Here is a 57,671-nt window from a genome sequence, read left to right as displayed (position 1 = left end):
GATCCCCCGTTTTCTTGCCCGGCCCAGTCGCGGACGCGCGACCGGCGAGCCTTTTGAATCCGGCGTCGTGCCAGTAGGCGATATTCATGTGCGCCTCACCATACGGTTTTATCCGGTCGCCATCTTTTTCGTGATCTTCGACCTGGAAGCCGTTTTTATCCTCGCTTGGGCCGTCGCCTTTCGCGAGGCCGGGTGGATCGGGTACATCGAAATGCTGGTGTTCATCGGCATTTTGCTGGCCGCTCTGGTTTATCTCTGGCGGATCGGCGCTCTGGATTGGCGTACCGAGCGGCAGAAATTGCAGGATGCCCGACTACAAATTTAAGGGGAGTACGGGATGGAGTGGACTCTTACCAAAGCCGATTCCGACCCAGCGCCCCGCCCCGGCGAGCGCGTCAGCGAGGAAGCCATGCGCCGCAACCTGCTCATGGCGAAGTTGGAGGACCTGATCGCCTGGGGTCGAGCGAATTCCGTCTGGCCTTTCAATTTCGGGCTTTCCTGTTGCTACGTCGAAATGGCCACCGCTTTCACGAGCCGTTACGATATCGCCCGCTTCGGTTCCGAGGTGATCCGGGCAAGCCCGCGGCAAGCGGACCTGATCGTGATTTCCGGCACGGTCTTCATGAAAATGGCTCCGGTCATCAAGCGTCTCTACGAGCAGTTGCTGGAGCCGCGCTGGGTGATTTCCATGGGGTCGTGCGCCAATTCGGGCGGGATGTACGATGTTTACAGTGTGGTTCAGGGTGTGGACAAATTTTTGCCGGTCGACGTGTATGTGCCGGGCTGCCCGCCGCGTCCGGACGCCTTGCTCGAAGGTCTGATCCTGCTGCAGGAGTCGATCGGAAAAGAGAGACGGCCCCTAGGCTGGACGGTCGGCGAAGGCGGTGTTCAGAAAGCGCCGATCAAAAGCTTCCGAGACCTCAAGACTCCGGAGCGCATGAGGGCCACCGAGTTGCGCAGTCCGGATCGCCTTTAAGGTATTTAGGATGACTTTTACCACGACGGCAGGCAGCGCGACAACGACGGAAAGGCCGAAGACCGGCGCTATCGTCGGCGAACTCCGGCGCCGTTTCGGGGATGACGAATTTACCGTTCAATCCACCTATGACGGCATTCCAACCCTTTGGGTAAGCAAGGACCGTTTCGTCGATTGTCTGACTTATCTGAAGCGCGAGACCGAGCGGCCATACCCCATGCTGTTCGATCTCACCGCGGTGGACGAGCGCCTGCGCCAATACCGGGATGGGCTCCCGGCCAGCGAATTCACGCTGGTCTATCATCTTTTGTCTTTCGATCGGAACGAGGATATCCGTCTCAAGGTCGCCTTGGCCGATGGCGGTTTGAGCGTGCCGAGCATCGCCTCGCTTTGGCCCAACGCCAACTGGTACGAGCGCGAAGTCTTCGACATGTTCGGGATTCGCTTCGAGGGCCATCCGAATCTCCGCCGTATCCTGATGCCGCCCACCTGGAAAGGGTATCCGCTGCGCAAGGATCATCCGGCTCGGGCCACCGAGATGGGGCGGTTCTCGTTGCCCGAGCAAAAGCAGGAGGCGGAACAGGAGGCCTTGCGGTTCGTGCCCGAGGAATGGGGCATGCAGCGGCAGAAGGACAGCAGCGATTTTCTGTTTCTCAATCTCGGCCCTAACCACCCCAGCGTGCACGGGGTATTCCGCATCGCCCTGCAGCTCGACGGCGAGGAAATCGTCGATGCCGTGCCGGATATCGGCTATCACCATCGCGCCGCGGAAAAGATGGGGGAACGCCAGTCCTGGCATACCTACATCCCTTATACCGACCGGGTGGATTATCTCGGCGGCTCGCTGAACAACCTGCCTTACGTCATGGCGCTCGAACAAATGGCCGGCATCGAGGTGCCGCCCAGGGCGCAGACGATTCGGGTGATGATCTCGGAGTTTTACCGGATCAACAATCACCTCTTGTTTTACGGCACCTTCGCGCAGGACGTCGGACAACTATCGCCGGTTTTCTACATGTTCGTCGATCGCGAGAGGGTCTTCGAAATCATCGAAGCCATTACCGGTGGGCGCATGCACTCCAGCTTTTTTCGCATCGGCGGCACGGCGATGGATTTGCCCGAGGGCTGGGACAAGAAGGTGCGGGAATTCGTCGACTATTTTCCGAAACGGCTGGCGCACTACGACAAGATGGTGCTGGCGAACAGCATCCTCAAGCGGCGCACCCAGGGCATCGGCGTTTACGACACGAAAGAGGCGATCGACTGGGGCGCTACCGGACCGGGGTTAAGGGCCACAGGTCTCGCCTGGGACTACCGCAAGGCGCGCCCCTATTCCGGCTACGAAAATTTCGAATTCGAGGTCCCGTCGGGGAAAAACGGGGACTGCTACGACCGATGTCAGGTGCGGGTAGAAGAGATGCGGCAGAGCTTAAGAATCATCGAGCAATGCCTGAACAACATGCCATCGGGCCCCTACAAGGCGTTTCATCCGTTGACGACTCCACCGCCGAAAGCGCGGACCATGCACGACATCGAGACGCTGATCCAGCACTTTCTGAACGTCAGCTGGGGGCCGGTAATCCCGGCCGGGGAGGGCTCCGCCTGCGTGGAAGGGACCAAGGGGCTGTATCGCTATTACCTGACGAGCGACGGCAACACGACGTCCTACCGTACCCGCGTCCGTACCGCCTCGTTCCCCCATCTTCAGATGATTCCCCTGATGTCGCGCGGCCTCATGATCGCCGATCTCATCGCGATCCTGGGGAGCATCGATTTCGTGATGTCGGATGTGGATAGGTGAGGGGGATATGACGTTTCTAAATGGCTTGTTTGCGGAGGTTGAGGATGTCGGTCTAGCCAGCGGGTTCGGGGTAGTGGCAGCTGGTGCTGCCGGTGATTTTAGATGCGGGTCTCGCCCCGCGGGCGAGTTACTTTTGCAAACCCCATCCATGGGGTTTGCCCTTTGGGCCCGTCTTCGGCGGTCCAAACTCGCTCCCGGCGAGTTTGTCTTTGCTTGCCCAAAGACAAATTTGTCGGGAACAAATTTGGACGCGCGAAGTGCGCCCGAAGGGTTTGCGCCAGGACAGGCGCAAATCCAAAGTAACCAAAAGAAACGGCGCCCGAGCGGCATGCTTTTCCTGCGCTTCTCGCTTTGGCGCTGGGGCGACAGAAGGAGCTTCCCTGCTCCTCTGTCGCCGCGCGTCTTCCTGACGCGCCCCTTCGGGCATTCCAGCGCCAAAGCTTGCGATGCTCGGGCATGCCGCACGGGACAAAAATAGCAATATCCCGTATGACGCACCTGAGCATCGCAGTCCTGGACCGGAAAAGCCCGAAGGGGTGCGCAAAGGATTGCGCACGTGTCCCGAGGGACATGGAAGTCCCTTCGGGACGCCCCGCGGCCAGGACGAGAAGCGCAGGAAAAGTGCGTCATCCGGGCGGCGTTTTCTTTGGTTACTTTCTTTTGGCCGAACAAAAGAAAGTAACCCGCGTGCGGGGCGGTTCCCCGCATCAAAAAATGATTTTTCGGGTTCTCTTATGAACGAAACCCGCATCTTGAGCGAACAGGAAACCGCCGAAATCCTCGCGGCCGCGGGTCATTATCCGGACAAATCCGCCGCTTCCGTCGAGGCGCTCAAGATCGTGCAGAAATATCGCGGCTGGGTGTCGGATGAAGCGTTGAAAACCGTTGCCGGGCTCTTGGAGATGTCGCCGGACGAACTGGATGGGGTGGCGACGTTTTACAACCTGATCTTTCGAAGGCCGGTCGGCGAAAACGTCATTCTTTGTTGCGACAGCGTGAGCTGCTGGATGCTGGGAGCCGACCGAATCCGTGAGCATCTGTCCGAAAGGCTGGGCATCGGCTTGGGCGAAACCACGGCGGACGGACGCTACACGCTGCTGCCGATCGTCTGTCTCGGCGCATGCGATCGCGCGCCGGTGCTGATGGTCGGCGAAGAGCTTTACGAAGACGTGGACGAATCGAAAATCGATGAGCTATTAAAAAGGAACGGCCAGACATGGACAGACCGCTGACGCAGAACATCAAGCCCGATCTCTCGCCGGTGACGCTGGACGATTACCGCCGCGCCGGTGGCTATGAGGGCTTGGCCAAAGCCTTGAAAGAAATGGCGCCTGCGGACGTGATCGGGGCGGTCAAGGATTCCGGGTTGCGCGGGCGCGGCGGTGCCGGGTTTCCCACCGGCGTCAAGTGGAGCCTGGTGCCGCAGGGCGAGTCGGCGGAGCAGAAATATGTGGTGGTGAACGCCGACGAAATGGAGCCGGGCACTTTCAAGGATCGCCTGCTGATGGAGGCCGACCCGCACCAGCTCATAGAAGGCGTGGTCATCGCCGCCTATGCCGTGCAGGCCGATACGGCCTATATCTTTCTCCGGGGCGAATACCATCTTTCCGCGAGCCGGCTTGAGCAAGCCTTGGGGGAAGCGCGTAGCGCCGCCTATCTCGGCAAAAACATTCTGGGCTCGGACTTCGATCTGGAGATACATCTTCATACCAGCGCGGGGCGCTACATCTGCGGCGAAGAGACCGCGCTCCTGAATTCGCTCGAAGGCAAGCGCGCAATACCGCGCGCCAAGCCGCCGTTTCCCCAGATCAGCGGACTGTGGGGCCGTCCGACGGTCGTCAACAATGTCGAGACCTTTTGCAACGTGCCCCATATCATCCGCAACGGCGTGGACTGGTACCGGGGATTGGGCCGGGGCGAGGATGCCGGCACCAAGCTGTTCGGCGCGAGCGGTCGGGTCAAGAAGCCGGGGTTGTGGGAACTGCCCATGGGCACGCCGATCCGGGTACTGATCGAGGAATGCGCCGGCGGCATGCAGGAGGGGTATACGCTGCGAGGGTTCCTGCCCGGCGGCGCATCCACGGATTTTCTGCTGCCCGAGCACTTGGATCTGCCCATGGATTTCGACGCGATGATGAAAGCCGGCAGCCGGCTCGGCACCGGCACCATGATCGTGCTGGACGATCAGACCTGTCCGGTGCGAATGGTGCTCAACCTGGAGCGGTTTTTCGCGCAGGAATCCTGCGGTTGGTGTACCCCCTGTCGGGATGGGCTGCCTTGGGTCGTCGAACTCCTCGAAGGCCTTTTGGCCGGACGTGGCCGGCCGGAGGACCTGGACCAACTCGAACAGCTCGCGCGCCTGATGGGACCCGGCAATACCTTTTGCGCGCTCGCGCCCGGGGCCGCCGAGCCGTTACAGAGCGCATTGAAATATTTCCGGGCCGATTTCGAACGCTATTTGAAACCGGCATCGACTGCAAGGGTGGCCTGATAGGATTCAATCCATGGCAAAAATCACGGTAGACGGCCAGACCTACGACGTAAAAGCGGGAGACAATCTGCTCAAGACCTGCTTGTCGTTGAGGCTAGATTTGCCGTACTTCTGCTGGCATCCGGCCCTCGGGTCCGTGGGCGCCTGCCGGCAATGCGCGGTCGTGCAGTACAAGGACGAGAGCGACGCCCAGGGGCGGCTGGTCATGGCCTGCATGACCCCGGTGACCGAGGGCCTCCGCGTGTCCCTCGAAGCTCCTCAGGCACGGGAGTTCCGCGCCGGAGTCATCGAGTTCCTGATGACCAATCATCCTCACGATTGTCCGGTGTGCGAGGAGGGCGGCGAGTGCCATCTCCAGGACATGACGGTCATGACCGGGCATACCTTTCGTCGCTATCGCGGCTTGAAGCGCACCCACCGAAACCAGTATCTGGGACCGTTCATCAATCACGAGATGAACCGCTGCATCGCCTGTTACCGCTGCGTTAGGGTTTACCGCGACTACGCCGGAGGCAAGGACCTCGACGTGTTTGCATCCCGCAACAACGTCTATTTCGGGCGCTTCGAGGACGGCGTTCTGGAAAACGAGTTCAGCGGCAATCTGGTCGAGGTCTGTCCCACCGGAGTTTTCACCGATCGGACGTTCAGCCAGCATTACGTCCGGAAGTGGGATCTACAGCATGCGCCCTCGATTTGCGTGCACTGCGGGGTGGGATGCAATACCAGCCCCGGCGAACGCTACGGAACGCTTAGGCGCATCGTCAATCGCTATAACGGAGAGGTGAACGGCTATTTTCTCTGCGATCGGGGCCGCTTCGGCTATGGATTCGTCAATAGCGAGCGGCGCATACGCCAGCCGATGCTTCGCGGAGAGCCGGTCTCCGGGGAGACCGCGCTGGCCCATTTTCAAGGCTTGCTGGGCGGTCACACGATCGGAATCGGCTCTCCCCGCGCCTCGTTGGAAGTCAACTTCGCCCTGCGGGAACTGGTCGGCGCCGAGCATTTTTATGCCGGTTTTGCCCAGGGGGAGGCATCGCTGGCAGCGGCCATACTGGACGTGCTGAGACATTGGCCGGTCCATAATCCGTCGCTGCGGGAGGTGGAGCAGGCGGACGCCGTCTTGATCCTGGGCGAAGACGTGGCGAATACCGCGCCGCGTGTGGCGCTCGCGTTGCGCCAGGCGGTTCGGAACCGCGCTTTCGAACGCGCCGACCGGCTCAAGATACCGCGCTGGCAAGATGCCGCCGTAAGAGAGGCGGCTCAAGGCGAGAAGAGCCCGCTGTTCGTCGTAGCGCCTAACGCTACCCGGCTGGACGACATAGCGGAAGCGATCTGCCGGGGAACGCCGGAAGACATCGCGCGGCTGGGCCTGGCAATCGCCAACCGGATCGATGCCAGCGCGCCGGCGGTGGCCGACCTTTCCCAAGAGGACGAACATCTGGCGGAACTCATCGGCGATACCCTCACTGCCGCGGCGCATCCGCTCATCGTCTCGGGCACCGGTTGCGGCAGTCTCTCCGTGGTCCGGGCGGCGGCCAATATCGCCTTAGCCTTGAGCAACCGGCGAGAAGGAAGGGCTGTCGATCTGTGCTATGTCGTGCCGGAATGCAATACGCTCGGATTGGCGATGATGGACGAGCGCAGCGTCAAGGACGCCTTCGCCGCGGCGAAGACCCGAGACTTGAACACCGTGATCGTGCTGGAGAACGATCTTTACCGGCGGGCGGACGCCGGGGCCGTGGACAGCTTTTTCAACGGCACGCGGCATGTGGTGGTGATCGATCATATTCGCCACGGCACTGCAGCCAAGGCCCAATTACTTCTTCCGGGAAGCACGTTTGCGGAAACCGAGGGCACTCTGGTCAGCCTCGAGGGGCGGGCGCAACGGTTTTATTCCGTCATGCCGGGCAGCGGCGAAATCCGCGACAGCTGGCGCTGGCTAGCCGATGCCGCAGCGAAACGCTGGTCGAACATCGATGCGCTTACCGCCGCTTGTGCCGCGGCTCTGCCGGAATTCGGGCCGATCCGGAACGCCGCTCCGCCGGCGGGTTTTCGTGTCGAGGGCGAAAAGGTCCCGCGCGAACCCCATCGCTATAGCGGACGGACCGCGATGTTTGCAAACCGGGAAATCCATGAACCCAAGCCGCCCGACGACCCCGATTCGGCTTTGGCGTTTTCCATGGAAGGCGCAAGTGTCGACGTGCCGCCGGCATTATTGCCATTCGTCTGGGCGCCAGGTTGGAATTCGCATCAGCAGGCCGTCAACAAATTTCAGGACGAGGTGGGCGGGGCTTTGCGAGGCGGCGATCCCGGGGTGAGGCTTTTCGAGTCGCCGGAAACAGCGGAGCCCCGCTGGTTCGACGAAGTGCCCTACCGTCTACGCGACGAAGCCCGTTGGCGGGCCATCCCGCTTTACCACGTTTTCGGCAGCGAGGAGCTGAGCGCGCTATCGCCGCCATTGGCGGAGCGGGTGCCGGCAGCCTATGCCGCGCTGCACCCGGAGGATGCGGAAAGACTCGGCGTCGGCGAGACCCTGGCGGTGCGGCTGAACGAGCGCGTCGTGCGTTTGCCGCTGAGGCTGGAATCGTCCTTGCCGAGAGGCGCCGTGGGCATCTCCGCCGGCCTTGCCGGTCTGTTCCGTAGCGATCTTCCGGCATGGATCGCCATCGAAAAAGAAGGGGAGAGGCCATGACGCTGGGGTCGCCGTTCGATATCGCCGGCATTCTCGGGGCGTTGATCACCGTGGCGGCGCTCTTGATCTGGGTCGAACGCCGGCTGCTCGCCATCTGGCAAGACCGTCTGGGCCCCAATCGCGTGGGACCTCTGGGACTGTTCCAGGTCGTCGCCGATATGCTCAAGATCCTGAGCAAGGAAGACTGGATTCCGCCCTTCGCCGACAAACCGGTATTCGTGCTCGCTCCGGTCGTGATCATGGGATGCATGCTGGCCGCTTTCGCGGTGATTCCGATCGCGCCGGACATCGGAATCATCGATTTCGACTTCGATTTGCTTTATGTGCTGGCGGTCCTGGCGCTGTCGGTGTACAGCGTGGTTCTGGCCGGTTATGCGTCCAACAGCAAATACTCGCTGATCGGTTCCCTGAGGGCTACGGCGCAGGCCATCAGTTACGAGGTATTTCTGGCGATGTCCGCGTTGGGGGTCGTCATGCTGGCCGGAACCTTCGATTTGCGCGCCATCGTGGAAGCGCAAAGGGACGGATGGTTCGTGGTGCCGCAATTTCTGGGATTCATCCTGTTCTTTATCGGGGTTCTCGCGGAAACTCACCGCACCCCGTTCGATCTGCCGGAAGCGGAAAACGAGCTGGTGGCCGGCTATCACACCGAATATTCCGGCATGAAGTTCGGCATGTTCTTCGTCGGCGAGTACATCGGCGTTACCCTCGGGGCGGCCCTGATCGTCACTCTGTTCTTCGGCGGCTGGTTGGGGCCGGTCTTGCCGCCCCTGGCTTGGTTCACGATCAAGACCGCCGTCTTTATCCTGCTGTTCATTCTGGTGCGCGGTTCCCTGCCGAGACCGCGCTATGACCAGCTCATGTCGTTCGGGTGGCTGGTGATGCTGCCGCTGTCGTTCCTGAATTTACTGGTTACCGGAGCCGTCATCCTATGGCGATAGGGCATCGGAGGAACGAAAAGCTGGCTTCGCCTGTATCACCCATGGCTGTGGGTGAGCCGTCATGTTGAAGGACTTCTTGACTCAGTTCCAGACGCTGTGGACGGTGTTTCAGCATACGTTCACCAAGGCGGACACCGTGCAATATCCCGAGGAGAAGCCGGCCCTGGCCCCGCGCTATCGCGGACGAATCGTGCTGACCCGCGACCCCGACGGGGAGGAACGCTGCGTGGCCTGCAACCTGTGTGCGGTGGCATGTCCCGTGGACTGCATCGCCCTGCAGAAGACCCAGGACGAATACGGCCGCTGGTATCCGGAGTTCTTCCGCATCAACTTTTCCCGCTGTATCTACTGCGGGTTTTGCGAGGAGGCCTGTCCGACCTACGCCATTCAGTTGACGCCGGACATGGAGATGAGCGAGTACGACCGCCGCAACATGGTTTATGAAAAGGAGCATCTTTTGATCGACGGGACCGGCAAATATCACGATTACAACTTCTACCGCGTCGCCGGGAAAAGCGTGGCCGGAAAGGATAAGGGCGAGGCCGAGAACGAGGCGCCGCCGGTGGACGTCCGGAGTCTGTTGCCTTAGGAGAACGACCCCATGCTGTATGTCCTGTTTTATTCCTCCGCCTTGATCAGCGTGATTTCCACGCTGCTGGTGATCGTTTCGCTCAACGCGGTGCACGCCCTGTTGTACGTGATTTTGTCCCTGCTGGCTTCGGGCGTCGTGTTCTTTCTCATGGGGGCGTACTATGGAGCGATGCTCCAGATCATCGTTCACATCGGGGCGATCATGATGCTGTTCCTGTTCGTGGTGATGATGCTGAATCTGGGGCGGCGAACCCTGGAGCAGGAGAGAAAGTGGCTGCCGCCTGCCGCGTGGCGGTGGCCGTCCGCGATGGCGGCGGTGCTGCTGACCGAGCTGATCTTCGTCCTGATGCAGGAAGAGCGGGCCGCGCTCGGCCATATCGTCGCATCCAAGGAGGTGGGTATTCGGCTGCTCGGACCTTATGTGCTGGCAGTGGAATTGGCGTCCATGCTTCTCCTGGCCGGATTGGTCGGAGCTTATCACTTGACCCGGCAGGAGGTGAAGAAATGAACGGAACCATTCCCGAGGCACACGGACTGCTGTTGGCGGCCGTCCTGTTCGCGCTGGGGCTTACCGGTGTTCTGGTGCGGCGCAACCTGATCTTCATGCTGATCTCCCTGGAAATCATGCTGAATTCGACGGGGCTCGCTTTCATCGTCGCCGGCTCGCGCTGGAATCAGGCGGACGGGCAAATCATGTTCCTGCTGGTGCTTGCGATGGCGGCGGCGGAAGTAGGCGTGGCCATGGGCTTGGTGACGCAGATTTATCATCGGTTCGAGACCTTGGATGTGGACGCTTTGAGCCGGATGAAGGGTTGAGTGCCGCTGCCGTGAAACCGATCGGCTGGATGGATCAAAAACATCGACGCCGTGAAGGGGTCGGAATTTAGAAGATTTTTCACCGCCATCTTGCGACATGGTATAGGAAACGCCGCCCTACACCCCGCAAAATGGAGGCCGAAAGAGTTGTAGGTCGGCAATCCTTTGCCGATAAATCCTGCGTCGGCAAAGGATTGCCGACCTACAGCAGCTTCGGGCGTACACCACATTGGTACATGCGCTCGCAAGGAAACCGAGGGACGGGGGCATTCCCCTGAAAAGCGATAGAAGCAGGACAACCCTTTAACTAACAAGGAGAAATACGGGTGCTGAACTACTTGGGTCTTATTCCGCTTTTCCCATTGATCGGTTTTCTGATTCTGGTGGCGAGCCAAGGGAATATGCCGAGGCGCTGGGTGCCCTGGATCGGCGCCGGATCCGTCGGGTTGTCGGCGGTGCTCGCGGCGCTGGTCGGCATCGAGTTCTTGAGCGGCTCGCTCGAACCCTACCGTCAGACGCTGTGGACCTGGATGCGAGTGGGCCATTTCGCATCCGGCTTCTCGCTTTATCTCGACGCCTTGTCGCTGAACATGATGTTCGTGGTGACCGGCGTCGGATTTCTCATCCATGTCTACTCGGTCGGCTTCATGGCGGACGATGCCGGCTACGCCCGTTTCTTCGCGTACATGAATCTTTTCGTATTCGCCATGCTAGTCCTGGTCTTGGCGGACAACCTGGTGCTGTTGTACCTGGGCTGGGAGGGCGTCGGTCTGTGCAGCTATCTTCTGATCGGCTTCTGGTACGAGAATCCGGAGAACGGCGCGGCGGCCCGGAAGGCTTTCGTGATGACGAGGGTAGGCGATACGGCGATGGCGATAGGCCTGTTTCTTCTGTTCGCGCGGCTCGGCACCCTGGACATTCAAGCACTCTTGAACAGAGCCTCCGCGGCCTGGCCGGTCGGCTCCGGTATGGCCGCGCTCGCCGCCCTGCTGCTATTGGGCGGCGCGGTCGGCAAGTCGGCCCAATTGCCGCTGCAAACCTGGCTGCCCGACGCCATGGCCGGTCCGACGCCGATCAGCGCCCTGATCCACGCCGCGACCATGGTTACCGCCGGGGTTTATCTGATCGCCCGCACCCACACCCTGTTCGAACTGGCGCCCGCAGTGCTGCAATTGGTCGCCGCGGTCGGTGCCGTCACCCTGCTGATCGCGGGTTTCACCGCGCTGACCCAGCGCGATATCAAGCGGATTCTGGCGTACTCCACCATCAGCCAGATCGGTTACATGTTTCTGGCGCTGGGGGTGACCGCGTTCTCGTCGGCGATTTTTCATCTGACGACCCACGCCTATTTCAAGGCGCTCCTGTTCCTCGCCGCCGGAGCGGTGATTCACAGCTATCACCACGAACACGACATCTTCCGCATGGGAGGACTCAGAAAACGGCTGCCGATCGCGTTTTGGAGCTTCGTCATCGGCAGCGCCGCCCTGACCGCTCTGCCGTTCACCTCGGGCTATTTCAGCAAGCACGAGATCCTGGCTTCCGCCTTCCATGCGGAGAACGGCTTCTGGTTCTGGGCTGCCGGAACGCTAGGGGCGCTGTTGACCGGCATCTACAGCTTTCGGCTGGTGTTCATCGCCTTTTTCGGCCCGGAAAACGAGCGGGCTTCGGAGCATCTCGGGTTCGCCATGAGTGTCCCGCTCATCCTGCTGGGCGCACTGGCCTTGCTGGGAGGATTTGTTTCGATGCCGCTGGGTTCGGTGTTTCCGAGATCCGAACCGGGCGAGCTGGGATTGATCGCCGGGATCTTCACCGATCTGGCGCCGCTCGTCGGGGTGGGTATCGCGGTTCTCCTCTATCTGCTCCGAACCTACCCGGTCGAAGCCCTGACGGAAACCCGATGGGGCGATATGCTGCACCGCTTCTGGTTCAGCGGCTGGGGATTCGATTGGCTGTACGGAAAGCTGCTGGTCAACCCGTTCCGCTGGCTGGCCGCCGTCAATAGCAGCGATATCGCGGACGATATCTACCGGGGGATCGCGGCCGCCAGCCAGTATGCGCATCGCGCGTTCGCCGCCACCCAAACCGGACAATTGCGCTGGTATGTCGCCGCTTTCACGGGGGGAACCGTGTTGGCCATCGCGCTGGGGATTTTGTCGTGATGCTCGCAGCGCTGATTCTGGTGCTGGCGGTCGGCGGCCTGCTCGCCTGGCAGGCGGAGCGCTACGGTGCGAACGCCCCCCGCTGGATCGCCCTCATGACGTTGATAGTGGACGGGGCGTTGCTGATCCCTTATTTCGCCGGCGGCTTTCCCGAAGCCGGCGTTTGGCTGGACGATATCCGCCTGCACTGGATACCCCGCTTCGGCATCAGCTTTCATCTCGGACTGGACGGCGTCAGTCTGTTGCTGGTCGTCTTGACGATTTTTCTCGGTCTCATGGCCGTGGCGGCGTCCTGGACCGAGATCAGGGAGCGGGTGGGGTTTTTTCACTTCAATCTCCTGTGGACGCTGGCCGGTGTGCTGGGAGTGTTCCTCGCGCTGGATCTGTTTCTGTTCTTCGTGTTCTGGGAAATCATGATCGTACCCATGTATTTCCTGATCGCGCTGTGGGGACACGAGAACCGGGCTTACGCGGCGATCAAGTTCTTTTTGTTCACTCAGGTCTCGGGACTCTTGATGTTGCTGGCCATGGTGGTTCTGGTGATCATCCATCAACGAGATGCCGGCGTTTATACCTTCGACTACTTCGACCTCTTGCAGACGAGTCTCGAGCTCAATACCGCCTGGTGGCTGATGCTGGGATTCTTCATCGCCTTCACCGTAAAACTGCCGGGCGTGCCGTTCCATACCTGGCTGCCGGACGCGCACACCCAGGCGCCGACCGGGGGCAGCGTCATTCTGGCGGGGGTGATGCTGAAAACCGGCGCCTACGGCTTGCTGCGTTTCGTGATCCCGCTGTTTCCCGAAACCGTTGCCGATTTTTCCCCCATCGCGATGGGATTGGGCGTGGCCGGCATTCTTTATGGCGGCATGCTCGCTTTCGCGCAGTCGGACATGAAGCGACTGGTCGCTTACAGCAGCGTCAGCCACATGGGATTCGTGCTGGTCGGGCTGTTTGCCTGGAATGCGCTGGCGCTGCAAGGAGTGGTGATTACCTTGCTGGCCCACGGCATTTCGTCGGCCGCCCTGTTCGTCCTGGCCGGCGCGGTGCAGGAGCGCATCCATACCCGCGATATGAATCGGATGGGCGGGTTATGGACCGATGTGCCGCGCATGGCGGCCATCGGATTGTTCTTTTCCGTGGCTGCGCTCGGCATGCCGGGGCTCGGCAATTTCATCGGCGAGTTCCTGGTGCTGCTGGGCGCTTACCGGGTGGATGCCGCCATGACGGCAGCCGCGGCCTTGGGTTTGATCATAGCGCCGGTTTATTCGCTGATCCTGATTCAACGGGCTTTCCACGGCGAAACGCGGGAGATTCATCGAATCCGCGATTTCGGCGCGCGCGAATTGGCCCTGATGGGTTTTCTGATCGTGGCGACGGTTTGGATCGGGATGTATCCGCAGTCCATGCTGGACGTCTCCGATACGTGGCTGAAGAATAGTTTGAGAGGCTGGGGAGAGGGCGTCGCCCAGCCGAATGATTCGCAACCGCCGGGCGAGCGTTTGGCGGATCGGGGAGAGCCATGATCACCACAACCGATCTTCTCGCGCTTTTGCCTTTGATCGTGCTGTCGGCCGTGGCGGTGATCGTGATGCTGGCCATCGCCGTACACCGCAATCATCGTCTCGCCTTCCTCCTGACGGTCGCCGGCATTCTGATCTCGCTGATCACGGTCCCGCTGGTTTCGGATCTCGTGCCGAGGCTGATCACGCCGCTCGTGCTGGTGGATCGCTACGCCCTGGTCTTTACCGTCATGGCCTACGCCGCGGGCCTGGTCGCGGCGGTGCTGTGCTGGGAGTATTTCCGCGTTCGCGAGGGCCACCAGGAAGAAGTATATCTGCTGATTCTGACGGCGCTGCTGGGTGCCGGAGTTCTGGCGGCCGCCCATCATTTTGCGTCGTTCTTCCTGGGGCTCGAGATCCTCAGCGTGTCGCTGTTCGCGCTCATCGCCTATCCGCTGCGCGAAATCCGGGCGTTGGAAGCGGGCATCAAATATCTCGTGCTGTCCGGCGTAGCCTCGGCTTTCCTGCTGTTCGGCATGGCCTTGGTCTACGCCGAGACGGGCACCATGGAGTTCGCGGTCTTGGGCGGGAGGCCCGGAACCTTTCCTTCCGTCATCGGAACCATTCTGATCCTGGTGGCCGTGGGTTTCAAACTATCGCTGGTGCCCTTTCATCTGTGGACCGCCGACGTCTATCAAGGGGCGCCGGCGCCGATCACGGCCCTGCTCGCCACGGTTTCCAAGGGCTCGGTTTTTATCCTGCTGCTGCGCTACGGACTGGAAAGCGGCGTTTTTCGCGTTCCGGTGGTGAGCGTACTTCTGGCCTTGATCGCCGTGGTTTCCATGCTGGTGGGCAATTTTCTCGCCTTGCGGCAGAACAATGTCAAGCGCATTCTGGCCTATTCTTCGATAGGTCACATGGGCTATCTGCTGGTGGCGCCGGTCGCGGCGAACGTCGTTGGCGGAAACTTGGCGGCCGAGGCGCTGTTGGTTTATCTCGCCGCTTATTTCGCCATGACGCTGGCGGCATTCGGCGTGGTGACGGTGATGAGTCCGGCCGATCGCGAAGCGGAGGAGTTGGACGATTATACCGGCCTGTTCTGGACTCGTCCCTGGCTCGCGACCGTGTTCAGCGTGGCGCTCCTCTCTCTGGCCGGCATACCGCTGACCGCCGGTTTCATCGGCAAGTTCTATTTGTTCGCCGCCGGAAGTCAGGGGGCGCTCTGGATGCTGCTGGGCGCGCTCATCATCGGCAGTGGACTGGGGCTCTACTATTACATCCGCATCGTCTTTCAAATGGCCCAAGCGCCCGCCGCACTGCAAGCGAGACCGGAGGCCCGGCCGGTCGGGGCGCATCTGGTGCTGGCGATATTGCTTCTCCTGATTTTCGGTCTGGGGGTTTACCCGGCTCCCTTCATCGATCTGCTGCATCCGGAGATCAACGTTCCGAAGCAAAGCGCCGCGCAGCAGTAGGTCGGCAATCCTTTTCCAATCGCAAACGGGCGTTTAGAGCGTTTTCCGAATCGGTGTAAGGGATTCGGATATGTAGGTCGGCAATCCCTTGCCGACGTATCGGCTCGGCGAAGGGCTTTGTCGGCAAGGGATTGCCGACCTACGTTCTCCCCTCCCGGAACGAATCTGTACACCGGGATGGAAAACGCTTTAATCGGCCCCTTCCAATCGCAAACGGTCGCTTTAGTCGCGACCCTTCCAATCGCAAACGGCATCTCCGGGAGCGCCAGAGCTGCCCTTCCGACAAAGCCCTTCGCCAACTCGGTGTGTCGGCAAAGGATTGCCGACCTACGAATTTCCCGATCCTCGCCGCTGAACGGCGGTGAAAAACACTCTAACAGGCCATTTGCAGTCAATCCTTCCGTGCGAGTGGAAACTGCTCCAAGAACCCTTCGCCAAAAATAATCCAATCCTCATCTGATTTTAATTTTTCCCTCGGCAGTTCGCTCATCTTGCTCCCGTAGGCTAATGCTCGAAGGCTGTCTCTGTCTCCGTACTCGGCAGCCTTCTCGATGTCGCGAGGAATAACAAGAGGTTCACGAACATGCCACTCGGTTTTGGAATCGTATTCAGAGGACTTTACAAACAGTATGGGCACACAGTGATCGTGTTGTTGAGATTTCTGGACATCGCGATGCTGCTGGCCGCTGCTTGGGTCGCCTTTTATTTCTGGCATCAGAAGCCGGTCATCGATCAGGACCATAGGGTCGTGATCGCTCTCGGCATTCTGGGAGCCATCATTTTCTTCGAGATCGGGCAGATTTATCGCCCGTGGCGTAACGACGCGATGCGGGGGGAACTGGTCCGCATCCTGCGAGCCTGGCTATTCACCTTGATCTCGGTCGTATCCATCGTCGCCCTGGTCCGCTTGCATGTGTGGCTTGGTTCCAGCTATCGCTGGATCGCGACCTGGGGTGTGCTGGGCTTTCTGTTCGTCGTTCTCTCGCGAGCGGTGCTTTCGCGCGTGCTCCGGATATTGCGCGCCCGCGGCTGGCAGCAAGGCCGGATCGTGATGGTCGGGCTGAACGAGATGGCGATCGCCGCGAGCCGGCAGTTGAACGAATCGCCGTGGGCCGGTTTGCAGGTGATCGGTTATGTCGACGACCGCGCCAATCCCAGAGGGCTGGCCGGAGATGTTTCCCTGCCTCGGCTCGGCGGGCTCAAGGATCTGGCGTCCCTGGTGACGCGCGAAGCCATCGACGAAGTCTGGGTCGCGTTTCCGTTCAAGGGCGAGTCGCGCGCGGAACAGGTGCTTCACGAACTGCGTCATTTGCCGGTCAGCATCCGGCTGGTGATCGACTGCTTCGCTTTCAAGATGAGCAAGTTCCTGAATCTGAACGAAGTCGCCGGCATCCCGACGCTCGATATTTCGGTGTCGCCGTTGCACGGCATCAACCGCTACATCAAGGAAATCGAAGACCGCCTGTTGGCGCTGATCCTCCTGATTCTGGCGAGCCCCGTGATGCTGCTCATCGCCGTCGGGGTGAAGCTCAGCTCGCCGGGTCCGGTGTTCTATCGCCAGGAGCGGGTAGGCTGGAACAATCGGTCGTTCGTCATGCTGAAGTTCCGGTCCATGCCGGTGAACGCGGAGTCGAAAACCGGTCCGGTCTGGGCCAAGCCCGGCGAAAACCGCGCCACGCCGTTCGGGGCCTTCCTGCGCAAGAGCAGCCTGGACGAACTGCCGCAGCTCATCAACGTGCTCAAGGGCGACATGTCTCTGGTGGGCCCGCGGCCCGAGCGCCCGGATTTCGTGGAAGTGTTCAAGGATCAGGTGCCGAACTACATGAAGAAGCACATGGTGAAGGCCGGCATCACCGGCTGGGCGCAAGTGAACGGCTGGCGCGGCGACACCGACCTGAACAAGCGCATCGAGCACGATCTTTATTACATCCAGAACTGGTCGGTCTGGTTCGATCTGGAGATCGCCATGAGAACCGTCGTATCCGGCTTCGTCAACAAGAACGCCTATTGATGTGGGCCTTGCGGGAAAGGGGTAAGCATCCATGATTGCATCGTCATTTTCGAATTCGTTGGTCGGGAAGCCGGGGGCGCTGGCCGGGATTCTGGCGCTGTGGCTGTCCGTTTTTCTCCCCGGCTGTTCGCTGACCCCCGGCATGGATATGAAGCGGGGCAGCGATATCTCGGACGCGACCGTGCCGGTCATGAAGGACGGCAAGCTGGTCAAGGAGAAGGTCAAGATCGTGCCGATCACCGCCGATTTGATCATCGAGCGGGAAAACGCAAGACTGCAAGACGCCAGTAAGCTCACCCTGCCGAGCTCGGAAGCGGGGGCGGGGCCGTACCGGGTCGGGCCGCACGACCGGTTGCAGATCACGGTTTGGGATCACCCCGAGCTCAACGATCCGGGCGGAGAGAAGATTCTGCCCGAACTGGCGGGCAAGGTCGTTCAAGATGACGGCACGATCTTCTATCCCTATGTCGGCACCGTTCACGTGGCGGACAAAACCGTGTCCGAAATCAGGGATCTGTTGAGCGAGGGGCTTTCCAAATATTTCAAGAAGGTCAAGCTCGATGTCCGCGTGCTCTCGTTCGAGGCCCACAAAGTTGCCGTGGTCGGCGAGGTGAAACATCCGGGGGTCCAGTCGATGGTGGATACGCCGCTCAATGTCGCGGAAGCCATCAGTCGCGCGGGCGGCGTGACGGCGGAGGCGGATTTGAGTCACGTGACCTTGTCGCGCGGGGAAAAGCTCTATCCGATCAACCTCCAAGCCCTTTATGAACAGGGCAATAACGGCCAGAACTTGCAGCTGATGGACGGCGACGTGCTGAACGTACCCGATCGCTACCACAGCAAGGTCTTCGTCACCGGCGAAGTGGGGCGGCAGCAGGCGCTGCAAATCCACAAGGGCAAAATGACGCTCGCGCAGGCTTTGTCGGAATCCAACGGAGTCGACTTCAATACCTCCAACACGGAGGAGATTTACGTCATTCGAGCCGGACAGACCAAGCCGGAAATTTTTCAGCTCGACGGGGAATCGCCCGATGCCATGATTCTGGCCGAACAATTTTCGCTGCAGCCGCACGACATCGTTTTCGTGGGTACGGCGGGTGTCACTCAATGGTCGAGGGTACTCAACCAGTTGCTGCCGTCGTCCTTTAGCCAGGTCATGACCCGAGGGGCGTTTTATGGGTTCTAGCCCGGTTGCCGGAAGCGCTTCGTCTTTCGACTTCTCTCCCGAAGCAGAACCCGCAGTAGGTCGGGAATCCTTTCCCGACGCTAATGGATACTACCGGCACCTTCGTCGGCAAAGGGTTGCCGACCTACAACTGACGGTTCGTCCGAGATAAGCCTGGCCGGCGTGAAATCGAAGGGGCGTTTGTTGTTCCCGGCAAATGGCTTCGAAGATACGAATGGACTTCAGTCTCTTTCAACCGAATCGATATGTGGATTGAGTCATGAATATGCACGGACATAACGAGATTAGCCTGCTCCCGCCGCCGAACCTGTCGCGGATCGAGGAGCCGAGCGTCAGCATCAGGGACTATGTCGATCTGTTGCTCGAAGGCAAGAAAACCATCCTTCTGACATTGCTTTCGATATTGACGGTGACGGTGGTCTATCTGATCTTCGCGCCCCGCACGTACAAGGCGGATGCCCTGTTGCGGATCGACAAGAACAAGGCACTGCTCACGGCCCCGCTCCGCAGCGAGGCCAGCAAGTCTCCGGCCGAGGCCGAAAATCCGAGGGCGCAGCGGGAGGTCGAAATCCTGAGATCCCGTTCGGTTCTCGGCAAGGTCGTCGACGGTCTGAATCTGACGGTGGAGGTCACGCCCAGGTATCTTCCTCTGATCGGCGAGACGCTCGCGCGCTGGCACGATCCGCATGACGGCGTGGCCGGCGCCTGGTGGGGCTTCAACCGCTGGGCATTCGGCGGCGAGAGGATCAAGGTCGCCGATTTCACCGTTCCCGATCGGTATCTGGGAAAAGACTTCACCCTGATCGCTCTGGACGGCGGGCGCTTTCAACTGCTCGACCCCAAGGGAGAACCGGTGGGCGAGGGACGGGTAGGCGACAGCGTCGAGATCGATGTGGGCGAAGCCGTACCGGTCGTGATCAAGGTTTCGGAACTCAAGGCCCATCCCGGCACTTATTTCGATCTGACCCGGGAAAGCCGACTGACGGCCATCGAAAAACTGAAGAAGGCGTTCACCGTCAAGGAAGCCTCCAAGGATACGGATATTCTCAACGTCGAACTCAAGGGGCGCGAGCCTGAGCAGCTCGCCAAATCGGTCAACGACATCGCCACGACCTATGTAAATGCGACGGTGAACTGGGAATCGGCGGAAGCCGGGCAAAAATTGGCCTTCCTCGAAAGCCAGTTGCCTGTCGTGAAGGAGCGTCTGGAACGGGCGGAGCAGGCATTGAGCGCATACCGGCAGCAACACGGCGCGGTCGACATCTCCGCCGAGGCCGAGGTGCTCTTGAAGCAGGCGGCGGAAATGGAAACCCTGGGCATCCAGCTCAGACAAAAGTACGAGGAACAGACCCAGCGCCTTACGGACGCGCACCCCGACATGATGGCGACCAAAGCCCAGATCGGCCGGGTCGAGCGCAAGCTGGCGGACCTCAACAAGCGGATCAAGGAGCTGCCGCGCACGCAGCAAAACATGGTGAGCCTGTCGCGCGACGTGCAGGTCAATACCGAGCTGTATACCTCGCTGCTGAACAGTGCCCAGGAACAGCGCGTGGCCGCCGCGGGATCGATCGGCAATTCCCGTATCGTCGATTTTGCCGTTATCCCGGAAAAACCGCACTGGCCTAAGCCGATGCTTCTTATCGCCATAGCCACGGTGCTGGGCATGACCTTGGGGGCGGCGATCGTATTCCTGCGCAATTCGCTGCAGCGTCACGACAATTACCCGGCACTGCTGGAATACCGGGTCGGGATTCCCCTTTACGCGGCGATACCGCACAGCAAGAAGCAAAAGCGTCTGGCGAGATTGGTCGATCAGGATCAACCGGCGGTGCTGGCCAGCCAGGCGCCCCACGACATTTCGGTCGAATCGCTGCGCGCCCTGCGGACGACTCTGGAAGCCACGCTCGCCAGCGGCGAAAGCAAGATCATCATGATCAGCAGTCCCGCGCCCGGCATGGGTAAATCTTTCGTCAGTTCGAATCTGGCTGCGCTGTTGGCCAGCATCCGGAAGCGGGTGCTGATCATCGACGCCGACCTCCGCAACGGTCGGCTGCATGAAGCCTTTTCCGTTCAGAAAGAGCAGGGGCTCTCGGATCTCCTTGCCGGTACGGCTTCTCTGGCCGAGACGATCACCAGCCTTCCCGAGGTGGGAGTGGATTTCATCTCGAAGGGGCGGAACGTGTCCAACCCCGCGGAATTGCTGGTGCTCGGCGGCCTGGACGCGATCCTGGAGGACCTGAAAGCCTTCTACAACCACATCGTGATCGACTCGCCGCCGATCCTGGGCGCCACCGACGCCGCCATCATCGGCAAACACGCCGACGCCACCTTCCTGGTGGTCAAGGAAGGACGCTACACCGCGCAGGAACTGGAGGTCAGCTTCCGTCGCTTCCAGCACGTGGGCATCAAGCCGAACGGCTTCATCATGAACGACATGAAAGAAGGGTCGTCGTATTACCCGTATTACGGGTATGCGTATCCGAAGGCGGTTTAAAAGGATTTTGGTTTTTTCTAGTGTGAGGAAGCTGGTTGATGTTGGGCAAGCACGTAGATGTTCGCCTTCGGCGGGGATTTGTTTTAAAGCGGGGTGTCGCCCCGCACGCGGACTACGCTGCGAAGTCCGTCCGTGGACTTCGCCCTTCGGGCCAGCGTTCCGCTGTCCCAATTCGCTCCTGGCGAATTGGTCTTTTGCTCGGCCAAAAGAAAGTAGCCAAAGAAAAGGCCGCCCGGTTGCCGCTTGAATCCTGTGCTCCTCGCTTTCGGCGAGAGGCGATCGAAGGGCCATCCTTGGCCCTCGATCGCCGCGCAGAATCCATTCTGCGCCCCTTACGGGTTATTCCCGCCGAAAGCTCCGGTGCTCGGCGCGGCAAACGGGAGGAAAACACACGTCTTTGTCCGCTTAAACAACTCTATCCACACTCCACTGGCGAGATCGGCAATCGCCTCACAGTAGTCTGTTTCGGGATTGACCATTGTTCGATAAAAAGGATTTCGGTCTCCTTCCCGTATGGCGACCCCGAGCATCGGAGCCTCGGACCGGAACAGCCTGAAAGGGCGCGCGAGGGATCGCGCGCGGCGACCGAGGGACAGGGATGGCCCTTCGGTCGCCCCCGGTCCGAGGCGAGAAGCGCAGGATTAGGGGCGCCATTCGGGCGGCCTTTCTTTTGGGTACTTTTCTTTGGCCGCACAAAGAAAAGTATCTCGCCGGCGGGGCGAGACCCGCATCCAAATAACCCGCCGCATTAGCGGCACCATTAAAGAGAGCTTTGGTTGGCACTGCAAACAGCCAAGAAACTTTATAAACGATGAAAATCCGACTCGAAAAAGACCTACCCGTACTTCTGATCGCTCTGGTGAGCGTGTCGGCTCTTGCCTCGCTGCCTCAGGTCGAATCGGCGTGGAACGGGGTCAAGGAGGTTTACGGAGAGCAGGACTTCGGGTTGCGCATCTTGCGCGAAGTGATGCTGGTGGTCGTGGTCGGCTATGCGGCGCTGGAACGGCGGTTCTGGAACGGCGCGGCGACTGGTTCGATGTTCGCTTTCCTCGCGGTGGTCGCGAGCTATGCGCTGTTCGAGGTCGCCTACGCGCTGTTTCTGGATTTGCCGCTGGTGGTGCCGATGTCGGGCCTTCGCGTGTTCGAATACCTGCCGCTGGCACTGATCGGCTTCATGACGGCGCGGCTGGGCGCGGCCGAGACGGTGATCCTGAAGTTCACGTCTTACCTTCGTTATTACATCGTCCTGCAAGGCGTGTTGGCCATTGCCCAGGCGCTGTGGGCGCCGCCTCTGGTCGGAGTGTCGATTCTGGGCGGCGGCCGTCCGTTCGGTACCTTCGTCAGTCCCAATCTGTTCGGCGCGGCGATGTCGACCTGCACACTTTTCTTTGCGCTCGCCGAAGCCCCAAACGTCCGGAGATGGATGTACGCGACCACCTTTCTGGCGTTGCTGAGCGGGTCTCGGACGGCGCTGCTCAGTTCCTTCTTGGTTCTTTTCTTTCAGTTCTTTTCGGCGGTGCGTCCCCGCGACCGCTGGGCCTTGGTGCTGCCAGCCCCAGCTCTCGCGGTCGGCGCGCTGCTGTTGGCTTCGAGCCCGCTGCTGAGCGGCCGGGACGATGCCGATCCCACGCAGGACGGCCGCATCACGCTGTGGCAAAGAATGCTGAGCAACAATATCAATGACATGCCGGATCTTCTGTTCGGCTGGGGGCTCGGGCTAGGTTCCAATACCATCAACGTTTTGTTCGGCGCCGAACATTTTCCGGGGCAGTTCGATTCTGACAGCCTGTATCTTTTTCTGCTCAACGGGTACGGCTTGATCGGCCTCTTGGCTTATCTGGTGTTCGTCTGGATGTCCGCCAAAATGTCCGGTTATCCGCAAAAGGGATTGGCGATGACCTTCATTGTCGTGGCGGGTTTGCCATTCAATCTTTGGGAGTATTTTCCCCAGAATGCGATGCTGATGTTCCTGTGGGGCGCGGTCGTGGGAACCGCGCGTGCGCCGAATTTACAGCCGTCGCGGGCGACGGCGGCGAGTTACCGCGGCTATGGCGAACAAATCCGTTAAACCCTCGTCGGGACGGCGCATCTTCGGAGACGCCTCTTGGGCATTGCTCGGCCAGGTTGGGTCGGGCGTGGTGCTTCTTTTGGGCACCCGGATCATCACCGAATTGGTTTCGCCCGAGGTTTACGGCCAGGTCGCCTTGCTGACCGGCATCGTGGCGCTCGGCGTCGGCATTTTTGCCTATCCGTTTATCTGTGCGGGAATGCGTCTGCTGCCGGAGTGTCTGGAACCGGGCAAGCGGTCGGCGTTGCACCGGGTCGTCCGCGGTCTGGCCGCGCGTTCAAGCACAGTCGCCGTGTTTTTTCTGGCGTTCGGAGGGGCGGCGTACAGCCAGATGACCGGGTTGGATCCCTGGTTGTTCGGGGTCGCTGCCCTGCTTTTTTTAGCTACCGTGCGCCGGGAAATAGGATTCCAATTGTTGATCGGCGAACGCCGGCAGCGCGAAGCCAGCCTTTGGCAGACCAGCGACGGCATTCTGCGGCCGCTGTTCGCCATTCTGTTGGTGTGGTACTGGGGGCCGAACGCCGCCTGGGTGCTTTTGGGTTATGCCTTTGCCAGTATCGCCTCAAATACGGTCTGGTCGTTCGTTCACAGGCCCAAACGGAGCAAAAGGATCCGGCATCGTTCGGCAGTTCTGGGGAACCTCAAACGGGACGTCAGGGCTTATGCGGTGCCGCTGATTCCGATGGAACTGTTGTCCTGGTTCAGCGGCCTGGGCGACCGGTATATCGTCGGCTATTTGATGACGGCGGCGGATGTCGGCATCTACGCGGCCGCATACACCCTGACCAACGAGGCGTTCAACCGTAGCGCCATCGTGCTGTTGCGCACTTTTCAGCCGGTGTACTTCCAGCATTTCTCGGCGGGCCGGAAAGAGCAGGCGTTCAAGATCTTCTGGATTTGGCTGAGTTGCGTGGCCGCCATGGGCATAGCGGGCGTCGTGGCCCTGGTGGTGCTGAAAGACTGGGTGGCCGGCTTGCTGCTGGCGGGGAGCTATCACTCCGCGGCCGTACTGATGCCCATCATCGGGGCCGGTTGCGCGCTGCAAGCCTTGGGGATGGTGGCCTCGCAACCTCTGCTGGCGGTCAAGCGGACGCGGCCCTTGCTGGTCGGCCGTTTGTGCGGGGCCATCGCCGCCGCCGTCGCCATACCCTTAATGATTCAGAAATACGGTCTGATTGGCGCGGCCATGGCCGCTCCCGTTTATTTCGGCATCGAGGCCTTCGTCATGGCCATGCTGGCGAGGCCTTGGCGGATGATGGGCGCGGCTCGGCGGGAGGGCTTGTATCCGGAGCCCGAGGCTACGAGTTGTTGAACGGAGCGGATGATCCGAATCTGGAAGATTCGCCTTTCGAAATTGATTTCAACCCAGAAGTTGTGAAAAACCGTAGCGAGCGGCCCGCCTCCGCGCCGACAAATCGGCACGACAGCCGATTTGCACGGCAGTGCCGCCCCCGGAGGGTGCCGCACAGGGAACGTGCGGCATGACAAGCGCAGGCGTACATTGGAGTACGTTGAGCATCGCAGGAGTGGAGGCGGGCCGCGCAGTAGGTTTCTTCACAACCTCGTATTCCATAGGAGTTAGGTAAATGCCCGTACCTCTGTATTTTTTCTCTGATATCGCCTGGGACGAGAGCGATGCGGTGCTGGCATCGACGGGTTCCGCCATATACGGAGACATTCTGCGGGAATGCGTTGCCTGCGGCAGCGAGAATCTACGCTTTTGGCGAAGGAAGCGTTACCAGTACACCCTGGACAGCAGCGTCGAGACCTTTCATATCTGGCGCTGCTCCGATTGCGGTACCGGTTTTCTGAATCGGCCGCCTCATGCGGATTGGCTGAAAACCATTTACCAATACTCGGGCCAAGCGCTTACCGAACCGGTGACGGTCGCGGACATCCTCGCGCGCGAGGCGAAATTCCCCAACATCACGGTCGACGCCGCACGCATGGCGCGCAATGCGGATCGGTATAACGGTTCGGGAAACAAACGAGCGCTGGATATCGGTTCGGGTTTCGGATTCTACACGCAGGCCCTCAGAAGAGAAGGTTATCGCACCGTCAGCATCAATCCCGGCAGATATGAAAATGCCGTTTTCAAGGAGCTCAACGGGGACGAGCCGATACCTCTCATGTTCGACTCCTTTCAGGATTCAGAACCTTATGGGGTAGTCATGATGTCGCAGGTGCTGGAGCACCTTTTGGGACCGGAACAGGCGATCAGGAAAGTATCCGGACTATTGGCGCCGGGCGGTGTTCTGGCTTGTGCCGTGCCCAATTTCGAATCGTTTAACGTGAAACTGCTCGGTACTCAGGATAATGCCTGTTTATGGGTGCCGGAACATGTCAATTACTTTACGGAAAAAGGTTTGAGATTACTGCTCGAACATAACGGACTTAAGGTGGTGAAAATGGAACAGACAACCAGAATTCAACCGAAGGCACTGGCAAAACGCATCAAAGCCGGACAGATGTTGTCGTCTTTTCTGGAATCCCTGGTGATAAACCTGCAAAAGCCGTTTTCGCAAGTTGTCAATTCGCTGGGAATGGGCACGTATATCAGCGTATACGCCGTCAAATCGTAGCTGGTTCAACGGAAGAGATGAAATGAATAATCGTATGCTGACCATCGTGATTTTGACCAAGAACGAGGAAGACAATCTCCCCCGTTGCCTGGACGGGATACCCAACCGATACCCCATCGTGATCGTGGACTCCGGGAGTACCGACCGGACGATTTCGATCGCGAAAGAGCGCGGCTGCACGGTTTACGAAAATCCCTGGCCGGGCTTCGCGGAGCAGCGCAACTTCGCGCTGCAGCGCTGCAATATCAAAAGCCGCTGGATTTTGTTCGTCGACGCTGACGAGATTTATCCGGCTAGGTTCTATAACTGGTTCGAATCGCAGATCGCCGCCTCGGATTCGATCGATGTCGTGATGGCGCCGTCGATTCTTTATCTGCGCGGGAAACGGCTCGATTACGCTCCGGGTTACCCGATTTATCATCCGAGACTGGTGCGCAGGGATACCGCAAAATTCGTTACCAATCATACCGGTCATGGCGAAGCCGTGCTCGATACTTGCCGTATTTCGTATTCGCCCATTCCTTACGACCATTATTTCTATTACGGCGAAATCATCGAATGGATGCACAAGCATGTCGGCAAAGCGGCGCAGGAAGTGAGGCTGCATCCCACCGCGGGAGCCGTGATGACGGCGCGCGGCCGCTTGAGCGTTTGGCTCGGGCGCTCGGTATTCAGGATATTCGCCAGATTTCTGTATCACTTTGTACTGCGGCGGGGTTTTTTGGACGGCGCCGCAGGGCTGGAGTTCGCTCTGATGTTCACCTGGTATGAGGCCACCATATACCTGCAAGCAAAGGCGGACGCCAATCGGAAGCCGGTTTCTTCGGAGGGCGTGACGCCTTGCTCGAAAGTCATCCTTGAATAAAGGAGGAGGTATTTGCTATGAAGTGCTCACTTATTCTGGCGACGCTTGGAAGGGATGTAGAGCTGATTTATTTCTTGAATTCATTGCAGAATCAGACTTATCGGGATTTCGAGCTGATTGTCATCGACCAAAACAGAGACGGAAAAATAGATTCCGTCATCGCTTCCTGCAAGACCCGCTTTCCGGTAAACCACATAAAAGTGGATTTCAAGGGAAATTCGAGAGCCAGAGATTACGGCATCCGCTTTGCGCAAGGGGATATCATCGCATTTCCCGACGACGATTGCGTTTATGAAAAAGACGTTCTGAAAAAAGTGGTCGAGGAATTCCGGGATAAACCGAACATCGCCATTTTATCGGCCGGTTCTTACGATTTTTCGGAAACCCGGTTCAGTATAGGCGTCAATTCGAAATGGCCCAGATATTTCTCCCAGTTCTATATGATGGGCGTCGAGTTTACCCACTTTTTCAACCTGAAAAGGATGGATCGGAGCGAGTTTTATCTGGATCACGAGTTCGGAATAGGGGGCAAATATCCGGGCGCCGAAGGATTCGAGTTGCTTTACCGGTTGCTGCGCGCCGGAAACAAGGCTTTTTATGACCCGGATATAAAAATATATCATGCCGATAAGGACAATTATAAAGTCGGTACGGACAGGATGCTTTTGTATTCCGCAGGGGTCGGCGCCTATATCCGGAAGTTCACGAACGAATATGATTTGTCGATGCTGTATTACATTGCGAGAAAAATGTTTGTCGCACCCGTGATAAAAATGATGGTGGCCGCGGTATTGATGAATCGGAAAAGGTTCGTTTATTCCTATAACAATTTGATCGGCGTATGGCGGGGCTTTTGCGCATATGGGAGATACGGCCATGGATAATGTGATGGATGTAGGGGTCGTTTCGACGCACATTCCTCCCGCCAAAGGTTATGGCGGAGTATCGGTAACGGCCGCGGTCTTGACCAAGGCATGGGCGGAGTCGGGGCTCAAGATTTCGCTGGTATCCTCCAGCGAATCGATCGACCGCCGGCTGGAACCGTCGGACGTGCGATTGGGCGATACGGTGGAGGTCGGTCTGTACCGGTCTTATGGGTTCAAGCGCTGGGGGTTCGGGCTCGGGGCCATCCCCAAGCTGTTCGGATTGTGCGTCAAGGCGCCGGTCGTCTATATCCACGGCATCGCCACCTGGCCGTCCACGCTTGCGGCCATCTTCTGCGTGCTGCTGAGACGCCGTTTCATGGTTGCGGTGCACGGTGGTCTGATGCCCGAGCACGTCGCCCTGATCCGCCGGCGGAAACCGCACAAGTGGCTGTTCTATAGATGGCTCACGTTTCCCACGTTACGGCGAGCGATCGCCATTCATTGCACCAGCGAGACCGAAGCGGAAGGGATCAGGAATGTCCTCGGCGAGGATGCCCGCATCCTGCTGGTTCCGAACGGCATCGACAGCCGGCCTGTGAAGGTTGCGGATTATCCCGAGGGAGAAGGCATACAGATCTGTTTTCTCGGCCACATTCAGCAGGAAAAAGGCATCAACGCGTTCATCCGAGCCTGGCTCAGGACCCGGCGCGAAGCCGACCGCCTGGTGGTCGCCGGACGCAGCGTGGACGGGGCTTATTTCAAGGAATTTCAGGCTCTGGTCGAGCAGGCCGGCGGGGCCATCCGTTATCGAGGTTATCTCGGACAGGCCGAGGTCGCGGCGCTGCTGGCGGACAGCCATTATCTCGCGCTTCCGTCCGGCCTCGAGGAAACCGGCGGCATGCGCGAGAACTTCGGCAACGTGGTGGCCGAAGCCATGGCCGCTGGACGGCCGGTCCTGGTCGCCAGAGGCTTGGCTTGGGATCATGTCGAAGCCATGGCCGCCGGCTTCATCTTCGACCGCAGCGAAGATTCGGCATGCGAAATCCTGCGCCGGGCGCAGTCGTTGAGCCGAACGGACTGGGAACGGATGTCGGAAAACGCTAGACGGTACGTCGAGACGCATCTCGATCCGGTAAGGCTTGGCGAGCAGGTCTGGCGGGTGCTGAAGGGCTCCAATACGAACGCTTCGTCTCAGGAAATAGCTCTTTGCAGGCCGGAATAAGCTCTTATTCCAAATCGCTTTCAATAAGGCATTCATGTTTGTAGGGCGGGTTAGGCCGCAAGGCCGTAACCCGCCGAGCGGCCTCGAATCGGTAGGTTACGCGGAGCCTGTCCCGAGCGGAGCCGAGGGGCTAACCCACCCTACGGTTAATGTTCACTCGAATGCCGACTGGAATTAGGCCGGTTTCAGGACAGGCTCCCATACCCGGCCGTTTTCCCGGCACAAGACCGTATTCATTCGCATTACTCGGAGTTTTCTCATGACCAAGATCGGCCTGATTGTTCCAACCCTGAATGCAGGCGGCCTCTGGAAAACCTGGCTCGCCGCGTTCGATCGACAAACCCGAAAGCCGGATTGCCGCCTGGTCATAGACTCTTCGTCCAGCGACGACACGGCTGTCCTGGCGCGTTCCCACGGTTTCGACGTGCATGTCATCGCCAAGGCCGATTTCAACCATGGCGGAACCCGCCAGTTCGGAATCGGCCTTTTGCCGGAAGCCGAGATCATCGTCTTTCTGACCCAGGATGCCTTGCTCGCCGGCCCCGATGCCATCGAGCGCCTTCTGGAAGCTTTTGCGGACGAACGGGTCGGGGCTGCATACGGACGGCAGCTTCCTCATCGGGATTCCAGGCCGATCGGCGCCCATGCTCGTCTTTTCAATTACCCGCCGCAGAGTCAGGTGCGAAGCTTCGATGATCGCCGCCGGCTCGGCATCAAGACCGCGTTCATATCCAATTCGTTTGCCGCTTACCGGCGCAGTGCTCTATTCGAGGTGGGCGGGTTTCCCACTGACACCGTCATGAACGAAGACACCTTCGTCGCCGGAAAAATGCTGCTGTCGGGCTGGAAAATCGCCTACCGCGCGGATGCCCAAGTCCACCATTCGCATGATTATTCCTACGCGGACGAATTCAAGCGCTATTTCGATATCGGCGTGTTTCACGCCCGCACCCCTTGGTTGCAGCAAACCTTCGGGAAAGCGGCCGGCGAAGGTCGGCGCTACGTCCTGTCGGAACTTCGCTATCTCGTGAAAAACGCGCCTTGGCTGATTCCGTCCGCCCTGCTGCGGACCGGCCTCAAGTGGCTGGGCTTCAAAATGGGAAGTTCCTTGCACCGGAAGCTGCCCTTGTTTCTCAACCGGCGCCTAAGCCTGCATAGAGCCTACTGGCGCCGGGCTTTGCCCTAAGAGGGTGTGTGGGAAGCTACTACGCAGCCCGATGGCTTGGTTGCGCGGTACTCGGCCTCCTCATGTACTTCGTGTACGCTCCGGGGCCTTGCGTGCCGGGCGTCTCGCCCTCGAGCTGCTCGCTACGCTTCCCACTCACCCTCTAAGTCCGTTTTCTGGGTGGTGACATGAGCAAGACACAAGGAAAAGTTCGGCTGACGTTGCTCTTCTGGGGGTTCGTTTCCGCCGGGATGGCGGCGGAGGATTCCCAGCCAGTGGGTGCTTTGATCGATGCCGCCAAAAAGGACAATTCGGTCGTCCGCCGCGAGGCCGTAGAGAAGCTGGGCGAAACGGGCGATCCGCAGGTCTTCGATTCGGTCGTCGCCGCCTTGCGCGACGATAACCCTGAGGTTCGGCGGAAAGCCGCGGAGGCATTGGGCGAGCTCAAAGATCCGAGGGCGGTCGAGCCGCTGATCGGCAGCTTGAGGGACGACGACTCGGCGGTTCGATGGGCGGTTGCCGTGGCGCTGGGAGAGATGGACGGGTCGGCGGTCGAGCTTCTCGTCAATGCTCTCAAGGACAGCGAGCCTTCGGTCCGATGGGGAGCGGCGAAGGCGCTCGGAGAAATCAAAAATCCTTCGGTCGTGGAACCGCTGATCGGAGCTTTGTTCGACAGCGACGCTCTGGTTCGCCGCGAAGCCGTGGAGTCGCTTGGGAATCTTCGCGACCCCCGCGCGGTGGAACCGCTGGCGGAAGCCTTGAAAGACGCCGAACCCTCGGTCCAGTGGGATGCGGCGGTCGCGCTCGGACGCTTGAACGACGCTCGGGCGGTCGAATCCTTGATCGCAGCGCTCAAGGACAGCGAAGTGGGGTTCCGGGCCAAGCTTACGGAAGCGCTAGCGGCGATCGGTCCGTCCGCAGCGGAGGCTCTGGTAGCGGCACTGCGGAACAATGATCCGGGCGTCCGGTCCGGGGTAACCGAAGCCTTGGCGAGCATCGGCCGGCCGGCTGTCGACTCCCTGATCGCGGGATTTAGGGACGACGACAGCGAGTTTCGGCGGGCGGTCAGGGAAGCGTTGCTGACGATTGGGCCCGGCGCGACCGTCCCCTTGATAGCCGCGTTGGAAAATCCGGATTGGCGAATTCGCTACGGAGCCTCAGCAGCGCTCCGGAAGGCCAAGGATTCGCGCGCGGCGGATGCGATCTCCGCAAGAATCAAGAGTGTCGCTCCGCTGGCCGAAACCTACGGCGGACAGATCGAAAAAGGCGAGTCCGGAACCGAGGACCGGCTGATCGATGCTCTGAGCTTGCTGGGAAATCCGCGGATGGCCGCGGATTTCGTCCACTGCGGAAATCCGATGCTGGAAGCGGCCGGGCGCCGATGGTCCGAAGATCACGGCCGCCGGGTCCCGAATTTATCGGAGAAGAGGAAAAGCCCCCGCTGGGGCGAGCAGCAAACCGTCCTCTAATTGGGTAGCTCCGACGCTGCCTTTCTTCTTCCATTCGGCATTCGAGGCCTGAAGCCTACGATTTATAGGATGCGCTGACGAAGGAAGCGCATCAATCGCGAACGATGCACTTCCAATCGCAAATGGCATCTCTGGGAGCATCAGAGCTGCCCTTCCAATCGCAAACGGACCTTTAGTCGCGACCCTTCCAATCGCAAACGGTTGCTTTAGTCGCAACCCTTCCTTCGTCAGCGCATCCTATGTAATGGCGCCCTAACCCTTGCCTTTCCTTAATCGTGCGCTGCCAGCGGATGATGCGCCACTTCCTCCTGTGCGATGACTTCGGCTGGCGTGGGCGATCCTTCGATGGCGCGCTTGATCGACAGCTTGGTCGCCTCGTAATTCCAGTCCTGAATCTTGTCGTCGTCGTCGGCTTCCCAATGGATGAAGACGCCGACACAGATGAACGTGTTCTCGGCTTCATCCATCGGGATGATGCCGTCCCTGACGCTGTCCACCACGGCCTTGGCAATGCCGCGCTGCGCCGGCCCGAACATCTGGGTCGCCTGCTTCTCGTTCTTGATTTCGACTTTGTTGAACAACACCGTGTGGGGTTTGGCCATGAGATTGGGAGCGACCAGCGCCAGCAGCGCATTGTCGCCCCGCTTCTGATTGGTCAAAGCGATGCAGAATGCGGTCTCCGCATTACTGCCACGCGGTCCCATGATCAGATCGATATGCGCGACCTCTTTGCCTTCTCCTACCAAGGCTTCGCCCACCAGCACTCGATCGATTTTCGGCACTTGCATTTGCATGGTAATCCCTCCTTTGAATGCGCTTATCGGCGGAACAAACGTCCGGTTCCGAGCGCAAAGTCGCCGAAGCGTCTGCACCCGGTTTGTCACCCTTAGATCACGAGTCGGGCGGAATCGTTGCAGGTTCTTATTGAAATGGCGGCAAGCCGGGAAGGCTGTGTTCTACCCATCCTGCGCGGTTCTTAATCGCTCAAGATGCCCTCGACGCGTCTCCCGTGAGCGTACGTTTGGTAGTCCCGGAGACGGAATCCCCGCCGATGATCACCGGCCTCGAGATAAGAAAGTCGTACTCACCGATTCGGCATTGCTTCCGCCGTCTGTAAGGCCGTCATCGAGTGGCGTTTCCTCGGGTTCTACACAGTCGGCCAGGAATATTTCATCGAAGTTGTCGCTATTGCCCCCGGTCAGGTCGGACCTCGACACGAAGGCGATGCGTCTCCCGTCGAAACTGATCGAAGGACTGATACTGCTGCCCGCCGCGGCATCGGTGACCGGCGTAAAGGCGCCGGTAGTGATATCGAATAAGACGATTTCGAGACTGCCGTCGGGGTTGGTCCCGGTTAAATCCCGGCCGGACACAAAGGCGATACGGGCGCCGTCGCCACTAATCGATGCGGAGTAGTTCTCGAGGAGAGGGTCGCCCTCGGTGGAATAGGTGATCTGCGTGAGTACGCCTGCGGTCGCGTCGAACAGGAAGATCTCGTCGTTGCCGTCGGTGTTGCCGCCCGTCAGGTCCTGGTTGGAGTGAAAGGCAATGCGGGTACCGTCGGCATTGATGGATGGAGCGAAGTTGCCGATTCCGGCCGCGCTTGCGATGGAGTTGGTGAGCTGCGTCGTGGCGTTGGTCGCTGTGTCGAACAGGAATATCTCCCGGTTGAAGTCGGGATTCCCGCCGGTCAGGTCCTCATCGGATTCGAAGGCGATGCGGGTGCCGTTTGCGCTGATCGACGCATTGAAGCTGCCGGCCCTGGCGGGGGAATTGGTGATCTGAGTGGTGCTATTGGCCGCCGTGTCGACCAGGTCTATTTCAGAGTTGCCGTTAGGGTTCTGACCGGTCGGATTCGCGTTGGACTCGAAAGCGATACGGGTGCCGTCGGCGTTGATGGATGGCAGGAAGGCCTGGCCGATTCCGGCGTTTTCGGTGAGCTGCGTGACGGCGCCAGCCGTGGCGTCGAACACAAAGATCTCTCTGTTCAGCTCCGGGTTCTGCCCGGTCAAATCCGCAGTCGACTCGAAGGCGATACGGGTACCGTCCGCGTTCAGAGAGGGAGCATGGTTGGCCGGCGCTGATCCGCTCGTCGTATTGGTAATCTGGGTGACGGTGTTCGTATTGGTATCGAACAGGAAGAGCTCGAAATTGCGGTCAGCATTGCCTCCCGTCAGGTCCGCGTCGAGATGAAAGGCGATGCGGCTGCCGTCGGCGCTTATGGACGCATTGTTTTGCTGGACGATGGCTCCGAACGTGTTCCCGTCGGTGAGCTGCGTGATGCCGCAGGTCAATTGGGCGAGCGCCGTCTGCGACCAGATCCCCATCAACGGCAGGGCGACCGACAAGCCTGCACGGAGATGTTTCTTCGCTCTGCCCGTTCCCTGCTCGTTATTCCTTAACGCCTTCATGATTCCCTCCTTCCTCAAAGGCGCATCCTTTCAATTCGAGAACAATTTATTTACGGTAGTTCCTCATTTTTGTGACAAGTTTGGGGCGGGGTAAGCAGTCCGGTAGGCTGGGACGAGCGAAGCGATTCCCAGCAAACGCGGCTCTATCTATCTTGTACTCTAATCTTTCCATAATCTCGGTAGGCTAGGTTGAAGGAACCGGAACCCAGCTAAACTCGATTCATGCGTGTCTATAAACGAGCCAAAATTGCCGGCGGAGTGTACTTTTTTACGGTGAATCTGGCGGAAAGGTGCGGCAACGACCTTCTCACGCGGCATATTGCCGATCTGCGCGAAGCGTTCAAGATGACTCGGAAATCGCATCCCTTCTCGATCGAGGCCATTGTGGTCTTGCCGGACCATCTCCATTGCGTGTGGCAACTGCCGCCGGCCGATGACGATTTCTCAACCCGCTGGCGTTTAATAAAGGCGCGCTTTTCCCGCCGAATCGATGGAGAAGAGCGCATTTCGGCGAGCCGCCGGAGAAAAGGCGAGCGAGGCATATGGCAACGCCGGTATTGGGAGCATGTCATTCGGGACGAACGGGATTACCACCGACACCTGGATTACATTCACTTCAACCCGGTCAAACATGGCTACGTGCAATCTCCGAAGGATTGGCCTTATTCGTCCTTTCATCGTTGGGTCGAACGGGGCGTCTACCCTGCCGACTGGGCGTCGATCTCGCCGGATGTCGCGGCGTGTCAATGGGAGTAACAGCTTGATTTGCTGGGATTCGTTTCACTCATCCCAGCCTACGGGCTCGAAGGATTGGGCGGGTTCCGAGATGGACGATTTGGATTTCGAATAGGCTTCTCGGATTGATGGGTTTCGCTTCGCTCTACCCATCCTACGCGGGCTGGTTCAATTCGGAGCTTGCTCAACTCGTGCATCAGGAAACCAGAGTCGGCCTCAGGTGCCAACAGGATTTCTCGAATTGCGGCGCCCGCAATTGCCTCTCGAAAGTCGAACTCAAGTTGCAGGGAGGGCGGGAAGTGAATAAATGTGCCGTCCTTTAGAGCGAAGTGCCCAATGCCAATGGCAGAAAAGGAAATGCGCAACTCCTTCTCTTCGCTGAAGCGATCGGCGTCTTTGATGTACGTGTAGAGAATTGGATTGGACAGATACGTCTCGTTTGTCTGATGGGTGTCCCAATCGACATAGCTAACCAAGCCGTAATTTACCGAGAATATCTGACGACAGGGATTGCCTTCATATAGAAGGACGGCGCCTTCGGGATTCAATGCGCGATTGAGCATGGCTCGCAGCTTCCCAAACTCGAACACGACGCAGACTTTGCCCTTCTCGCTACCGTTGGCGTAGTTGTTCCAGATATAGTCGGAGTTCTCGACGGAGAAGCAGCTCGCAAAGGTTCTGCTCCTGCATTCGTCGTAATAATGCGCCACGGAAAAGTCCGGGGCCTTCTGGAACCTAGCGGCAGCATTGGCCGGTTGATCCTTTGGTAACTGCCGGCTGTCGTTCTCGTCAGCGTTGGGGAAGTCCGAGTAACTGTCGACGCGGCTGAAGTAGAGATAATTGCCGGTGACTGAGCGCAAGAGATTCTCGACCGTCATGATCTTGTACAGCAATTGGTCTTGCGGCGGAATGCGCAGTAGTGGCGCGTGGGGTTCGATACTTCCCAAAGGGGCAAGAGGGCGTTGGGAATCTTCTGAGCTATTCATCTCGGAGTCCACCGATGATCACTGGCGCTGAACTGACGCCGAACGTTGCCGCTCACGCGGTGCGTTTCTTAACGCGGTCGCGTGCAGCGGTTTGTTGGGCAGGCTTGAGCGATATCGAACCTACGCCAACTCCGTGAATGAACGGGTAGTCGCCCAATTCCGCCGCCTCATGCATTTCTTTGATAATTGCCGATACATCTTCCTCAGCCCGCTTTGCATTCGACTCTGTGCAGTATTCTTCCCAATGGGCTTTGGGCGTATGGCGGTGTGGCTCGTCTTTAGAACTAACCTCTTTGGATTCTTCGAGAATTACCGATTTGCCATGCGCTATGGCGTTCCTGAACTTAAAGAGCGCACTGAGAGTTTGGTATGGTCTCTTTGAGAAATCGGTCGTGATCCCCAGGTGCTTGCAAAGGGCGGCGTACTTATCCAAGACCTTGATTGATTCGATTTCCGGCCAGAAGTCGAATAGATGACTACCCAGGTGATTGAGGTATGCCTCGAAAGTGAAAGCTCTCATCAGCAGTGAAGCCATGGTCGTGTAGTAGCTGCCCTTCTCGTCTTCCAATGACTTCTGTAAGAGAACATTGGCCCCATGATTCAAGTCAACGAAGGTGCGAACCTCGCGCTCTCCCGAATATACAGCGTCTTTAGCCATATGCTCCCTTAAATGCCCAACTTGAAATAGAAGTTCTATATAACGTCTTATTTTGTATCAAAAGTGACAGATAAAGCGCCTGATTTATGATCAATGCTTCTAAAAACTTTGGTTCACACCGTAGGATGGGTAGAGCGAAGCGAAACCCATCAACCAGCTACCGCCCCCGCATCAACCTTTCATAATCCCCCTTACTCAGAATATACAAGGGACTCGCGGATACCCTGGCAGCCGCTTTGCCGTTCATATCGACCGCAAGATGCTCAGCATGTCCCACCACGTCTACCACGACCCAAGCCTTCGCCGGATCGAGCTTTAGCGGCCAATCGCCGGTCTGCTCGTCCGTCCGCCAGATCATGAAGGTTTCGCCGAAATAGGCGGCCTGGATGTTGGCGTCTTGGGTGTCCACGGCCTTGTAGGGCAAGCCGTCGATCAGGGCGCCGGCGGTGTAGAGAGCCGCCTCGGCGGGTTTGTGACCCATGGAGTAGTCCCAGAGGCGGCCGTAGCCCCAGTCGTATTCGTGGCCGAGGCAGAAGGCCAGCCCCAAGTAGTCGCTGCGGCTGTTGGCCCAGGCGATCATCTTCGCGGCCTGTTCCGCCTGCCAGCGGCGGCCGGTGAAACCATGGGCGGTCTTGGCGCCGGCTTCGCCCAGCCAGAACGGCAGGGTGTTCTTGCGTCCGAGACTTTCGTAAGCCGAGAGAACGCCGCGTTCGTCTTCGGTGGAGCCGTTGCCGATAGGATGGCCGAAGCGGGGCGGGCGTTGCGGATAGGCGTGGACGTCCCAGGCGTCCTGGTACTTGTCGAGGCCGAGCTTGAGCACTTCGGCGAACCACTTTCCCGAACTCAAGCCCCCGGCATAGCCTCCGTCATCCGTCGTATCGCCGGGGCGCACCAGGCTGCCGCCGACGTAATGGCCGTCCTTCCGGGCCCCGTGTACCGCTTCGTACTCCCACTTAGCCCGCTCGACCCAATGGGCGGGGGCGCGCAGTTTTTGCCATTCCCCTTCGCGGCGGATGTCGATTTCGTTGGTCGCTTTGAAGAAGCGGGTATAGGCCGAGGCCTTTTCGATGAAGGCGCGCCCGTCTTCCGGCTTGTCGTTGAGCCAATGGCTGTCGCCCGAGGTGTCGCCGAAGAAGACCAGTCCGCGCGACTTGGCGCGTTCCCACTTCGTTTGATGCTCCGGCGGGAATCCGGGATAGGAGCCGTAGCTCTTGTAGATGCCCGTGCGCTCCAGCCAGGCGAAGTATCCGCCCTCCTGGCGGAAGCCTTTGTCGCCGTCGAAGAAGGCGTAATAGTCGTTGTTCCAGAGCTTTTTCTTGTCCAGCCGTTCCTTTTGGGCGGCGTTTCCGCGAACCACGGTGAAGCCGTCGGCGGGATAGGCCATGATGAGCTTGCCGTCGGGTGTGTGCAGGGAAGGGTAGACGGCGTAATAGCCCGTTTTGGGCGTTTTTCCGAAATCGAGCGTGGCCTCGCCGGGGAAGAATCCATCGACCTCTTTCACGGCGACCTCGTTGCCCCGGTAATCCGTCATCCTGAGGCGCAGCTTGGCGCGGAAGCGGGGCAGGGGAGCGGGCAGTTCGGTTTCCTCCAGAATCGGATGCCAGCGGATGTCGGCGCGCAGCTTGAGCGGGTCGCCCGGTCGGGGCAGATTGGCAGGCGCGTCGACGTACACCAACGGCCTGAGCTTCGCGGCCACGCCGGCTAGCGCCAAATCGGCGTTCGGATCGGCGAGCTGCGTCTTGATCGAATCGAGCGGACTTCCGGACTCATCGGTAAATCGAGCGGCAAAGAAGAAGCTTTCGCCTTTATCGTGCTGCATCGCCAGCTTGACCAACAGACGATGCCACCCCGGCGCAAGCGCCAAGGGCGCGGCCTGTGAAGGCTCGGCGCGTTCCGGCAGGGCAGTGACCGCAAGACCCTCGGTGGTGAATCCCTGTAGCGCATTCTTGGCGGGTTCGCCCGGAACCGGGAAGTCGGCCGGCGGGTTCGGATCGTCGGCGAAGGAGAGGGGCTCCCCGTCCAGCCATCCGGCGGTTCTGATCCCGGACTGGCGCAATTTCAGCAGCGCCTGGGTCGGCTGGTCGACGTGAAGATAGAGCTGAGCGTAGCCGGTTCCGCGCGACCAGCCGTAGGAGTGATCGGTGGCGGGCTCGATGACGGTGACGCCATTGGCTGCGGCCGGAGCCTTTTGCCAGGTCTTTATCTTGCCGCCCATCATGGCGGTGCTGAGGTAGGGCTGGCCGGGATTCGGACGCAGCACGGTTTCGCTATCGAGGCCGTAAATCGAAACGCCCGCAAGGCCATCCTGCAATCCGCCCACCAGCCAGGCTTCGGGCACGCCGTTATGGAGCGTGGTAGGCGCGTCTGATGTGACGGCCGGGATTGTGAGCATCGTGCCCGCGTGTTCCGGATCGGCGAGAAATTTCGCCACGGCCGCTTCGTTTTTCGGCGAGGCGAGGGCGCTGAGCACGGTGTAGTTGTTGTCGGTTACGAGCGCGGCGGGCAGCGCGGGCAGATTGAGGCGCCGTGCCATGTCCTCGGCTTCGGGCCCGATCGAATAGTTCACCCGGAGCTTTTGAACCCGCTGGCGTGCGGCATCGGCCGCCAATCCCCGGAACAAAATTTCGCCATGATCGCCCTTGCCGTCGAGCACGTAGAGCTGTCCGCTAGGATCGGACACACTCTTCGTCCGCGCCAGAAAGCGGTTTCGGGCTTCCGCCGCCGAGGCGCTCATCCAGTCGCCGAGCGGCGTTTCCATCTTGAGGAGAAAGGCATCGAAAACCTTCGCGCCGTCAGCTTTACCCGCGTTTTCTATTTGCAGCACCTTGTCGCCCGGCAAGATGGCCACGGTGGCAGCGCCTTTCACCCACTGGTATTCCCAGGGCGAGGTGTTGGTCACTACAAATTCGCCGCGAGCGGCCAGTGCATTCGGATCGGCGCCGGCTTTTACGGTGAAGGTCTGGGCGACCTGCGACACTTCGCCGCCGCTCTTGTACCTTGCGAAGAAGCGATAGAGGCCGGGCGGAACGGCGGGATCGAGGCTGAACCTAAAGCTCGCGCCCCAAGCGCCGAAGCCTTGATGAAAAACCTGGACTTCGTCTTTTTCGGTCAGGATCGAGCCCGCGCCTTCGAGTCCCGCAGCGGTTCCGGGATGGACCCGAATCGCGGGATCTTTGCCCGCCGACATCCAAAGCGGCGTTTTGCCCAATTCCAGAAGAACCGCCGGAAGTTCGTTAGTGCCTTGTTCCGGAAGCGCCGTCGGCGACTCTGGGCCGCCGAGCAGAAAAGCGTCGAAAATCTTGGCGTCGTGGCCGGCTCCGCTGTCGCGGATTTCGATTACGGTATCGTCGGCCTTGAGCGTCAGCGGGGTTTCCGCGCCGATCCAGGCGTATTCCCAGCCCTTGGGTTTCAGCTTCACGACCGCGCGTTGTTCGAGCTTCGAGGCATCGGGTCCCGCCCAAATCTCGAAGGTCTGCACGCAAACCTCCGGTTCGCCGCCTTGCCGCCAGCGCGCCCAAAAGGTGTAGGGGCTCGCGTTTGCCCGGGGTTCCAGTTTGAATCGGAAAGCGACACTCCACGAGCCGAATCCCGGATGCAGCGAACTGATATCATCCGGACCGGTTTGAATCGAGGCGTCTCCTTCGTGCGCACTGACATCGCCCTTATAAACACGCGTCGCATTGTCCTGGGCTGCGGCCGACGGCGGCTGGCTGCCGAGTTCGAGCAGCAGAGCAGGATTCTCGGCGCTGCCCGGAACCGGCAATCCCGAGAGTTCGGCGCCGGTAGCCAAAGTCAGCCAGGTTGCCGCCGCAATGGCAAATCCGCCCTTCGAAAAAAAATGCTTTGTCATTCGATTCACCTTGCAGAATACGCCGCTGCGCAGGAAGTCGCTCGTGGGGCGAACACGCCATTCAACACGACCGGACGATAAATCCCTATCATAAGGGAGGTCACAAGAGTGTTACGGCATCGTCGAGGTCGGTTTGCGAACCCAACGATGCGGCAATGATTGATTTGAAGCGGATGAGATTCGAAAAGTTATTCTCGCTGAAATACCTGATCCCCATAGGGTTCGTGGTCGTTCTGGTTCCCTTGCTGTTTGCCGTGATGTATGCGGCCTTCGCCATGCGCGACATCGCGCGGCTGGAGCAAAGAACCTTTTATCAGATCGTCGAGCAGGTGAAAACCGCCCGCTCGGCGCTACAAATGGTTTCCGATATCGAGCGAAAAGCCAAGCTCTTCGTCATTTTGGCGCATCCGGCCTTGCGCCAGCCCTATGAGCGGCAGTCTTACGAAACCGTTCGGAACTCCCTGAGGGAGGCCTTGGGCGAACTGCTGAAAATGGGCGTGGACGAAAAAGTCGCGCTTTCGATCAATCAGTTGTCGGAGCAAGAGCGCTTGGTTTACGAGCAAATCATCAGCTCCGACACCGGCGATCGCGTCGCCCTGCCCGACGACCAGGCATTTCAAGGTTTGCATGCGGCGGCTAATGCTTTGTGGCAGGAAATCTCGGAACAGGTCGACCGGGAGGCGAAACAGCTCTACGCACAGTCGAGATCGGTTCAGCAGGATCTGGTGATCAAGGCAGGATTTCTCTTGCCTACTTCGGTTGCCGTCATCCTGTTCTTGCTGACCTTGCTCAGCCGCTCGGTCCGGCAGTTGGACGAAGCGATCCGAAGGCTGACGGCGCGGGATTTCGGAAAGCCTATCAGCGTGGCGGGGCCGCAAGATCTTCGGTATCTCGGCGATCAATTGGAATTGTTGCGGACGCGCCTGCGCTCGCTCGAAGAGTCGAAACGGCAGTTGATGGATAATGTGTCGATCGAGATCGAGACGCCGCTGGCCCGGATCGTCGAAAGCGCGGAACAGCTCGAGATGATGAGTGACGAAGCCGGTCCTGAACAGCGCGAAATCGGCCGGACGCTGACCACGAACATTCAAAAGCTGCAAGAGTTGTTGGCGGAGCTGACCCGCTACAACCGGCTTCACGAGGAACCGGAACAGAATGTCGCCGAAAGCGTTAAGATGCAGGATCTGTTAAGGTCCGTCATCGCGGATCACCGGCCTCGCCTGCAAGCGAAGTCCTTGACGGTCAAGGAATTGGTCCAGCCGGTCGAGGTGTCCGGCGATCGGGACCAGCTACAAACCATTATTGACAACCTGATTTCCAATGCCGTGAGCTACTCGCCCGTAGGCGGCGAAATTCGAATCATTCTCCGCGCCGTGGGGGGCAACATGGAGCTGGAGGTCGAAGACGACGGGCCCGGTATCGACGAAGAGGAAAGCAAGCATGTATTCGAACCGTTTTACCGGGGCAAGGCCGCGTCCAGCCTCGCCACCGAAGGTACCGGAATGGGATTGGCCATCGCCAGCGAGTGCGTCGCCAATCAGCGCGGAAAGATCGAGGTTCTCGAACCGCGGCAGGACAAACAAGGCGCTCGCATCCGGGTTCAATTACCGCTGGTCGAGGCTGCCTGAATGAACATGCTTGTCCGCAGTACAGTTTTAATGGGGCTCTCGGTGTTGGCCGGCTGCGCGGAATTCTACCCGGACCGCTACCGGGCTTCGTATTACACACCTTCCCACGATGCCTATTCGCGATCGGATATCGACGAACTGCTGGGCTTCGGCGCCGCGTTCGCCAATAAAACCGCCGCATCTCGCGCCGAGGAATGCCGGCGGATGCTCAAGCATTACCGGCAAAATCCGGGCGTCGGCGTGCGCTTGCACCTTCTGATTGCGCGAACGCTTTCCGAAGCCTGCGGCGACACGACCAAGATCTTGGCGTCCGTGGGGGCCATACCCCCCGAGCGGATGCCGGACGGAAGGGTACAGAACCTGGTTGCCATTCAAATGGAGACTCTGAAGCGGGCCGGGAGTCTGTCGAGAAAAGCGGTAGCCGCGGAACGAAAACCGGACCGCAAACAGGCGACGGTTTGTGCCCCGGACTCGAAGACGGTCGATAAGACCAATCCCCCGACCGACGAGGCGAAAATTCTTCGGGAGAAACTGGAAGCCATCAGGGCCATCGAGAAGAGCATGGACGCGCCGACGATCGACACCGAGGGTGGCGAGGGGGGAGGGAAGTAGCCAGGGGCTTTGCCGTACCCCTCGGGCACTGCGCTGTTCGCCGGCTCCCTGCTGGCCGGTGCAGCGCCTTGACACCCTTGCGACAAAGGCGTGCGAGAAATGTGGGCTAATAGTAGGTCGGCAACCCCTTGCCGACGAAGCCGTTTTTCCGACGGTTGCGTCGGGAAAGGATTCCCGACCTACTCTCCCTTGGACCGCTAAACCGGACCGGAAAGTATTGTAAGGCCGTAACCCGCCGAGCGGCCTAGCCTTTGCCGCCGACAAGCGCATCGATCTTCGCAAGCAGCCTTCCGAGCGGGGTGCGGCTGAGCGCCAGGCCGAGGCAAACGCCGATACCGTTGGCGACCATGTCGACCGGATCGAATGTACGCACGTTGCTGAGTCCTTGAAGAAATTCCAGTCCGATCCCCAGGAAAAGGAGAAACAGCGGCCAGCGCCAACGGGGCAGGAAGGCCTGTCGAAACCAGTACGTCAGCGAGGCATACGCCAAGGCATGTTGCGCCTTGTCCCAAGCGAGCAACGGCGTGGGCGGCTGAGGCGGTTCCGGCGTCAGGCTCAGCCAGACCACGACGGCGACCATCAGCCAGCCGATGCCTTGCCAGAGGCGGGGAAGGTGTAAGGGGCGGCGTGCTTCGCCGCTGGCCGGAGGTCTATGTTTGCGACGCCCGACCGTTTTCCGAAGTCCTGTTCCCATGCAGATGAATGCTTTCCTGGAGTTAAACGGCGGATTCTAGCAATTCTGCGGACGCGGAACTTGCTGGACATTTCGAATAGGGACGTCTCCGTCGGCTGGTTGCACAGGCTGAGGTGGAGGCACCGGAGGCGGCGATCGAAGCGCCACCTAGCGAAGCCCCTGCTCTTTCAGAACGATAAAACGATCTCAGCGTGCCGCGATCGCCGCCGCTTCCTCGGGAAAGATTTCGCGCATGATGCGCTCCGCCGAAGCGGTGTAGTCGTGCCGGGTCGAGACCGGTTCCCAGGGAAGCCCGTCCAGCAGGGTCCGCAAAACCAGCCGGACGTTGTTCTCCAGGTCGCCGATCCCCATGTTCCGGTAAGGGAAGTTGAAGGTTTCGAACATGAGTTCGCCGTAATGCAATGCCCAGAAACCGTAGACCAGGTCCTGCGGCGCCATGGTCCCCGGCAGCTTCAAGTCGCCGTTTTCGATGGCTTCGTCGATGACGATGACGACCCGGTCGATCACGTCCTTCATGAGCTCGTTTTGAGCCGCGTGGCTCTCCGGCGAGATTTTTTCCCGGACGCCGGCGGACTTGACCGTGTAAATGCTTTCGTATTCCACCGGGTACAGCTTGGCGTAGAAGTGGTGGGCCAGGTGTATGGCCAGCAGCCGTTCGCGGCTGTTGCCGCGGAGCTTCAGCGCGCGATCGAAAAAGTCGCGCCAGGTTCGGAGTCCGCGTATGCAAAGGTGCATCAGCACCTCCTCCTTGCACTGGAAGTGCTGGTAAATGGTGCCCTTGGAGTACTCGGTCAACTCCGCTATCCGGTCCATCCCGAAGTTGCTGAAGCCCTGTTCGGCGATCAGCTTCGCCGATATGTCCAAAATTAATTCCTTCCGGGCGATGATTTCACGTTGCTTTCGGGTTAATTTCGTCATGATTTTGACGGTATGGATAAATTTTGACGAAACGTCAATTGTTATGCTGTAATCTGAGCCGTAGCTTGGGCGAAGAACTCGCTGTGACCCAAGCAGCGTACCCGGTAAGAAGGCTGGATTTCAATGAGGCGATTCCGATGCATCGTTCCCCGTTCGTTCGGCTGATCTCGATTTTTGCAGTTCTGGTGCTAGTCCATTCCCCCGTCTGGTCTCAGAACAGTCCTCCGGCCGAGCGGGCGTCGACGGGTGAAAGTCCTGATCTTAAGACGCTCGCAGTGCTGGACTTGGAACTCACCGGCGATCTCGGCGACAGCACGCGGGAGGCCGAGTGGGGCAGGCGGCTCGCTGTCATGACCGAGGTTTTGCGGGACGATCTGAGCCGCAGCGGGTTGTACCGGGTGGTGGATCATGGGCCGGCTCCCGAACTCGTCGCCGAGCTGAAGTCGGCCCGCTATCTGCATGCCTGCAACGGCTGCGAGCTGGACATCGCCCGGCGGCTCGGCGCCGAGCGGGTTCTCGTCGGATGGGTGTTCCGAATGAGCAATCTGGTCCTCAGCCTGCACATCCAAATCCGCGACGTCGCCACGGGGCAAACCCTGATCAACCGCGCCTTCGATTTTCGGGGTGACAAGGACGAATCCTGGCGCCGGGCCATAGCCTATTTCGTCCAAGACCTGCGGGAAAGGCCGCCAAGAAGGCAATAGCTGTCCGCCTTGGGCTTTCCGGTCCAACTTCCGGAGAAAGCAAGCATGCTCGAAAAGCTGAATGTGACGAAAGCGATCGATGTGCCCGGCCACGAAGTTTGAACAGCGATCAGCGGCATCGAGCAGGATTTACGATAGGAGCATAGTCATGTCTGTCTTAAGCAAGATCATTTCAGTCCTTACTCTCGCGATCCTCGTTTCCCTTCCGGTACGCGCGAATTCCAGTATTGGGGTTCTGGATTTCGAGTTGAACGATGTCACCTCGAATCCGGGCGTTGCCGAAGAAGTGGAAAGAACGGCCTCGCTAAAACGGTTACTGGAGGAACATTTGAGTGGCAAGGGCTATCACATCGATGCGACCGACCCGGCCGCTCAAGCCGCCGCCACCAAGGGGTTCGGATACCTCTGGGATCATTCGGACGAAGCGGCGGAGCTCGGGAAAAATAGCGGGAGCGAGTTCGTCGTCGTCGGACGGTTGCACAAGCCGAGTTTCCTGTTCGTCTATCTCATGGCGCATTTGATCGATACCAAGACCGGCAATGTCGTCGGCGACTTCATCGTCGAGGTCAAGGGCCAACAGCAGAACTTCACCGCCAAGGGCATCGAGAACCTGGCTCGGCAGATCGATACGAGACTCAAGACGGTTAGCGGGTCGTAAGCCCCGGCGGGCTGCGAAAGGTTGTGCAACGCCGGGAGGTTTCCGGTCACCCGCGCAACCCCTTTGGTACCAGCCGGCGTTCGGCGAGCTCGAAGACGCCCTCGATCAATAGCGCAAGCAGGGCGGCAGGGATAGCCCCTTGGAGGATCAATCCCGTATCGTCCAGGCGAATGCCCGTGAGAATCGGCTGCCCATATCCTCCCGCACCGATCAGCGCGCCAAGGGTCGCCATGCCGACGTTGATCACGGCAGCCGTCCTGACTCCGGAGATGATGGTGCGCAAGGCCAGGGGCAACTCCACCAGTCGTAGCCGGGCGAAGCGGGGGAGGCCGAGCGCATCGGCCGATTCGAGCAGCGGACCGGGAATGTTCTGAAGCCCGGTACAGGTATTGCGCACGATGGGCAGGAGGCTGTACAGGAACAGAGCGGTGATGGCCGGCCAGGCTCCGATTCCGAGCAGCGGGATCATGAACACGAGGAGCGCCAGCGACGGTATCGTTTGAAGAATCCCGGTGGCTCCAAGTACCAGCCTTCCCAGGCGCGGTCTACGCGCGCACAGAATACCCAGCGGAATGGCCACGAGGATGGCGGCGGCCAGCGAGATTGCGACCAGAGAGAGATGTTCGAGCGTGTGGCGCCACAGGCTGGCAGCCAAGCCCTCGACCTCGCCGTCGGACGCGATGGCTAGCCGTTTCCGCAGGAAGTCGGCGGCCACCTTGCGCTCCGATACCTTGCCGAGCTTGGCCGCCGCGTTCATGGCGGTCATCTCTTTCTCCGAAATCCGGCCTTCCAGTTGCCGGAGTACCGGAAGGACGGCCGGCAGGCGTTCGGCGAGGTCGGCCCGGTAAAGAAACACGGCGCGATAGTCGGGGAAATAGCCTCGGTCATCCTCTAGCACCCGGAGCGAGTAGTATTGAATCTCCGCGTCGGTGGTATAGAGGTCGGTCACATCCAGGCGGCCGCCGGCAAGGCCGCGATAGGCGAGCCCATGATCCAGACCCACGACCGCTTGCTGGGGTAAGCGGTAGGCTCGTTTGAGCCCGGGCCATCCATCCGCCCTAGCCATGAATTCGTTGCTGAAACCGAACTTGAGCTCCGGGTGGTCGCGCAGCTCGGAGATGGTGGTGATTCCCAAGCGTTCCGCGCGAGCGGTCATCATCCCCAGGGCATAGGTGTTGTTGAATCCGAGCGGCTCGGTCATCGACACGCCCTGTTCCGCCAGGACCCGGCGCAGCGTCGCCAAGTCCCGCTTCCCTTGTAGCCGGCCGCCCAGAACCTCCTCGATCAGAGTCCCGGTATATTCGGGATAGAGGTCGATCTCGCCATCGATCAAAGCCTGCCAAAGGAACCGCGTCCCGCCGAGCTGCTTTCGGTGTTGCACGTCGATCCTCGCGTTTTCGAGGATCTGGGTCGCGATCTCGCCGAGGATCACCGATTCCGTGAACTCCTTGGAACCCACGGCCACCCCCGTCGTCTCCCCGGCTTCAGGAGCCGAGCCGTAACCGATCCACAAGCTCAAGAGCAGGGTCAGCCGGTAGATCATGTCGCCCGTTGCACAAGTCCGTCGACCAGGCTGCGCTGCGCCCGCACGAGGCGCGCGACGTACTCGGTGGCCGGCGAATCGATCAAAGCCGTCATCGGCCCTCGCTGTTCGATGGAGCCCTCGCGCAGCAGCACGATCTCGTCGGCAAAATGGCCGGCCTCGCTCAGATCGTGCGTCACCATTAGAACGGTTTTCCCGAGAGCGGTGAACAGCGTCTTGAGATCGGTCTGGAGTTCGTAGCGGATCAGCGGGTCCAGTGCGCCGAGCGGTTCGTCCAGCAGCAGGATCTCGGGGTCCAGCATCAGCGCCCGCATCAGGGCCACTCGTTGCCGTTCGCCTCCGGAGAGTTGGGACGGGTAGCGGTCGAGCGCTCCCGTAGGCAGGCGGACCAGTTCTGCGAGTTCGATCATCCGCGCCTCTGTTCGCGCGGATGACCAGCCGAGCCGGCCCGGCATCAAGGCCACGTTGCCGCGGGCGGTCAAGTGCGGAAACAGTCCGCCCTCCTGGATGACATAGCCCATTCGGCGGCGCAGTGCCAGAGCCGTCGAGGCGGTGACCGGCGTGCCCATCAACTCGACGGTGCCTCGGTCCGGGAGGACCAGGCCGTTCGCCAGCCGGAGCAGAGTGGATTTGCCGCAGCCGCTCGCGCCGATGATCACCGCCACCTGCCCCTCGGGAATCGAGAGATCGATGTCGCGAAGCACGGCAACGCCGTCATAGCTTTTGGTGACCCGTGACAGTTTGAGCATGCGGCGATAATACCGGTTAATAGCCTGAATTTCGTGGACCCGCCCTCTAAATTTGTTCCGCGACAGGACAGGGTCGATTGTCGCCGGCTTCCGATGCGCGACTCGAAACGGTTCGCGGGTCGTGTAGCTCATTTTGGCACTGCGAGTTTGCGCAACGCCTCGCGAGTTCGTTCATCGGCCACGGATAAGCGCAGTTTCCGTTCAGTCGCCGCGGCAAACCGCGGAGAGGCCGCCCCCGAAGCGATAATGTGGAGCGCGGTTCGCAGCTCATCGATCAAAGACCAGTCGGCATCGGTCATGCCGGATGAATCGGGATGTCGCGAGCCCCGAATCCAGCCATCGATGTCGCCGTCGAATCGTTGGTATATCTCGAGCTTTTCAAGGGTAATCATGATCTATGAGAATGCGTTTTGAACTCAGCACCAAAAGTAATATCGCAAATAGATTGATACCAAGCCCTCTCGGGTTTGCGACATCTTGTATGGAACCTTCCAGCATATTCAAAGGTATGGCGAATCCGGGATCCAATTTGAAAACGAAGTTTTCACCATAAATGAAAACCACCTGTAATGAATAAAAACCATTACGAGCTGTCTTCCGATGGAAAGGCGAACCGCGGTTAAAATCCCGCCGGAAAATCCGATAATCCCGAATATAAGACATGGGATATTGAGATGTTGATGATCGCGGATGGAAATAAAGCTGCCGGATAATGCGGATGCGGAAAGCAGGAGCGTGATTGCCGAAAGTGCAAGTCGTTTCTTTTTCATGGATCTCTCTGCAAGGCAGGACGACGCAATAGCGAACTCAATTCCACTTCTCCATTCACCCGATGCCGAATTTTTTCGATGGAACGGTCAATCGTGCCGAATCTGCGCGCAGGCATTTAGTGTTCCCGCTGTCGATATTCCCGCGGCGAGCAGCCGAAGCGCTGCTTGAAAGCCCGGCTGAAATGCGACAGATCGTTAAACCCCCAGCGGAGCGCGATTTCGGACAAGCTGTGGCCTACATGCGCCGAGTCGAGCAGGTTTTTCGCGCAATTTTCCAGCCGGCGCCGCCAGACATGGCGCATCAGGGAGGTCTCCTCGTCCTTGAAAAGATCGTTGATATAGCGGGCCGACAAGCCCACGCCGCTCGCGACCGATTCGACATTCAGGCCGGGGTCGGAAAGGTGCCGCTCGACGAACGCCTTGACCCGGTAGAGGGAGAGCGAACGGCTGCGGGAGAGATGAAAGTTCGCGGGGCGCGCCGAATTTATGGCGAGGGTCAGCAGGCCGAGCGACTGTTCGGCAAGGGCGGAGAACTCGTGCGGATTCAAGCGGCCCGCCTGGCTGGCGGACCCGCGAAGGAACATGGACGCCACGGCGCCGATGCCGTCTTTTCCGGGAATCCGGAGCGCCGTGCAGTGCTCGATTCCGGCAATTCTGTCTCTCAGCATCGTGCGCGGAATAGAGACGATCAGTTTCGAAAAAGTCCGCGGGCAGTAGATGCGGTGGGGCCGGGTGGCATCGTAGAGGGTGATGTCGCCGGGTCTTAGAAAAACCTCCCGTCCCTGCTGTTCCAGGGAGTATTGGCCCGAGAGCAACACCACCGCGAAATAGGCGTCCTGATCGGATCGATACGGCTCGCCCGGCAGCCGTTCGATGCCGATGGCGTTGGACCGGATAGCGGAGAGGCGCAGGTCTTCCCACGGATATATCGTCATCTCGTTGAACAATGCGCCGTCGGCGGGTGGGCTGATTTCCACCTTGACGTACTCCCGGCCAATGACTTCCCGCAGCCAGCCCTGCCTCTCGCTTCTGGGCACATCGGCTGTGGATAGCGTTAAGGCCTTGGTATTCGATGTGTGCATGGATCAGGTTCGCGTTTTTCTCGATGGCTCCGGATAGTAGGCGTGCGGCAAACGGCTGTAAACGGCGAAACCGCCGTTTCAGTCAAGTTTTCTTTCCGTCCCGATCCAGCGGACAAAGGCGGAAATATTCATACTGCGCGGCACCGATTTGTAACCGGAATTCACGATGAGATTGACGATGCAGCAAGATTCAGGACTCGCGGGAAACATGATATTGCTCAGAGGCGCCGCGCTGTGGCTGTTGATGGCTCTGGTTCTGGCCTGGTGCATGGTCGGCCTGGGATTCGGTCTGCCCGTGCTGCCGGCCATTTTTCCGGGCAAGTTCACCCGCCTCTTGCAGGCGCATCTGGATTTCCTGCTCATGAGCGCCCTGATTTTCGGCTTCTATGCCGCCAGAGTGCCGCTGCCCTGGCATGTGCGCTGGGCCATGGTGGTCGGTGCCTTCACCAATTCCAGCCTGTTTTTGATGCAGGCGATGTTTCCGGTGCTGGATACTCCCACGCCCTCGGACGGTTTGTTTCCGGCGGCGTTTCGGCTGTTTTTGCTGGCTAGTATCGTCCTCACCAGCTACGGTTTCGGCAAGGGGGCGGTCATCGTATTGCGATCGACATTCAGGAACGATTGAAGCTCGACGGACGCCCTCCGGCGCATCACCCTGACTCGGCCGGATCGAGTTCGCAGAGGCTGGGAAGCCAGGGGAGGTCAGTGACGCCGTAGTCGAGCCCCAGTTGGCTCAGCAAGGTCGTCAGTTGTCCTCGGTGGTGGGTCTGATGGTTGAAGAGATGTGCGACCAGCAGCCAGAAGGGCCGGGTGCGCGTTTTACGGTCCGAAAGGCTGGTATAGGTGAAGGGCTGAGCGAGACGTTCGGGAGAGAGTGTCCGGGTCCAGTCGAGAATCTTCCGGTCCATCGTCTCGCGCTCCCGCCGCAAGTCGTCGAACGCGGAATAAAGTTCCTGGCCCAGGGCTGCCGTTGTCAACGGCAGCCCAGCCAAGCGTCCCATCCAGATGAGGTCGGCATGGAGCAGGTGATTGAGCGTGCCGTGAATCGAGCCGAAAAAAGCGCCGAGATCCTTTTTCCGGAGTTCGTCGGGAATTTCGGCGCACACCCGGTAGAGCTTCTCGTTCATCCAGGCGTTGTATTCGGCCATGGTTTCGTAATAGCTGAGCTCGTACATGAGACTATTGCTCCAATCTGCGTTTTCGTAGCCCGTATGCAGCGCAGCGGAATACGGGGAAAGAGGATTATTCGTTCACCGCGACCACCGCTTCCTTGCTGGCTCTCGACCGGCCGGTGCTATTGATGAACACCACCGATCCGATGATGATCGCCGATGCCGACAGGATGCGCGGGGTCAGCGGTTCCTGCGCGAACCAGTTGCCGAGGAACACCGCCACCAGCGGATTGACGTAGGCGTAGGTCGCCACCAGCGGAATCGGCGCGTTTTGCAAGAGCCAGGCGTACGCGACGAAACCGATCATAGACCCGAAGGCGATGAGATACGCCAATGCCAGCCACGAGTCGGTGGAAACCTCCGAAAAGCTGAATCCCTTCAATTCGCCGTTCATGGCGCTCGCGGCCATTAGGGCGCAACCGCCGGCCAGCATTTCCGCGCCCGTCGTCATCAAGGCGGACTTCGGCAGATTCATGGTTTTGCCGCAGATCGAGCCGAGTGCCCATAGAAATCCGGCGATCAGGAGCGCCGCCACGCCGAGAGCGTCCAAATGCAGGTCGTCCGAGAATTCCGACGGGCCGACCAGCAAGTAAATCCCGGTGAAGCCGATGGCCAGCCCGGCGATCACTCGGGCCGTCGGTCTGACGCCGTTCGGCCTGAGCGCGTCGGCGATCACCATGAACATCGGCACCGCGCCGATAATCAGCGCTGCAATGCCCGATGGAACGGTCTGCTCGGCCCATGAGACCAGCCCGTTGCCGCCGAGGAGGAGCAAGGTGCCGACGATGGCTGCCGATCGCCATTGGCGAAGGGTCGGCATGGCATCTCCGGCCGCGCGTCGCCAGATCAGCAGGATCGCGCCCGAAACGAGGAAGCGGAGCCCGCCCGACAGAAACGGCGGAAGCGTTTCCACCGCGAAGCGGATCACCAGATAGGTCGAGCCCCAAACGAAATAAACCGCCAGCAACGCTAGCCAAATCCTCGTTTTCATTCCTCGAACGCCTGGATGACCTCGGTTTCCGATTTGCCGGCCCCGATCCATTCAACCATGGCAGGATGGCCGAGCACCGTATTCACGTAGTCCTGCGCCACGGGACCTGCATCGAGCCGATAGGTCCAAAAACGCAAGGCCACCGGTGCGTACATGGCATCGACGACGGTGAAGCGGCCGAACAGCCAAGGACCGTCATTCGCGTGCCGCTCCCGGCAGTCCCGCCAGATTTGCCCGATTCGGGCGACATCCTTTTGAGCGTCCTCGGGCAATTCCTTGCTTGCGGACTGTCGCCGGCAGTTCATGCTGCAATGCGTGCGCAAGGCCTGAAAGCCTGCGTGCATTTCCGCCGCGAGCGAGCGGGCCTTTGCCCTGTCGGAAAGTGTTTTCGGCCATCCGCCGGTTTCCGGGAAGCGTTCCGCCAGATATTCGAGTATGGCCAGGGAATCCCAGACAGTAACCCCATCGTTCACCAGTACGGGCACTTTTCCGGACGGCGAATAGGCGGCGATGCGGCTTGCCGTGTCTTCTCGATAGAGGGGAATCCGGACCTCTTCGAAGGGAATGCCGTGGTGTTTCAGAAACAGCCAGGGGCGCAGCGACCAGGAGGAATAATTCTTGTTGCCGATGACCAGGGTCAGATTCATGAAAGACAACTCCTTTTCGATGAAAAAAGTTCAGACGGACAAGGACGGGCTGTTCGTGCGGTTTCCACCGCGGTCGGTGATTTCCCCCAGAATTTCCGCGATCAGGCCGATGCCCCGCTCGATGTTTTCCGGAGCCGCATGGCTAAAGTTCAGGCGCAAGGCCGGGTAACGCTGGTCTCTTGCGGGAAAGAACGGTTCGCCCGGCATGAACGCCACGTCGCGCGTGAGGGCCGCCTGGAGCGCCGCCAGGGTATCGCACTCGCGGGTCAGACGCAGCCAGAAGAACAGGCCGCCGGCAGGCGCCCGCCACTCGGCGAGCCCCTCGAAATGGCGCAGGAGGGCGGCCTGCATGGCGTCGCGCCGTTCCCCGTAGACCCGGATCATCCGCGCCATGTGTTCGTCGAACCCGGCCGAGCTCAGAAACCGCGTGAGCCAGGCCTGGCCGATGCGGTTGGTATGCAGATCGCTCGACTGCTTCAGCCGCACCAGTCCGGAGAAGAGTTCCGGCGACGAAGCGAGATAGCCCACCCTGAGGCCCGGCGCGGTGATCTTGGAAAAGCTCCCGAGATAAACCCAGGGCGCCCGTTCCAGATAGGCGCAGATCGGGGTACGGTCGACCGTCTGGTAGACCAGGTCCCGGTACGGATCGTCTTCGATCAGGGGCACGCCGGTTTCGTCCAGAACCTGGGCTACCGCGCGCCGGACTTCGTCCGAGTAGCAATACCCGGAAGGGTTCTGGAAAGTCGGGATCAAATAGACGAAAGCCGGTCGGCGACGGTCTATGGCCAGGCGCAACGTATCCGGATCGACGCCGTCGGCGGACAGCGGAAGTCCTTCGAATTCCGCGCCGTACACGCCGAGCGCCTGGATCGTGGCGAGATAGGTGGGCGCTTCCAGCAAGACCTGCGAGCCTTCGTCGACGAACAGCTTCCCGACCAGGTCGATGCCCTGCTGCGAGCCGGACGTGACCAGCACCCGATCCGCGTTGCAATCCACCCCCAATGTGGACAGGTTCTGCGCGATCAGGCTCCGCAAGGCAGGTTCGCCTTCGCTGGGGCCGTACTGGCGGTAGTCGTCGGCGAGGCCTTCGAAATCCAGGGGCGGCATCAGTTCGTCTGCGGGCAATCCGCCGGCGAAGGAAATCACGCCGGGCCGCTGGGTGACTTGCAGGATGTCGCGGATCAGGGAACTGGTGAGCCGCTCGGCACGGCGGGACAATCGAAGCGTCATGGGATCGTTGATTCCTCGGTAAAGGATTGAAGCAGTATTTCGCCTTGCAGGTATTTTACGGCCCGGCCCGAGATGAGAACGCGTTCCCCCCGCAGTTCGCATTCCAGTTCGCCGCCCCGGCTGGACAGTTGTCTCGCGGAGAAGCGGGTTTTCCCGGTGCGCTCCGCCCAGTAGGTCGTCAGCAGGCAGTGGGCCGCGCCGGTCACCGGATCTTCCGGAATGCCGACCTTGGGTGCGAACATGCGCGAAACGAAATCCACCGAGCGGCCCGGCGCCGTGACGATGACGCCCATGAGGTCGAGCTTGGCCAAAGCCGAGAAGTCGGGCTGCAAGGAGCGTATGTCCTCTTCGTCGGCAAAAACGCAAAGGTACATGGCACCGCGCAGGACTTCCAGGGGGTTGCGGCCCAACCCTTCGGCCAGGAGGTCCGGGCAATCGCAAATCATGCCGTGACTCGCCGGAAAATCCAGCGTCATGAGCTCGTTCTCGCGGCGAACCCGGAGCTCGCCGCTGCGGCTGTCGAAGATCACTTCCCGCAAGGCCGGCTCCATTTCCCGGAACACCACATGGGCCGCGGCCAGAGTCGCGTGGCCGCACAGGTCCACCTCGACCGTGGGCGTGAACCAGCGCAAGCTGTAACGCCCGTTCCCGCCGACCAGGAAAGCGGTCTCGGAAAGATTGTTTTCCGCGGCAATCGATTGCAGCGCGGAATCGTCGAGCCAGCGACCGAGCACGCACACGGCGGCCGGGTTGCCGCCGAACAGGCGATCGGTGAATGCATCGATCTGATAGATGGGAATACGCATGGATTTTTTTACCTTCCTAGAGCGTTTTTTATTGCGGCTTGGCGGCGAGCATCGGAGATGCGTAGGTCGGCAATCCTTTGCCGACAGAGCTCCCGCCGACGGGCTGCGTCGGCAAAGGATTGCCGACCTACTTCGTGCGCTACGCCAAACCGAAAAATGTTGGTTTAGTAGGCCGGGAATCCTTTCCCGGCGTAACGGCTCGACCAAGCCACCTTGAGTCGGTGGGTTACGTTCCGCTAAGCCACCACAATAAATGTTCATTCAAATGCCGAATGGACTATCAGAGACCGGACATGCCCACGTAACCGGGCAAGGACCGGATGCGTGCGATCCATTGCCCGATGTGTGGAAATTCGTCCAGTACGACGCCGCCTTCCGGAGCGAGAGCGACGTACGGATAACAGGCGATATCCGCTATGGTTGGGTGGTCGGCGGCGAGCCATCGATTTTTTTCGAGATGGTTTTCCATGACCCCCAATCCGGATCTTCCCAGATCCTGGCATTGCGCCAGATCCCAGGGACGGTTGAATTTGGTTACCGCCCGAGCCCGTGCAAGCCCGTACAGGATTTCGTTTTCCGACAAGGCCAGCCACTGCATGACCCTGGCCATCGTTTCCGCCTCGGTAGGGAGCCACCGTTCGCCCCCGTATTTTCTGGCCAGGTACACCAGAATCGCCATGGAGTCCCATACGACGGTGCCGGCATCGTCCAGCACCGGAACCTGGCCGCGCGGGTTCCGGGCCAGGAAGGCCGCCTGCTTGTGTTCCCCCTTCATCAGGTCGACGGGTATGGATTCGTAGTTCACCCCTGACAATGAACAAAACAGCCTTATCTTGTAGCAGTTACCCGATAATTCCATGTCATAAAGCTTCATGATCGTTCCTCATTAAGATTTGATTTTTCTCGGTCCGTAATGTCATTGAATGGCGAATTCGGCGGCCTTCGCGCTTGATTTCCGCCGACTGCCGCATCGGAGAGTGCTGACTGACCCAAAGGCTTGTCACTACGACGGCAGCCACGCCGAGCAGCGAACCGCTCAACGCCTCCCCCAGCCATAACGCGGAGGCGCCCAAGGTCAGGAATGGCTGCAGCAGTTGTATCTGGCCGATCTTTGCGATACCGCCCACGGCCAGACCGCGATACCACAATATGAATGCCAGGAACTGGCTGACCACGGCGACATAAGCGAACCCGGCCCAAGCGTCGAACGGCGCCGAGAGATCGGTATGCGCCATGATCCAGCACAGCGGTCCCAGCAACCAAGGCACCGACAGCACCAGGGCCCAGCTGATCACCTGCCAGCCCCCCAGAATGCGGGTCAGCCTGGCGCCCTCGGCATAACCGAGCGCGGCCAGCAAAGACGCCGCGAACAGCCAGAGATCGCCCGAGCGAAGGCTGCCGCCCCCGGCTTCGAAGGCGAACGCGAACACCGCGGCCGCACCGATCAGCGCCGCGATCCAAAAGCGTCCGGGCAGCCGCTCGCCCGCCAACCACGCGCCGAAACAGGCCGTGGCCAAGGGCGTGACCGAAAGCGCGATGCCGCCGTGGGACGCCGGCAGTTCGCGCATGGCCCAGGCCGAAAGCACCGGGAAGCCGATGATGACCCCCAATGCGACCAAGGCTAAGCCTCGAAGCTGATGACGCTTCGGCCAAGGTTGCCGGGTGACCAGCAAAGCGATTGCCGCCAGTCCAGACGCAAGTACGCCGCGTCCAAAGGCAACGAACCAGGGATCGAGATGCAGGACGGCGACGCGCGTTGCGGGCAAGGTCAGACTGAAGCCGGCAATTCCCCAAATAGCGAGAAGCCAACCCCGGCGTATCTTCGACGTGTTCGACTGCATGACAACCGATTCCCCGAGCGTGTTTTCGTAGCGTGGTGGCCGTACAATAAATTGCCGCCGGCGGACAATACAGATACAGTTGACGATCCGTTCGGCCATCCTGTACCGGTCGCGGAGCCATAACAATCATGAATTCCCTCAACCTCGATCCCCACGACAGCCGGCCCTTGATCGAACAGATCGTGGCGGGCATCAAGCAGCGCGTCGACGAGCGCGCCTTGCGGCCCGGCGCGCGCCTGCCGTCGATCCGGCATTTCGCGAGCGAGCATCGGGTCAGCAAGTTCACCGTGGTCCAGGCCTTCGACCGGCTGGTGGCGATGGGCTATCTGAAATCCCGGCAGGGGTCGGGTTTTTACGTGGCTCAACGCTCGGAATCCGGCGCTGCGGTGAATCAGTCCTGCCGGCTTGAACGGGCCATGGACGTGCTCTGGCTGCTCCGCAACGCCTTGCAGGAACAGCCGCACATCGCCATGCCCGGCGCCGGCTGGCTGCCCGGCGAATGGATGGACGGCGAGGGCATTCAGCGCAGCCTCCGCACCCTCGCCCGCAAGAGCGGCACCTATCTGACCGGATACGGTCTGCCGGCCGGCTACGAACCGCTGCGGTCCCTGCTGGCGCGGCGGCTCGACGATCAGGGCATCGGCTGCTCTCCCCGGCAGATCGTCACCACCCGCGGGGCCACTCATGCCCTGGACCTGATCAGCCGGCTGTTCGTCAAACCGGGCGACGCCGTGCTGGTGGACGATCCCGGCTATTACACCCTGTTCGGTTACCTGAAGCTTTCGGGGGCGCGGCTGGTCGGCGTACCCTGGACTACTCAGGGGCCGGATACCGCCGCGATGGAAAGCCTCATCGAGGAGCACCGGCCCAAGGTGTTTTTCACCAACACGCTGCTCCACAACCCGACCGGCGTCAGCATTACCCAGGCGGTGGCCTACCGGGTTTTGCAACTGGCCGAGCGCTACGATCTGATGATCGTGGAGGACGATATCTACGGCGATTTGTTGACCGGACAGGCGACGCGCCTTGCGACGCTCGACCAGCTGGAGCGGGTGCTGTTCGTCAGCAGTTTTTCGAAAACCGTTTCCGCAAGTCTCCGGGTCGGCTTCCTGGCCTGCAAGTACGAAATCGCCGAGAGCCTCACCGATCTCAAGCTCCTGACCAGCCTGACCACCTCGGAAATCGACGAGCGGCTGGTCTACGAACTCCTTACCGACGGCTATTACCGGAAACACCTGGAAAAACTGCGCTCACGCCTCCGCAAGGCGCGCGGCGAGGCGGTCAGAAACCTCGAAAGCAGCGGGCTGGAAATTTACCAGGACGCGGAGGACGGACTGTTCATCTGGGCGCGCCGCGACGCGTCCGAGAACGCCACGCATTTAGCCGCCGCGGCCGCCAAGCAGGGCATCATGCTCGCCCCGGGCGCCCTGTTCAGGCCTCAGCAGGAAGCCTCGCCCTGGCTGCGCTTCAATGCCGCGGGTTGCGGGAATCCGGCCATTTTCCGGTTTCTGGATGAGGGGCTTGCCGGCCGGGATTCCGGAACGGATTTCGACGACTGAAACGTGCCCGGCGGAAGTCGTTGGCGCCTACAGTCAGGATAGATCGACTCAAACCTTC

50 protein-coding genes (1 of these 50 running past the window's edge) are annotated in these 57,671 nt (G+C 59.9%); 31 read left to right on the top strand and 19 right to left on the bottom strand.

What is annotated here, in order from left to right; genetic code table 11:
- The 24 genes from ndhC to B2A78_RS19535 form a co-directional block, all read left to right on the top strand.
- Positions 1–325: the 3' portion of an NADH-quinone oxidoreductase subunit A gene (ndhC, locus tag B2A78_RS19655; RefSeq protein ID WP_077731742.1), read on the top strand. The gene continues 89 nt to the left of window position 1, outside the view; only the last 325 of its 414 coding nucleotides appear in the window; the start codon falls outside the window, past its left edge; the stop codon is at positions 323–325.
- Between the two features lie 12 nt (positions 326–337).
- Complete coding sequence (locus B2A78_RS19650) at positions 338–976, top strand: NADH-quinone oxidoreductase subunit B (RefSeq protein WP_077731741.1); 639 nt, start codon at positions 338–340, stop codon at positions 974–976.
- A gap of 10 nt (positions 977–986) precedes the next feature.
- Positions 987–2,777: an NADH-quinone oxidoreductase subunit C/D gene (gene nuoC, locus B2A78_RS19645; RefSeq protein WP_077731740.1), complete on the top strand. Its 1,791-nt coding sequence runs from the start codon at positions 987–989 to the stop codon at positions 2,775–2,777.
- 734 nt (positions 2,778–3,511) lie between these two features.
- The gene (gene nuoE, locus B2A78_RS19635) at positions 3,512–4,009 is read left to right on the top strand and encodes an NADH-quinone oxidoreductase subunit NuoE (protein WP_077731738.1); all 498 of its coding nucleotides are present in this window, start codon (positions 3,512–3,514) and stop codon (positions 4,007–4,009) included.
- The gene (gene nuoF, locus B2A78_RS19630; RefSeq protein ID WP_077731737.1) at positions 3,994–5,268 is read left to right on the top strand and encodes an NADH-quinone oxidoreductase subunit NuoF; all 1,275 of its coding nucleotides are present in this window, start codon (positions 3,994–3,996) and stop codon (positions 5,266–5,268) included. The genes nuoE and nuoF overlap by 16 nt, the downstream gene beginning before the upstream one ends.
- A gap of 13 nt (positions 5,269–5,281) precedes the next feature.
- On the top strand, positions 5,282–7,960 hold the full coding sequence (gene nuoG / locus B2A78_RS19625; RefSeq protein WP_077731736.1) for an NADH-quinone oxidoreductase subunit NuoG: 2,679 nt from the start codon (positions 5,282–5,284) through the stop codon (positions 7,958–7,960).
- Positions 7,957–8,901: an NADH-quinone oxidoreductase subunit NuoH gene (gene nuoH, locus B2A78_RS19620; protein WP_077731735.1), complete on the top strand. Its 945-nt coding sequence runs from the start codon at positions 7,957–7,959 to the stop codon at positions 8,899–8,901. Before nuoG ends, nuoH begins: the two co-directional genes overlap by 4 nt.
- 61 nt (positions 8,902–8,962) lie before the next feature.
- Positions 8,963–9,490, top strand: coding sequence for an NADH-quinone oxidoreductase subunit NuoI (nuoI, locus tag B2A78_RS19615; RefSeq protein ID WP_077731734.1), 528 nt, complete (start codon positions 8,963–8,965; stop codon positions 9,488–9,490).
- A gap of 15 nt (positions 9,491–9,505) precedes the next feature.
- Positions 9,506–10,000 carry an NADH-quinone oxidoreductase subunit J gene (gene nuoJ / locus B2A78_RS19610; RefSeq protein WP_205780840.1) on the top strand — a complete coding sequence of 165 codons (495 nt, stop codon included), beginning with the start codon at positions 9,506–9,508 and terminating at the stop codon, positions 9,998–10,000.
- Positions 9,997–10,308, top strand: a complete 312-nt coding sequence (nuoK, locus tag B2A78_RS19605; protein ID WP_077731732.1) for an NADH-quinone oxidoreductase subunit NuoK — start codon at positions 9,997–9,999, stop codon at positions 10,306–10,308. Before nuoJ ends, nuoK begins: the two co-directional genes overlap by 4 nt.
- 326 nt (positions 10,309–10,634) lie before the next feature.
- Positions 10,635–12,467: an NADH-quinone oxidoreductase subunit L gene (nuoL, locus tag B2A78_RS19600; RefSeq protein ID WP_077731731.1), complete on the top strand. Its 1,833-nt coding sequence runs from the start codon at positions 10,635–10,637 to the stop codon at positions 12,465–12,467.
- Positions 12,467–13,993 carry an NADH-quinone oxidoreductase subunit M gene (gene nuoM, locus B2A78_RS19595; protein ID WP_240502605.1) on the top strand — a complete coding sequence of 509 codons (1,527 nt, stop codon included), beginning with the start codon at positions 12,467–12,469 and terminating at the stop codon, positions 13,991–13,993. The genes nuoL and nuoM overlap by 1 nt, the downstream gene beginning before the upstream one ends.
- The gene (locus B2A78_RS19590; protein WP_240502601.1) at positions 13,990–15,441 is read left to right on the top strand and encodes an NADH-quinone oxidoreductase subunit N; all 1,452 of its coding nucleotides are present in this window, start codon (positions 13,990–13,992) and stop codon (positions 15,439–15,441) included. Before nuoM ends, B2A78_RS19590 begins: the two co-directional genes overlap by 4 nt.
- Positions 15,442–16,024: 583 nt before the next feature.
- Positions 16,025–17,452, top strand: a complete 1,428-nt coding sequence (locus B2A78_RS19585; RefSeq protein ID WP_077731729.1) for an undecaprenyl-phosphate glucose phosphotransferase — start codon at positions 16,025–16,027, stop codon at positions 17,450–17,452.
- A gap of 31 nt (positions 17,453–17,483) precedes the next feature.
- Complete coding sequence (locus B2A78_RS19580) at positions 17,484–18,638, top strand: polysaccharide biosynthesis/export family protein (RefSeq protein ID WP_205780838.1); 1,155 nt, start codon at positions 17,484–17,486, stop codon at positions 18,636–18,638.
- Positions 18,639–18,897: 259 nt separating this feature from the next.
- Complete coding sequence (locus B2A78_RS19575; protein ID WP_240502600.1) at positions 18,898–21,132, top strand: polysaccharide biosynthesis tyrosine autokinase; 2,235 nt, start codon at positions 18,898–18,900, stop codon at positions 21,130–21,132.
- A gap of 811 nt (positions 21,133–21,943) precedes the next feature.
- Positions 21,944–23,200 (top strand): O-antigen ligase family protein, encoded by a 1,257-nt coding sequence (locus B2A78_RS19570; protein ID WP_077731728.1) that lies wholly within the window; start codon positions 21,944–21,946, stop codon positions 23,198–23,200.
- Positions 23,181–24,512, top strand: a complete 1,332-nt coding sequence (locus tag B2A78_RS19565) for a lipopolysaccharide biosynthesis protein (protein WP_077731727.1) — start codon at positions 23,181–23,183, stop codon at positions 24,510–24,512. The genes B2A78_RS19570 and B2A78_RS19565 overlap by 20 nt, the downstream gene beginning before the upstream one ends.
- Positions 24,513–24,786: 274 nt before the next feature.
- Entirely contained in the window at positions 24,787–25,782 is a 996-nt protein-coding gene (locus B2A78_RS19560; RefSeq protein WP_077731726.1) for a methyltransferase domain-containing protein, read from the top strand.
- A 22-nt stretch (positions 25,783–25,804) separates the two neighbouring features.
- Positions 25,805–26,647 carry a glycosyltransferase family 2 protein gene (locus tag B2A78_RS19555; protein ID WP_240502599.1) on the top strand — a complete coding sequence of 281 codons (843 nt, stop codon included), beginning with the start codon at positions 25,805–25,807 and terminating at the stop codon, positions 26,645–26,647.
- Positions 26,648–26,664: 17 nt separating this feature from the next.
- Positions 26,665–27,531, top strand: coding sequence for a glycosyltransferase family A protein (locus B2A78_RS19550; protein ID WP_077731724.1), 867 nt, complete (start codon positions 26,665–26,667; stop codon positions 27,529–27,531).
- Entirely contained in the window at positions 27,524–28,735 is a 1,212-nt protein-coding gene (locus B2A78_RS19545; protein ID WP_240502598.1) for a glycosyltransferase family 4 protein, read from the top strand. The genes B2A78_RS19550 and B2A78_RS19545 overlap by 8 nt, the downstream gene beginning before the upstream one ends.
- 259 nt (positions 28,736–28,994) lie before the next feature.
- Positions 28,995–29,921 carry a glycosyltransferase gene (locus B2A78_RS19540; RefSeq protein ID WP_077731723.1) on the top strand — a complete coding sequence of 309 codons (927 nt, stop codon included), beginning with the start codon at positions 28,995–28,997 and terminating at the stop codon, positions 29,919–29,921.
- A gap of 167 nt (positions 29,922–30,088) precedes the next feature.
- On the top strand, positions 30,089–31,369 hold the full coding sequence (locus tag B2A78_RS19535) for a HEAT repeat domain-containing protein (RefSeq protein WP_077731722.1): 1,281 nt from the start codon (positions 30,089–30,091) through the stop codon (positions 31,367–31,369).
- A 269-nt stretch (positions 31,370–31,638) separates the two neighbouring features.
- On the opposite strand, the gene fae is transcribed toward B2A78_RS19535, so the two are convergent.
- A complete protein-coding gene (fae, locus tag B2A78_RS19530) occupies positions 31,639–32,157 on the bottom strand; it encodes a formaldehyde-activating enzyme (protein WP_077731765.1) in 519 nt (172 codons plus the stop codon).
- A gap of 267 nt (positions 32,158–32,424) precedes the next feature.
- Positions 32,425–33,780: a PD40 domain-containing protein gene (locus B2A78_RS19525; RefSeq protein WP_077731721.1), complete on the bottom strand. Its 1,356-nt coding sequence runs from the start codon at positions 33,778–33,780 to the stop codon at positions 32,425–32,427.
- A 222-nt stretch (positions 33,781–34,002) separates the two neighbouring features.
- On the opposite strand from B2A78_RS19525, the gene B2A78_RS19520 reads away from it, so the two are divergent.
- Positions 34,003–34,536 carry a transposase gene (locus tag B2A78_RS19520; protein WP_077731720.1) on the top strand — a complete coding sequence of 178 codons (534 nt, stop codon included), beginning with the start codon at positions 34,003–34,005 and terminating at the stop codon, positions 34,534–34,536.
- Between the two features lie 38 nt (positions 34,537–34,574).
- Here the strand turns inward: B2A78_RS19520 and B2A78_RS19515 are convergent, their stop codons facing one another.
- From B2A78_RS19515 to B2A78_RS19505, 3 genes are all read right to left on the bottom strand, one after another.
- On the bottom strand, positions 34,575–35,501 hold the full coding sequence (locus B2A78_RS19515; protein ID WP_143735233.1) for a DUF2971 domain-containing protein: 927 nt from the start codon (positions 35,499–35,501) through the stop codon (positions 34,575–34,577).
- A gap of 52 nt (positions 35,502–35,553) precedes the next feature.
- Positions 35,554–36,159 (bottom strand): hypothetical protein, encoded by a 606-nt coding sequence (locus B2A78_RS19510; protein WP_077731717.1) that lies wholly within the window; start codon positions 36,157–36,159, stop codon positions 35,554–35,556.
- 157 nt (positions 36,160–36,316) lie between these two features.
- Entirely contained in the window at positions 36,317–40,009 is a 3,693-nt protein-coding gene (locus B2A78_RS19505) for a hypothetical protein (protein ID WP_077731715.1), read from the bottom strand.
- 155 nt (positions 40,010–40,164) lie between these two features.
- Here B2A78_RS19505 and B2A78_RS19500 point away from each other — a divergent pair, with 155 nt between their 5' ends.
- Both B2A78_RS19500 and B2A78_RS19495 read left to right on the top strand, forming a co-directional pair.
- Positions 40,165–41,637: a HAMP domain-containing sensor histidine kinase gene (locus tag B2A78_RS19500; RefSeq protein ID WP_240502597.1), complete on the top strand. Its 1,473-nt coding sequence runs from the start codon at positions 40,165–40,167 to the stop codon at positions 41,635–41,637.
- A complete protein-coding gene (locus B2A78_RS19495; protein WP_240502596.1) occupies positions 41,638–42,249 on the top strand; it encodes a hypothetical protein in 612 nt (203 codons plus the stop codon).
- Between the two features lie 244 nt (positions 42,250–42,493).
- On the opposite strand, the gene B2A78_RS19490 is transcribed toward B2A78_RS19495, so the two are convergent.
- The gene (locus B2A78_RS19490) at positions 42,494–42,943 is read right to left on the bottom strand and encodes a hypothetical protein (RefSeq protein ID WP_077731714.1); all 450 of its coding nucleotides are present in this window, start codon (positions 42,941–42,943) and stop codon (positions 42,494–42,496) included.
- A 186-nt stretch (positions 42,944–43,129) separates the two neighbouring features.
- Positions 43,130–43,807 (bottom strand): TetR/AcrR family transcriptional regulator, encoded by a 678-nt coding sequence (locus B2A78_RS19485; protein ID WP_168175482.1) that lies wholly within the window; start codon positions 43,805–43,807, stop codon positions 43,130–43,132.
- Positions 43,808–43,884: 77 nt separating this feature from the next.
- On the opposite strand from B2A78_RS19485, the gene B2A78_RS19480 reads away from it, so the two are divergent.
- Both B2A78_RS19480 and B2A78_RS19475 read left to right on the top strand, forming a co-directional pair.
- Positions 43,885–44,565, top strand: coding sequence for a DUF3280 domain-containing protein (locus tag B2A78_RS19480; RefSeq protein ID WP_143735232.1), 681 nt, complete (start codon positions 43,885–43,887; stop codon positions 44,563–44,565).
- A 148-nt stretch (positions 44,566–44,713) separates the two neighbouring features.
- Positions 44,714–45,223, top strand: coding sequence for a DUF2380 domain-containing protein (locus B2A78_RS19475; RefSeq protein WP_077731710.1), 510 nt, complete (start codon positions 44,714–44,716; stop codon positions 45,221–45,223).
- 46 nt (positions 45,224–45,269) lie between these two features.
- Here the strand turns inward: B2A78_RS19475 and B2A78_RS19470 are convergent, their stop codons facing one another.
- From B2A78_RS19470 to B2A78_RS19450, 5 genes are all read right to left on the bottom strand, one after another.
- Complete coding sequence (locus B2A78_RS19470; protein WP_077731708.1) at positions 45,270–46,766, bottom strand: glycine betaine ABC transporter substrate-binding protein; 1,497 nt, start codon at positions 46,764–46,766, stop codon at positions 45,270–45,272.
- The gene (locus B2A78_RS19465) at positions 46,763–47,647 is read right to left on the bottom strand and encodes an ATP-binding cassette domain-containing protein (RefSeq protein WP_205780837.1); all 885 of its coding nucleotides are present in this window, start codon (positions 47,645–47,647) and stop codon (positions 46,763–46,765) included. Before B2A78_RS19465 ends, B2A78_RS19470 begins: the two co-directional genes overlap by 4 nt.
- Entirely contained in the window at positions 47,644–47,907 is a 264-nt protein-coding gene (locus B2A78_RS19460; RefSeq protein ID WP_077731707.1) for a hypothetical protein, read from the bottom strand. Before B2A78_RS19460 ends, B2A78_RS19465 begins: the two co-directional genes overlap by 4 nt.
- A 108-nt stretch (positions 47,908–48,015) precedes the next feature.
- On the bottom strand, positions 48,016–48,285 hold the full coding sequence (locus B2A78_RS25785) for a hypothetical protein (protein ID WP_143735231.1): 270 nt from the start codon (positions 48,283–48,285) through the stop codon (positions 48,016–48,018).
- Positions 48,286–48,401: 116 nt separating this feature from the next.
- Positions 48,402–49,367 (bottom strand): helix-turn-helix domain-containing protein, encoded by a 966-nt coding sequence (locus B2A78_RS19450; protein WP_077731705.1) that lies wholly within the window; start codon positions 49,365–49,367, stop codon positions 48,402–48,404.
- A 178-nt stretch (positions 49,368–49,545) separates the two neighbouring features.
- On the opposite strand from B2A78_RS19450, the gene B2A78_RS19445 reads away from it, so the two are divergent.
- Positions 49,546–49,992: a hypothetical protein gene (locus tag B2A78_RS19445; RefSeq protein ID WP_077731761.1), complete on the top strand. Its 447-nt coding sequence runs from the start codon at positions 49,546–49,548 to the stop codon at positions 49,990–49,992.
- 25 nt (positions 49,993–50,017) lie between these two features.
- On the opposite strand, the gene B2A78_RS19440 is transcribed toward B2A78_RS19445, so the two are convergent.
- The 7 genes from B2A78_RS19440 to B2A78_RS19410 form a co-directional block, all read right to left on the bottom strand.
- On the bottom strand, positions 50,018–50,542 hold the full coding sequence (locus B2A78_RS19440; protein WP_077731704.1) for a DinB family protein: 525 nt from the start codon (positions 50,540–50,542) through the stop codon (positions 50,018–50,020).
- Between the two features lie 67 nt (positions 50,543–50,609).
- Complete coding sequence (locus B2A78_RS19435) at positions 50,610–51,530, bottom strand: EamA family transporter (protein ID WP_077731703.1); 921 nt, start codon at positions 51,528–51,530, stop codon at positions 50,610–50,612.
- Entirely contained in the window at positions 51,527–52,177 is a 651-nt protein-coding gene (locus B2A78_RS19430) for a glutathione S-transferase family protein (RefSeq protein WP_077731702.1), read from the bottom strand. Before B2A78_RS19430 ends, B2A78_RS19435 begins: the two co-directional genes overlap by 4 nt.
- Before the next feature lie 30 nt (positions 52,178–52,207).
- Positions 52,208–53,407 (bottom strand): PLP-dependent aminotransferase family protein, encoded by a 1,200-nt coding sequence (locus tag B2A78_RS19425; RefSeq protein ID WP_077731700.1) that lies wholly within the window; start codon positions 53,405–53,407, stop codon positions 52,208–52,210.
- Entirely contained in the window at positions 53,404–54,213 is an 810-nt protein-coding gene (locus tag B2A78_RS19420) for a PhzF family phenazine biosynthesis protein (protein ID WP_077731699.1), read from the bottom strand. Before B2A78_RS19420 ends, B2A78_RS19425 begins: the two co-directional genes overlap by 4 nt.
- Positions 54,214–54,493: 280 nt before the next feature.
- On the bottom strand, positions 54,494–55,087 hold the full coding sequence (locus B2A78_RS19415; protein WP_077731698.1) for a glutathione S-transferase family protein: 594 nt from the start codon (positions 55,085–55,087) through the stop codon (positions 54,494–54,496).
- A complete protein-coding gene (locus tag B2A78_RS19410; RefSeq protein WP_077731696.1) occupies positions 55,074–56,054 on the bottom strand; it encodes a DMT family transporter in 981 nt (326 codons plus the stop codon). Before B2A78_RS19410 ends, B2A78_RS19415 begins: the two co-directional genes overlap by 14 nt.
- A 128-nt stretch (positions 56,055–56,182) precedes the next feature.
- Between B2A78_RS19410 and B2A78_RS19405 the strand changes: the two genes are divergently transcribed.
- Entirely contained in the window at positions 56,183–57,613 is a 1,431-nt protein-coding gene (locus B2A78_RS19405) for a PLP-dependent aminotransferase family protein (RefSeq protein WP_077731695.1), read from the top strand.
- Positions 57,614–57,671 lie beyond the last annotated feature (58 nt).

The sequence above is a fragment of the Methylocaldum sp. 14B genome (assembly GCF_002005105.1).
Lineage (GTDB): Bacteria > Pseudomonadota > Gammaproteobacteria > Methylococcales > Methylococcaceae > Methylocaldum.
Note: the sequence above shows the minus strand (reverse complement) of the source record. Positions and strands in the feature narration are given on the sequence as shown.

Excerpts from the sequence above, each read along its gene's own strand:
- B2A78_RS19650 (WP_077731741.1), top strand. The coding sequence starts at position 338 with ATGGAGTGGACTCTTACCAAAGCCGATTCCGACCCAGCGCCCCGCCCC.
- nuoC (WP_077731740.1), top strand. The coding sequence starts at position 987 with ATGACTTTTACCACGACGGCAGGCAGCGCGACAACGACGGAAAGGCCG.
- nuoE (WP_077731738.1), top strand. The coding sequence starts at position 3,512 with ATGAACGAAACCCGCATCTTGAGCGAACAGGAAACCGCCGAAATCCTC.
- nuoF (WP_077731737.1), top strand. The coding sequence starts at position 3,994 with ATGGACAGACCGCTGACGCAGAACATCAAGCCCGATCTCTCGCCGGTG.
- nuoG (WP_077731736.1), top strand. The coding sequence starts at position 5,282 with ATGGCAAAAATCACGGTAGACGGCCAGACCTACGACGTAAAAGCGGGA.
- nuoH (WP_077731735.1), top strand. The coding sequence starts at position 7,957 with ATGACGCTGGGGTCGCCGTTCGATATCGCCGGCATTCTCGGGGCGTTG.
- nuoI (WP_077731734.1), top strand. The coding sequence starts at position 8,963 with ATGTTGAAGGACTTCTTGACTCAGTTCCAGACGCTGTGGACGGTGTTT.
- nuoK (WP_077731732.1), top strand. The coding sequence starts at position 9,997 with ATGAACGGAACCATTCCCGAGGCACACGGACTGCTGTTGGCGGCCGTC.
- nuoM (WP_240502605.1), top strand. The coding sequence starts at position 12,467 with ATGCTCGCAGCGCTGATTCTGGTGCTGGCGGTCGGCGGCCTGCTCGCC.
- B2A78_RS19590 (WP_240502601.1), top strand. The coding sequence starts at position 13,990 with ATGATCACCACAACCGATCTTCTCGCGCTTTTGCCTTTGATCGTGCTG.
- B2A78_RS19585 (WP_077731729.1), top strand. The coding sequence starts at position 16,025 with ATGCCACTCGGTTTTGGAATCGTATTCAGAGGACTTTACAAACAGTAT.
- B2A78_RS19580 (WP_205780838.1), top strand. The coding sequence starts at position 17,484 with ATGATTGCATCGTCATTTTCGAATTCGTTGGTCGGGAAGCCGGGGGCG.
- B2A78_RS19575 (WP_240502600.1), top strand. The coding sequence starts at position 18,898 with ATGAATATGCACGGACATAACGAGATTAGCCTGCTCCCGCCGCCGAAC.
- B2A78_RS19570 (WP_077731728.1), top strand. The coding sequence starts at position 21,944 with ATGAAAATCCGACTCGAAAAAGACCTACCCGTACTTCTGATCGCTCTG.
- B2A78_RS19565 (WP_077731727.1), top strand. The coding sequence starts at position 23,181 with ATGGCGAACAAATCCGTTAAACCCTCGTCGGGACGGCGCATCTTCGGA.
- B2A78_RS19560 (WP_077731726.1), top strand. The coding sequence starts at position 24,787 with ATGCCCGTACCTCTGTATTTTTTCTCTGATATCGCCTGGGACGAGAGC.
- B2A78_RS19555 (WP_240502599.1), top strand. The coding sequence starts at position 25,805 with ATGAATAATCGTATGCTGACCATCGTGATTTTGACCAAGAACGAGGAA.
- B2A78_RS19550 (WP_077731724.1), top strand. The coding sequence starts at position 26,665 with ATGAAGTGCTCACTTATTCTGGCGACGCTTGGAAGGGATGTAGAGCTG.
- B2A78_RS19545 (WP_240502598.1), top strand. The coding sequence starts at position 27,524 with ATGGATAATGTGATGGATGTAGGGGTCGTTTCGACGCACATTCCTCCC.
- B2A78_RS19540 (WP_077731723.1), top strand. The coding sequence starts at position 28,995 with ATGACCAAGATCGGCCTGATTGTTCCAACCCTGAATGCAGGCGGCCTC.
- B2A78_RS19535 (WP_077731722.1), top strand. The coding sequence starts at position 30,089 with ATGAGCAAGACACAAGGAAAAGTTCGGCTGACGTTGCTCTTCTGGGGG.
- fae (WP_077731765.1), bottom strand. The coding sequence starts at position 32,157 with ATGCAAGTGCCGAAAATCGATCGAGTGCTGGTGGGCGAAGCCTTGGTA.
- B2A78_RS19525 (WP_077731721.1), bottom strand. The coding sequence starts at position 33,780 with ATGAAGGCGTTAAGGAATAACGAGCAGGGAACGGGCAGAGCGAAGAAA.
- B2A78_RS19520 (WP_077731720.1), top strand. The coding sequence starts at position 34,003 with ATGCGTGTCTATAAACGAGCCAAAATTGCCGGCGGAGTGTACTTTTTT.
- B2A78_RS19515 (WP_143735233.1), bottom strand. The coding sequence starts at position 35,501 with ATGAATAGCTCAGAAGATTCCCAACGCCCTCTTGCCCCTTTGGGAAGT.
- B2A78_RS19510 (WP_077731717.1), bottom strand. The coding sequence starts at position 36,159 with ATGGCTAAAGACGCTGTATATTCGGGAGAGCGCGAGGTTCGCACCTTC.
- B2A78_RS19505 (WP_077731715.1), bottom strand. The coding sequence starts at position 40,009 with ATGACAAAGCATTTTTTTTCGAAGGGCGGATTTGCCATTGCGGCGGCA.
- B2A78_RS19500 (WP_240502597.1), top strand. The coding sequence starts at position 40,165 with ATGATTGATTTGAAGCGGATGAGATTCGAAAAGTTATTCTCGCTGAAA.
- B2A78_RS19495 (WP_240502596.1), top strand. The coding sequence starts at position 41,638 with ATGAACATGCTTGTCCGCAGTACAGTTTTAATGGGGCTCTCGGTGTTG.
- B2A78_RS19490 (WP_077731714.1), bottom strand. The coding sequence starts at position 42,943 with ATGGGAACAGGACTTCGGAAAACGGTCGGGCGTCGCAAACATAGACCT.
- B2A78_RS19475 (WP_077731710.1), top strand. The coding sequence starts at position 44,714 with ATGTCTGTCTTAAGCAAGATCATTTCAGTCCTTACTCTCGCGATCCTC.
- B2A78_RS19470 (WP_077731708.1), bottom strand. The coding sequence starts at position 46,766 with ATGATCTACCGGCTGACCCTGCTCTTGAGCTTGTGGATCGGTTACGGC.
- B2A78_RS19465 (WP_205780837.1), bottom strand. The coding sequence starts at position 47,647 with ATGAGCTACACGACCCGCGAACCGTTTCGAGTCGCGCATCGGAAGCCG.
- B2A78_RS19460 (WP_077731707.1), bottom strand. The coding sequence starts at position 47,907 with ATGATTACCCTTGAAAAGCTCGAGATATACCAACGATTCGACGGCGAC.
- B2A78_RS25785 (WP_143735231.1), bottom strand. The coding sequence starts at position 48,285 with ATGAAAAAGAAACGACTTGCACTTTCGGCAATCACGCTCCTGCTTTCC.
- B2A78_RS19450 (WP_077731705.1), bottom strand. The coding sequence starts at position 49,367 with ATGCACACATCGAATACCAAGGCCTTAACGCTATCCACAGCCGATGTG.
- B2A78_RS19445 (WP_077731761.1), top strand. The coding sequence starts at position 49,546 with ATGCAGCAAGATTCAGGACTCGCGGGAAACATGATATTGCTCAGAGGC.
- B2A78_RS19440 (WP_077731704.1), bottom strand. The coding sequence starts at position 50,542 with ATGTACGAGCTCAGCTATTACGAAACCATGGCCGAATACAACGCCTGG.
- B2A78_RS19435 (WP_077731703.1), bottom strand. The coding sequence starts at position 51,530 with ATGAAAACGAGGATTTGGCTAGCGTTGCTGGCGGTTTATTTCGTTTGG.
- B2A78_RS19430 (WP_077731702.1), bottom strand. The coding sequence starts at position 52,177 with ATGAATCTGACCCTGGTCATCGGCAACAAGAATTATTCCTCCTGGTCG.
- B2A78_RS19425 (WP_077731700.1), bottom strand. The coding sequence starts at position 53,407 with ATGACGCTTCGATTGTCCCGCCGTGCCGAGCGGCTCACCAGTTCCCTG.
- B2A78_RS19420 (WP_077731699.1), bottom strand. The coding sequence starts at position 54,213 with ATGCGTATTCCCATCTATCAGATCGATGCATTCACCGATCGCCTGTTC.
- B2A78_RS19415 (WP_077731698.1), bottom strand. The coding sequence starts at position 55,087 with ATGAAGCTTTATGACATGGAATTATCGGGTAACTGCTACAAGATAAGG.
- B2A78_RS19410 (WP_077731696.1), bottom strand. The coding sequence starts at position 56,054 with ATGCAGTCGAACACGTCGAAGATACGCCGGGGTTGGCTTCTCGCTATT.
- B2A78_RS19405 (WP_077731695.1), top strand. The coding sequence starts at position 56,183 with ATGAATTCCCTCAACCTCGATCCCCACGACAGCCGGCCCTTGATCGAA.